Raw genomic sequence first — 57,671 nt, forward strand, 5'->3', positions numbered from 1 at the left:
GTCGAAATCATCGATGTAGTCGTTGACGATTCGTGTTGAGACCCCTGCTGCGACGACTTCTGGAATTCGGTGTTCGTGGTCCTGATACAGATAGCGAGCCACACCCGCAATTACTCCGATTAGGAGTCCAACGCCACCGAGGAGTTTGACGTCAAGCGAATACCAGAATCCGAAAACGACCGCCGTAATTGGTGGTAGGATCGCGACTGTGAGCGACCCTAACAGTCTGCGTTGTCGAGCCTCTGTCTCGTGGGCTGCAACGATCGGGTCACCGTCACCTGCTGGAACAGCCCGATAGACGTCACCATTGTACCGAAGGACATCGAAGTAGTCTGGCGTTCCGGACACCGATTCACCACCTGCGATCGATTCTGTATCTGCGGTAGTCATACGCTGGTATTAGTATTCGTTCAAAAAACTATTCGGGTCGTTGTCTCGACGAGGCTAGCACGTATTCCGATGTGAAGAAGGACTGGTACCGCAGGGATCGACCAGGATCATCACCGAAAATCATGCTGACACTGAAGTCCTTCATGACGGTTTTATGGGATTTGCAAGCTCACAACGACGATTACCCTAGCGGAGTCGTCTTACTAGTCTCGATCGCAGACTTCCTCCCCAGAATTTCACCAGAAAAGGACGACGATGAAAACGCAGTGAATCTCGGTGCCGGTTCTCGACACCCCCAATCAAGACTGTAAATGCCCAACGATTCCTCCTTGAGACTATCCTCGAATGCAACTCCCTCATATAGATATTATGCTGTCAATTAGTAGAAATTTCAATAGAGGTTCGTGAGAGTGGTCCAAGGAGTTCGGGTTGGAAGGTCCTGAGGGGAGTTCGTTGGATTCGGGTGGTGGATAACTGCGTTGTATTCCCCCACCCCTTGTCCAGAGTGTATTCGGGAGGGAGGGTGGGGGTGGCCATCCACGAGAAGTCCAGCAACTATTAGGTCGTAAGTGGCGGAGATTCGGACTTGAAGGCGTTTACTGGGTGTTCTCGAGTGATAGAGTATGAGAGTTTGGGTGGTCGTTTTCTGGTCGACCAGACGAATACCGTATTCGTCTTCTATCGTATGCTGAATACGCTTGGAGAACTGTTTGGAAGGGGATATAATAAAACCACTAGATTACAGTAATCGTATTGACTTGTTTGGGACGGCTGTCAACCCCAGAATCTCTCGACTCCGGAATCTTTGCAGTAGACGTCCTGAAGCGCAGCGATTATGTGATTTCGCCGATTTGACTGATACGACCGACTCCACCACTATTCTGTTACAGTCTGGACGAGGGGTGTGGGGACGATTCTTGACGTCGATTCACCTCGACTCAAAAAATTCTGTTCGAACGCTCCTCCTGGATGTGAGTTTTCGAGGTTTGAAGAATCGCCGTACTGGTGGTCACTCGAGTGTGGATTCGTTTTGTGTTCGCGGTTGTCATCGGTAGCACCCGGTCGATTTCTGCGAATTACACTCTTGACCGGGGGTGTATGATGAAGTCGTATCGCCGCTCGGTGTTCGACGATACTTTGACGACCGACTCTTTCTCATTACACTCTTGATTAGGGGTGTATGGAGAACTCCGAGTTGTATTTGGGGAGCGGGTCGATTATTCACTCTGGACGAGGGGTGTATGCCGCACGTCAGACACACCGCGTTATACAGTTTGGACGAGGGGTGACCAGAACACCCAGTCCCAGATTATCACTCGGGACCAGCTATACCTCTCCTCTGAGTGATACTCAACTCAACCCGCGCCTCAGTAGAACCACTCCCCGATTTACACTCTTGTCGAGGTATGCGAACAATTAAGGGATGGGGTCACGCGCTATGGGACAACGATGACCGAGGAATCGTCCGAACTCTCAGACTACAACGACCGCTTCGACGACCCGTCTGAGGACCCACTATTCAACTTCGACGACGACGACCAAGACCGAGCAAACATCTTCGTCAGAAAAGAACTCCTCAAAGTCGGCCACGTCCCCGAAAGCGCCCGCATCGTCGGCCGCGACGACGAAATCGAAGCCGTCGCCGCCGAACTTCAACCAATCGTCCGTGGCGACCCACCAAACAACGTCATGATCTACGGCAAGACGGGAACCGGCAAATCCCTCGTCGCCCGCCACGTCACCGAACGCGCACGCCGCGCCGCCGAATCCAACGACGTCGCCGCAGCCACCGTCTACGTCGACTGCGCCCAACACAACACCCAAACACGAGTCGCCCGAACCGTCACCCGAGCCCTCAACGAGCCCGACCTAACCGGACTAAACATCCCACGATCCGGCATCGGCAGTGGCGAATACTACGACTACCTCTGGGAAATCCTTGATGCAGCCTACGACTCAGTCATCATCATCCTCGACGAAGTCGACCGCTTAGATGACGACGACATCCTCATGCAACTCTCGCGAGCACGCGAGGCGGGGAAGGCGGACTGCCACCTCGGCATTATCGCAGTCAGTAACAAGATCGAATACCGCGACCGCCTCAACGAACGCGTCAAATCCAGTCTCCGGGAAGAAGAATTCGTCTTCCAACCCTACGACGCCAACCAACTCCGAGACATCATGGACCACCGACGCGACGCCTTCCACGACGACGTCCTCTCGACAGACGTCATCCCACTCACAGCAGCCGTCGCGGCACAAGAACATGGTGACGCCCGCAAAGCAATCGAAATCCTCCGGCACGCCGGCGAATTAGCTGAGCGCGAGAGCGTCGAGACAGTCACCGAAGAACACGTCCGAGACGCACAAGAATGGGCTGAAATCGACCGCTTCGAAGAACTATTGCGCGGCTCGACGACCCAAGTGAAATTCGTGTTGTGTTCTCTCGCTTTGTTGACCAAGGAGAATTCTGGTGCGGAAGCATTCTCGACGAGCCGCATCTACGAACGCTATCAAACCATCGCAGAGCAACTCGATGCGAACACCTTGAGCGAGCATCGGATCTACGAGTTGTTGAAAGAACAGGCGTTCCTCGGTGTTGTCGAATCGACTCGTACTGGTGGCGGGCGCGGGCAAGGCAGTTACTTGGAGCATCGGTTGGTTCAGGACACAGAGATTGTGTTGAAGTCCGTGCTTCGGGACAGTCGTCTCGAGGAACTCGCCTAACAACACCGGTCTGATTGTTCTTGCTGTTGGTTCGGATGGTTCGACCAACCACCCCTCGTCCAGACTGTAACCAACCAGTGGAGACACTTGCTCAATCCCCAATATCATAGACTTCCGGCAATTCCTCGCCATCCTTATTGGGACCTACTGTCTCCGAACTATCTCGCCAACAAAGATACGATACACTAACCAACACACCCTATACCACACCCCGGATGTTGGTTAGTAACTCGAACTTCCACAACAGCCCGGAATCACGTCTGTAAGCACTAGATGCACACCGATGAAACCAATCGTCCTCAGACTGAAAGAACATCAGTTTGTCCCTTAACGGCATTCCTTGGTGTGAGAATGGTTCTGGAAGTTCCGGAAACGAGGCCTTCGTGTTTAAGTCCCAGTAACCTGATACTGGATAGTATGATCACCGATGCTCGCGTCCTCCGCGCAGGTTTCGTCCCCCGAGAAGTCGAGCATCGAGACGCAGAAGTCACCCACCTCACCGAAATCCTCGCCCCACTCACAGACGGCAACCCCGCCGACACCACACTCCTCCTCGGCCCATCTGGCGTCGGCAAAACCTGCTTAGCGAAATACACTGCCGAACAACTCCGGCAGGAGGTGCTCGACGTTGAATACCAATACGTGAATTGCTGGCAGAACTTCTCTGAGTTCCGCACCCTCTACCGAATCCTCGAAGGCCTCGGCAAAACAGTCGACATTCATCGTCAATCGACGCCTCGCGACGAACTGTTCGAACGCCTTCGCCGATACGATGGCCCGCCGTGTGTCGTGATCCTCGACGAAGCCGACCAACTCGACGACAAGAGCCTCCTCTACCACCTACACGAACTACCGCAGTTCTCGATGCTCCTCATCGCCAACCGCGAAAAGGAGTTGTTCTCGAACGCTGACGAACGGCTCACCAGTCGGCTGACTGGCTGCGAGCGCGTTCGCTTCGACCGCTATACTCCAGACGAACTCGTCTCCATCATGGACGCCCGAGTCAAATCTGGTCTCGAAGAAGACGTCATCGACCACGACCAACTAGCGATGATTGCCGACGCTGCGGCGGGTGATGCACGAGTTGCATTGAGTATTCTTCGGACGGCGGCGCGACATGCACACCAGAATTACGAGGCCGAGATTACGGACGATATTCTGGAGTCGGCGATGCCAGAAGCGCGCGCGAAGCGCCACGAGAAGGACGTTGAGACGTTGACGCCGCATCAGCAGACGCTCTATGAAATTATCGAGGAATACGAGGAAATCTCACCGAGCGAGTTGTACGGGGAGTACCGCGAGGAGATGGAGAATCCGAAGACTGACCGAACGGTCCGGAATTATCTCTCGAAGATGGACCAGTACGACGTAATCGAGGCTGCGGGGACGAGCCGGGATCGAACGTACCGCTCCGTTTCGGAAACATTTGGAAACATCGGAGAGTAACTGTTTCAGCCCGTTAACTGTCGGTTCGTAGAGTACAAGTACGTTTCCGGAAGTTCTGGAAGCCGCGCGCCGACGCTTAACCCGATAGTCGGACAAGCCGTATATATGGGAGAGAGTAGACAGACTTCAGGCGAACCGGAGCTACCGGAACTACAATCGGGAGTACATCTGTTGGAAATGGAGAGCGACGACCGGGTGACTGGTCCGCTCCACTCGCTCGTCTTAGACCATCTCTTGCTAAATGATGGGAACGCGTGCTGGGTGGACGCGGGCGGGCATGCAGTCACACAGTCGCTTGCTTCGCTCGCACCGAGTATGCGAACACTCGACCGAATCCAGGTAGCTCGCGGGTTCACGCCGAATCAGCACTACACACTGCTTCGACGACTCCCCCGCCAGGTCGACGAGGATACGTCACTAGTAGTGTGTCCGGACATCGATCAGTTGTATCGAGACGCCGAGACGTACGCCGACGAAGGCGAAGAGTTACTACTGCGGGGAGTGGCGACAGTCGCGGGCCTCGCAGACCGCTACGACATTCCCGTCTTAGTGACGCGCTCGACAAGGGATTCGTTCTCGGAACCGCTCGTGGCGGCCGCCGAGGAAACGATTACAGTCGAGCAAACGAAGTTCGGCCCACGATTCAGTGGCTCGGAGTTCGAGACGCTCGTCTATCCGATGGGCAACGGTGTCGTGCAGACGACGATTGCCTTCTGGAAACGCGTACTGGAAGCAAGACAGCCAGCGTACGACACGGCCGAGACGCCACAGGAGGTGTCGGTGAATGGGGCGTACTAATCCGACGTTCCGCGACGTGCTTCGCACCGTCCACAACGACTGGGAGGACTACCGGCGGGCGCTTCGACGACCCGACCAGCAGCGGTTCGACCGCCTGTTCGAGGATGCACGACAGTACGCCGATGCCGGAGGGTATCTGAACTACCAGAATCCGATGACCGTCGTCCTATTCTCGATTGCACTCGCCCAAGAGAAACGCATCGAAGACCTCGAAGCCGAACTCGAAGGCGAGCGAGCAGAAGAGAGCGACGACCGAACCGGATCTGCATAGTCGGTCGATGCCCTACAAAATCGATTTCTTCGACGGTGAAGTCGTAGCGTGGTCGCTCTCCGAGTCTGGGGCAGTCCCCGAGCGCGTGCTGGACTACACGCCAACGTTCTACGTTGGTGTCGGCGAAGGATCCACTGAATCGCTTGCGGACGCACAGAGTGTGCTTGAGCAGTTCCCGACGGTCGCTCGAACGCAGTTCGAAGCGTGGCGGCCAGGCTTCCGACACGACACCGAGGAGGTGCTTCGTGTCGACGTGACCGATATCGATGAAGTGTCTCGGATGGCCCGCTGGACGCACGAGTGGGGTGACCCCGGCGAGTACCGCTGTTATAACGTAGATTTCTCGCGGGAGTTCCGGTATTGTCTCGAAACCGATTGTTCGCCACTGCCCGATCAGGAGCTATCGACGCTCTCTATCGAAGGCCACGCCCACGAGTTCAGCGAATCGGAAATCGCGCCGTTGACTGTCGGCGGTGAATCAGTCGGTCGGTCGCCCGACGTGGCACTGCCGACTATCGACGAGCGAATCGAGCGCGAAGATCCGGACGTGCTGGTGGTCGATTCGGCACAGATTCTTGCGGAGTTGCACTCACTCGCCGACCGCTACGGGTACGACCTGCAACTCGGACGACGGCCCGGCTTCCAACAGCTCGCTGGATCCTCGACGTACACGAGCTACGGCCGGGTTGGGCATTCTGCCGCCCGGTACAACGTGCCGGGGCGCGCGATTATCGACCGCTCGAACACCTTCCTCTACCAGAAATCGAATCTTGCGGGCTGTCTCTATCTCATCGAACGGTCAGGGAAATCACTGCAGGAACTCGCGTGGGCGTCCATCGGGAACGTCCTCACGGCAATCCAAATTCGCGAGGCCCTCTCGCGGAACGTCTTGGTACCGTGGCAGGCGTGGCGCCCGGAGAAGTTCAAGACGATGCGGCAACTGCATGAGGGCGACCGTGGCGGATTCACCTTCGCGCCGGACGTGGGTGTTCACGAGGCGGTTCACGAACTCGACTTCTCGTCGCTGTATCCGAACATCATCTGCACGCGGAACGTCTCGCCGGAGAAGATACGATGTGAGTGCCACAGTGAGCGTGAGGACGTCCCTGGAATCGGGTACAGTCTCTGTGACGAGCGTGGGTATTTGCCGGACGTGTTGCAGCCGCTCATCGATGACCGCGACGAGATTAAAGCAGAGATTCGAGCGAGCGAGGATGACGAGCGATTACGGGAGTTGGAGGGACGGTCGGATGCAATCAAGTGGATTTTGGTGTCGTGTTTCGGGTATCAGGGCTTCTCGAACGCGAAGTTCGGCCGCATCGAATGCCACGAGGCAATCAACGCCTTCGCTCGTGAAATACTGTTGGACGCGAAGCAGGCGCTCGAGCGCGGTGGGTGGCGTGTCGTTCACGGAATCGTCGATAGTATCTGGGTGACGCCACGCGAGGGCGAGGACCAGCGGTCTTTGAACGAGTTGGCCTCGGAGATTACTGACGACGTGAGAATCCGGTTGGAGTACGAAGCCGAGTACGACTGGGTGGCATTCGTGCCGATGCGGAATTCCGAGGCCGGAGCCCTAACGAAGTACTTCGGATCGATTGCAGGTGAGGAGGACGAGTTCAAGTATCGCGGCGTGGAGTGTCGCCAGCGAAGTACCTCGTCTTACGTGGCCGAGGTCCAGCAAGAGTTGATTCGCGTGTTCGACGAGCACCGCTCACCCGAGGCGGTCTGTGAGCGGCTTCAGCGCGCGCTCGAACGACTTCGAAGCGGTAGGGTTGCTCCGGAAGCGTTGGCGGTTACGACGCGCACTTCGAAGCGCGTGGAGGAGTACCAGCAATCGACGCGGACGGTCGCAGCGTTGGAACGCGCTTCAGATGGCGGCCGAGACTTACATCCAGGGCAGTCAGTCGAGTTCGTGGTCGTCGACGACTCGAAGCAGTCCCGTGAGCGCGTGGCGTTGGTGGACGAAGCAGAGACGTACGACGCGGAATTCTACGCTGGGGAGTTGATTCGGGCTGCCGAGAGCGTCCTGTCACCTCTTGGATGGCGCGAGGAGCACATTCGAGAGTATTTGGCGGATCGAACGGATGGAAGTTTGCGGAGCTTTTAGGTATAGTATTACTACGAAGTATTACTGGGCAGTGTTGTCAGGCAGTAATACTGCGGATGCCTCGTGCAGGCTACTTGACAACGAACGAACCTTAGACTTTTAACTAAAAATGGCCTTGTTGAAATCCTCAATCAGCGACAGGTTTCAGCGGGAGTGCTGAATACAGCGCGCATATTCAGCACCATCCCACAAAATGGAGAGTTGCAGGTTGTCTATAGTACAACGTCACCTAGTTGTGTCGGATTCCTCCTCGGGTCCACCACCGTTTTCCGGTAACTGGATGCCCGGTCTCGGCGTTTCGAACGGGCGACCGCCTTTCAAACTGAACAGCATCTCCCGGCTCGACAGAACCCGAATCTCCGGATACCGGCGTCTCACGGCTTGCGCGTAGCTCGCGAGCGCGACCAATACGACGCCACCAGTCGTGTTGCCAAGCAGGACCGGAAGCCAGAACTCATAAATCAGGGTGAGTACCCCCGGACTCGGCGTCTTGAGAAACACGACGAAGAGTGCTTCAGCGCCCGAACTCACGACGTGGTACAGGCCGAGGACGGGAATCGTGTAGAAGACGAGATAGGTGATTACGACACGCGAGATCGTGTCTCGCGCAGCCGTATGGAGCCACACCACGCCAGCAACAAGCCACCCCGCGAACAGGGCCTTGAAGAACAGGTCCCACCAGCCCAGTTCGAGGCCGTGCTGGAGGAATTCGGCTCCGACCTCCATCTCTGCCGGCGCAAGTACGTGCGTGTTTGCGAGGATGAACGCGCCGAACGCGGCACCGATGACATTCGCCAGCAGGACAACGCTCCACATGCGTAACAGCAAGGGGAGACTGGCCAACCGGGTCAGCACCAGCTTGACCGGTGGGAGAGTGGTCTCGGTGTACAGTTCGTACCGTCCGAGAATGATGTACATGAACCCGATCGGATACAGCACTGCGGCGAGGAATCTATTGTTTGGGAACGTCGCGGTCCCGACCGTGTAGCCGATGAACGTCAAGACGATCGCGAAGCCGGCGGTGAAACCGCTGAAAAACAGTTCCGAGAGCGTGCTGGCGATTTCCTCGTCGGCGGACGCGAGCAGCCGTTGATGGATTTCATTCCATGAGAAGCGATCGCCGAGTGCCCAGCCCGCTGCCGGGACGCCGGAAGCAGCCCGGTCCTGGGATCGGACGACTGGTGGCGAGTCCTCGGATTCGTCGCTCATGAATACCCTCCAGACAGCAGCTGCTGTGGTTCGACTGTATTCGGAGTCGGGTCCGCTCGTCGGACCTGAATAATCCGCGATCCCAGACTAAGATGAAATGGTGGTACCATAATGTCTCTCCCCGAATATGGGTGACAATATGTAGCATTATAAATTTATCAGCGGCAAGCGGGAGACGGCTACCGGCGTTCGGACGTATGGCGTTCCGTTATCCCGTGCATGTGAGTCAGGGCCAACTAACTGGTGACTATTCCTCTGAAGCTGACATTCCGTTGACTACATCCTCTATACTCAGCACGCGACTCTTGACAGTGTTCGGTGAGGTCTCTGCGATCATGCTGAATAGAGGGCGCGAATCGGTCACTGGCACAGCATCCAGTATGTGCGAGTCGGATTGCTCAGAACAGAGCGTGTAGTTCGTGTGAGTGCTGACGTTTACAAATACGGGAACTCACATCGAAGTATGGTTGCCACGTATCCAATACTGTCACTACTGGTCATCTTCGCGCTCTCATTGTTGATTGTGCGTATTGGTTCAATTGCGCTGGAGATGACGGGCCTCTCACCAGATGTGGCCTCCTTTCAAGCCACGTCAGCATTCTCTGGAGCGGGATATACGACCGAAGAAGCTGAACAGGCTGTCACCACGGCTGGCCGCCGAAAGACCGTGAAGGCGCTCATTCGGCTCGGCAGCATTGGAATCATCGGTGCGATTTCGTCGCTTGTGCTTTCGTTCACGCGTACTAGTGGCGATAACCTGTTGAGCTTACTGTACATTCTCGGTGGTGTCGGTGTAATCGTCCTGTTCGCACGAAGCCGATGGTTCAACCGCCTCGTCACACCACTTATTGAGTGGGCGCTTAGTAAGACAACAGAGTTGGAGGTCACGGATTATGTCCAATTGCTCGGGTTGCAACACGAGTATCGTGTGGCGGAGGTGGATGTCGAGGCGGGGGATTGGCTGGCTGAGAAGACGATTACTGAACTGGATTTACCGAGCGAGGGGGTGTCGATACTCGGCATCCGCCGGGAGGACTCATACATCGGTGCGCCGCAACCAGATGTGGAGACGAAACCCGGAGACACACTCGTCCTCTATGGGAAACGAGACCGTCTCAAAGAACTGTCAGGCCGCCTCAGTGGAGAGACAGAGGCCCGAGAAGATGCTGTCGAAGACCACGAAGGAACCCTCGAAGAGCAAGAACAACTCATTGAAAAATAAGCACTCCCTTTCTAGCGGATGGTTCAGTAGAGTGTGGTGAAATGAACGGACTCGCCATGCTGAACTCACCCTCTGTATTCAGCAGTCCCTTCCTCTCGGAATCACGGACAGTCGCTCTCCTCATTTGAAATAGCGAGGTTTCGCTCCAGATTGTGAACAATGCACTTGATGACGAGTTCGCGGAACTGCTTCCACCAGTCTCGTGAGCGGACGAATGCGCCATATTTCCGTTTGAGGCGAGAATTTACGGTCTCGTTCTGACTGCGCTGACCGTAGAGATTAGTATCCAGCCGAGCGTTCCATGCCTTGTGGAGCGACGAAAACTCGCGGTGCTTGATGAGCGGTCGAACACCAGTCTCACGGGCCAACGCGCGAATCTTCTGGTCGTCGTATCCCTTGTCGCCAAGGAGAATATCGACTTCCTCGATATTTCGCATGATGAGTGACGGCGCGATCTTCGAGTCGTGTTTTCTGGTCGTCGTCACGTGTACGTCGAGAATCGCGTTCGACCTCGTATCCACGAGAAGGGTAACTTTCAACTGCTGAATCGTCAGCTTCGTTCGTTTCGTGTAGTGCTTTGAGGCGTGACTCCGGTCAAAACCGGAGGCGTCGATTCCGACGACACCGTTGGTCGGGAGGAGTGTGACCGAGAGGTTGAGCAGAACGCGCCAAACCGCCATATCAAGCCGGTTGAACGCTTTACATAGCGTTGATGGTGTCGGGAGTCCCTCAAGATTGAGGGCGCTCCGAATCCGAGGCATCTCGATGAGTTCGTCAAGAAGCGTCCGGTACGTCGTATTCTTCCGCACCTTGAGACATAGCAAGACGATGTGTTGATGGAGCGTGTACCGCCGTTTCGAGAACTTCGACGAGTAGCGAGCGACAGCTCGACGAGCCAAGTGGTATGCTTGTTCCACGAACTGGAGCAACCGCGACTTTGGGAGGGCTTCCATCCGGTCAGACTACCGGTCGAATTTGTAACTCCCCGAGGATTTCAACAGAGCCCTAAAAATCTATATCGAACCCTCTCGAATTGCTACCGAGTAGCATGGCGTCTGACGAACTACTTGGAGCACCACTCTCGGAACTCGAATTCCTCGCCCGCTCACCCAACCGCGTCAACGTACTCGACACGATATCCTAGGGCCCGATTGGACGCTACGAATTAGAGGACACGACCGGCGTATCACGCGCAACGCTGGGCCGAACCCTCGACGACTTCGAAGAACGCGGCTGGGTCACCGAAGAAGACCGAGACTATCGGGCGACCCAACTCGGAACCTACGTCGCGCGAGAAATCACGAACCTCTTGGAGCGCTTCGACCCCGTCCCCGCCCTCAACGAAGTTGCACAGTGGTTTCCAGAAGAGGGGTTCGATTTCGACCTCGGTCATCTCGCGGGAGCGAAAATCGTTCGCGCGACAAAGAGCGACGCGCTCGCCCCGACCGCCCATATCTCGACCCGAATCCAATCCGCTGACCGAGTCCGACTCATCACCTACTCGGTACTGCCGACTATCATGAAGGATTGCTGGCGGGAGAGCATCGATGGGACGCTCGAACTCGAAGGCGTGCTCGATGCGAGCGCGTTCGAGAACTTCGAATCGAACCAACAGCTGGTCGAACGGGCACAGGAAATGTTCCAAACCGAGAACACCGAGATATTCCTCTACCATGGTGACATCGAGTCCACTGTCTTCATCGTTGACGACGTCGTGTTGCTCTGCCTGTCCGGCGGTGAAGGAGCACCACTCGCAGTAATCGAAACCGACGACGAAGCGGTCTGTTCGTGGGCTGAATCGACCATCGACGACTACCGCCGCGAAGGCGACCGTCTCGACTCGTCTCTGTTCACGTGATGAGAATCGTGCACACCGAGTGAAACTCTCAGCGCGAATCTATACCTTGCCACCAGACCACGTTCCGAGTGTACCATGACAGCCAAGAATCGACTATCCCAAGCGAGCGCGGAACAGACTCGACGGACTAGACGGTCATCTCTCGCAGCGAAAGCAAGCGCAATCACTCCGCAGGCCGGCGACTCTCCCTGGTCTGACCACGAGTTCGTTCGCGGGTACGCCGTGATGGTGTTGCCGTTCTCGACAGGCCATCTGCTGGCACTGCGAGTGTGGCCCCAGAGTTCCTTCGGGCCGTACGTCTCAGTCTGGCACCGACCGCCCGGAGGGGAGTGGTCGATATACAGCGACGGCCCGTCTCTCGATACGACCTGTCCACGCTACTGGGGACCAGCCACGGAAGAAGCTGCTCTGGCGAACATCGATGTCACGTGGACTGGCCCGAACGAACTTCGTGTCGAGATGGACGACCCACAGCTAGTCTGGACGCTGTCAGTGTCGGCACCACCCCTGCTAGAGCGACTGAACGCGGTGCACGCGTCCCTACCACTCTGGACATGGAAACCCAGCCTGTTCGTTCGGACACGCGAGCTGCTGGCGAAACAGGTCTTCGATATCGGGGACGTCCGATTCTCCTTCAGGACTGCGAGCGGCCACGACACCGTCATCATGCCCGAGGAGGAATACGCTATCCCAGACTCGGACGCTACGTTGGAAGGTCAGTCATTAGGTAGTCCTACCCAACTGCGGGAAAATCCGACCATCGGAGACGTACCACTCCCGACGCACCCGTGCTTCGTGTTCGGAGAGGCTCACATGCGGATCAAGAATCCCGGCGAGTTCCAGCGAACGCGGGAACGGATTCGTGACACCGCATCCCGCTCGAATACGGTGTAACCCGGTGGTGAGCGTAGTGAGCTAGCTGTAATCGTGGTAGACGCTCTTGATTTTCGTGTACTTGAGGACGCCGTGCTTGCCGTCGTCTCCACCGACGCCGGACTCCTTCCAGCCGATGTGGTGGCCCTGCCACGCTTCGCCTAATGTCCGGTTGATGTATGTCTCGCCGTATTCGAGTTCGTCGGCCGTTTTCATCGCAGTCTGGTAGTCCTCCGTATAGACGTACGAGGAGAGCGCGTACCGGGAGTCGTTTGCGAGTTCGACGGCCTCCTCGACGGATTCGACGGTGACGATTGGCGTCACCGGACCGAAGACTTCCTCTTCGACGATATCCATCGTCGGTTCGACCTCACCGAGAACCGTGGGTGGATACCAGAAGCCACGGTCGAACCCGTCGCCGCCGGCGCGTGAGCCTCCAGTGAGAACATCGGCACCAGCCTCGACAGCTTTCTCGACCGATTGTTCGGTCCATTCGAGTTCGCTCTCGCTGACTTGGGGTCCCATGTCGGGGTCCGACGTGGGGTCCCCGAGTTCGATTGCGTCCGTGGCAGCGACGTACTTGTCCGTGAACTCTGCCGCCACGTCTTCGTGGACGTACACGCGTTCTGAACAGGTACACACTTGGCCAGCGTTCGTGATGCGCGCGGTGAGGATGTCCTCGACTGCCGCGTCTAAATCCGCGTCCGGGGCGACGATAGCAGGAGCTTTCCCACCGAGTTCGAGCGAGACTGGCGTGAGGTTCTGGGCGGCGGCCTCCATGATTTTCTTGCCGACGCGAGTCGATCCGGTCATGGTCACCAAATCCGTCTGGGGCGACGAAACCATCGCGTCACCGACGGCTCCCCCTCCGAGCACGAGATTGAGGAGGCCATCGGGGAGGTCCAGTTCTTCGTCGATGAGTTCGAAGACGCGAATCGTGGCGAGCGGCGTCGTGGAACTTGGTTTGACGACGACTGCGTTGCCCGCGATGAGTGCCGGGAGAATCTTCCGTAGCAGAACGCCGATAGGGTAGTTCCACGGGATGATAGCCGCTACAACGCCGACGGGATGGCGCTGGAGGTGAATCTGTTCGTCGCGATTGTCACTCGGAACGATATCGCCCTCGATGCGTCGGCCCCACCCAGCGACGTACTGTGCGAGGTCAACGGTGGCGGCGACTTCTCCCTGTGCCGTGGACGTCGGTTTCCCCTGTTCGGCGACTAAGAGGTCCGCGATTTCGTCAGTATGTTCGTCGATGAGGTCACCGATATCTCGGAGGGCGTTCGCTCGTTCGACGCCCGGGACGTCACCCCACTCGTCTTGTGCGTCGTCTGCGGCGGACAGTGCGTCCTCCACGAGGTCCGTAGAGCCATTCGGTATCGAAGCGATCACGTTCTCAGTTGCCGGGTTCAGAACGTCGACGTCGTCCGCTCCGGCGTGCCACTCTCCGTTCACGTAGTGAGCGGCTGTAGGTGTACCTACCATGCCATCGGATATCGATACATGACGCTTAATAGTTGGGGCTCTCATGTTCAGTTCCCTGCTCTGGAAGGTTGTGCAGACGGCCCCCCCGAACGAGAACTGGCGCACTTCTACATGCGGAGCAGGCCGAGTACCTCGGGGTCGTTCAGGAGAGTGACGCTCTCTCGTGATGACGAGACACCTTCGGAGTCTCGAACCACATAACCCCGAGGCGGCTCACCGCTCTCTGGAACTGCTGGGAGTTGGCTAATCGAAATAGCTTTGCGTAGTTAGTGAGATACCCTTCAGTATCACCGCCGCCGACGCAGTGCCGAAGCGCAATCACCCACACGATAGAGCCTGTCGTCTCTCCGCAACCAAGAAATACACATATGCTTCACGTTAGAATCAGAGTCACTTACGAAGGAGACTGGACGGCGGAGTTACAGGGGTACGACGTCTCCGGCCAATTCCTCGCCTCGACGTACCGGGACCGTCGATATCTCGGAATCGTCCGAATCGAAGTTGCAGACCGCGATTACGACGCCGTCATCGACACCATCCAAGAACACAAATACACTGAAACGCTCGACGTCATCGAGTCGAACGAAATCCAGTTTCGAGATAGACGGACTGTCACGCTTCTCGTTCGCGGGAACTACTGGGAGTACACCCCACTGCAGATACTCCTCTACGAGGGCTACCTCCCGTTCGGCGCGTTCGGCGAACTGGAGAACGGCCAACTCGTGTACGATCTGCTCGTCGAAGACCGCGACAGCATCCAAGATGCGGTCGAGTTGCTCCGGGAATTCGGAAGCGTCAGCGTGGACAAAATCTCACAGGACTTCCATAGCCACGTCGTCCCGAGCATCACCGAGTGGCAGAACCTCCTGCACTCGTTCTCGGTCAGACAACGGGAAATCGTCCAGAAAGCCATCGACATGGGATACTACAAACGTCCTCGTGAGACGACGCTCCAAGAGATCGCGGACGAAGTCGGAATCGCGAAGACGACTGTTTCACAGCATCTTCGGAAGGCAGAAGAGCAAACAGTCGAATTCGTCGCTCAATACCTCAGTCTGGCTGACGCCAATTAGGAGAGACCGACCTACGTTATTTCCGTGGGTAGCACCACCAAGGGAATTGTCGCTTTCGAGAGGACTCGCTGTAGTGAACTCCCATGCACTGCTTTTCCGACCGGGCTTCGCTTCCGTTTGAAGAGATACATGCGGTCGGCATTCTCGTCACGTGCGGTCTCGAGAATTGCGTCGCCTCGACTCTCGGATTCGACCCCCCGAATTTCGACCTCGAACCCCGCGTCTTCGAGGGTTTCTGTGGCCGCAGCCACGCTCGCCTTCGAACCTGCGAGGTCGTCGATAGACGACGTATTCTCGTTGTCCGTCGATTCGAGCAAGGCGTGTTTCTCGTCGGCGTCGAAGACGTGCAGGACTATCGGTTGCATTCCCTCGCGGTCTTCGAATTCGACCACAGCTTCGGCGACTGCGCGGGACCACGGCGGATGTGAGGTCGCCGGAACTAATACGCGGTCAGTCATTCGACGGTCACTTCCATCGCGCACGACAAAATTCCACCCCCTCACATAGCCCCAGATTTATATCTACGACTCTTGCGCTCGGATGGAAGCACACCCCGAGAGACGGAGCGGATACCCCCCGACCTGAGTGCCGTCTGTGAATCCATCCGAGGTTCCACCCTGTTCGACGTATATGTTCAGGTGAACCATTATTGGGAGTCGCTAGCTCACCGCTAGTATCGGCTTGGTCCGATGGATTCCATGGAAATCACAGACATCAACCAATACCATCTCCGCTACCAGATGGACGACAGTTGGGAACCAGCGTGGAAACCCGGCTACGAGCAAGATGAACACGAAGTCCTCCTCTTCGAACTCGAAACCGATGCGGGTATCTCCGGCATCTCCACTGCCTCCGGATTCGCCGGTCGAATGGACTATCTCGAACTCGCAGAGATGTTCCTCGTCGGAGAAGACCCACGGAACGTCGAATCCCTACTCGAACAACTGGACCCCCTCAATCTCTGGGGGCCCCGCCCGTGGCACTTCGAAGTTGCACTCTGGGACATCATCGGGAAAGACGCTGGCAAACCTGTCTACGAACTCCTCGGCGGTAGCGGTGAACCGATTCCAGCGTACGCCTCCACCGGGGAGCGCCAACCCGCCGACGAGCGACTCGACTACGTCCGTGACCGCGTCGCCGAAGGATTCGACGCCGTGAAACTCCGCTGTCACGGTGAAGACCCAACTCCGGATTTGGAGGCCGCCCGCCGCATCCGCGAGGAGTTCCCCGACCTCACGCTCATGATGGACGCCAACATGGGCTGGAGTGTCCCGATGGTGGACGTCGAGAAGTGGTCGTTCAGCGAGGCTCTCGCCGTCGCCCGCGAGCTAGAAGACATCGGGAATATCGGGTGGCTCGAAGAACCGTTGGACCGCCGCGACTACGAGGGTCTCGCACGCCTGCGAGAGAAGACGGACGTGCCAATTGCTGGCGGCGAGTTCAACAACGGGATGCATCACTTCCGGGAGTTCATCAAACAGGGGTCGCTCGATGTGCTCCAACCGGATGCCGTGCTGGCGACCGGTATCCTCAACGGCAAGAAGGTCGCGGGCATGACGGAGACCCACGGCTTAGAGTTCGCCCCTCACACGTGGAACGATGGTCTCGGATTCGCTGCGAACCTCCATCTGCTCGCCTGTACGAACGCCACCTGGTGTGAGTATCCCATCGAACCGCCGGGATGGACCCCCGAATCGCGGGACTTCCTGTTGGCCGACCCCATCGTCGCGGAAGACGGTGCGGTCGAACCACCGTCAGGTCCCGGACTCGGCGTCGAACTCGATTGGGACCTCGTCCACGAACTCGACCAGTCTAAGGAGTGACCGACCTCGTCGGAGCTCCACTACTGTTTGACCGTCCCTCGCCCATCGTTCGACCTCGGCAATACTATCCGGAGCACCCGCGATTATTTGACGTAGTTGTGTACCAATTCACATGGCAATCGCAGAGGTGGATACCTACGTCGTAGGGACTCCGCCACCGCACAAAGGCGGCCAGAACTGGGTCTTCGTGAAACTCACCGCAGACGACGGAACGGTCGGGTTCGGCGAGTGTAATTGGACCGAGTACCGCGCCCACACGCTAGTACAGTTGATCGAAGACCTCGAAGAGGAGTTCATTATCGGGACCGACCCGTTCGAAATCGAGGACCTTCGCGCGCGGCTCTACCGAGGGTCGCACTTCCTCCACGTGCCCGGCCCGCTCCACGCGCAAGTCGTCGGTGCAATCGAGATGGCCTGTTGGGACATCGCCGGGAAGCAAGTCGGCAAACCCGTCTACAAACTTCTCGGCGGGAAACTCAACGACGAACTTCGGTCGTACACGTATCTCCACTGGGGATGGAACCCACCCGAATCGCCGGAGAAAGCCGCCGAAGTCGCTGCGGAGTACGTCGAGAAGGGATTCACCGCGCTCAAATTCGAGCCACTATACCCACAGGATGGCCCGCGGGACTATTCGCTGGAAGACTTAGAGTACGCCGCGTCCGTCGTCGGAGCAGTCCGTGAGGCAGTCGGTGACCGGTGTGACATCTTGGTCGGTACCCACGGTCAGATGTACACCCAGACGGCAATCCGATTCGCCGAACGAATCGAGAAGTACGACCCGCTGTGGTTCGAAGAGCCAGTCCCGCCGGAGAACGTGAACGAAATGGCGAAAGTCGCCGACGCGACGAACATCCCGATAGCGACGGGCGAACGCCTACTGACCAAACACCAAGTCGAAAACGTCCTACAGGCGGACGCCGCCCAAATCATCCAACCAAACGTCGGGATGAACGGCATCCTCGAATCGAAGAAGATCGCGGGCATGTGCGAGAGTCAGTACGCACAAATCGCGCCGTGGATGTACTGTGGCCCGGTCGCTGGCGCGGCGAACCTCCAGCTCGGCGCGTGCAGTCCGAACTTCCTCCTGCAAGAGGGTATCGAACAATGGGGTGGATTCCAGGCAGAGATACTCGAAGAACCAATCGAGTGGAAGGACGGCTACGTCCGGCCACCGACCGGCCCCGGGCTCGGAATCGAAGTCGACGAGTCCGTCCTGAAAGAACACGCTCACAACCAGCTCCCCGCACCGGGTGACCGCCACCACTATCAACACCACGAGAAACCGTAGCGGCGGGTTCTTCAATTCGACTCCTTTCGTGGACGAACTTCATCGCGAAATTCTCCTGTACTACACGGCTTATAAACTGAACTGTATTTGTGTCTGTATGGCCGCCTCCCAATTAGTGTACGGACTACTCGCAATGTTCTTCTGGGGAGCCTGGAGTATCCTTGCATCCCACGCCGTATCGTACTCCTCAACGGGAAGAGTGGTCGTATTCACGTACTTCGTCGGTCTCCTCACGATAGGTGCGCTTCGTTTCGGCGAACTCTCTCAAACTGGGTTCTCGACGCCAGCCATCCTCCTGAGCGCCGGGTCAGGACTGATGATGAGTCTCGGCACGCTCGCATTCTATCGTGGTCTCGATGGCGGCGGTCTATCCATCGTTCCGGCACTGAGCGGCCTCTACTTTGTCGTTTCTGCAGTCTACGGAGTCGTCGCCCTCGGAGAACCACTCGACGCGAGCAAGGTCGCTGGATTGGTGTTCGCTGGAATAGCCGTGACACTACTAGCGAAATAACGTCACTTCGAGAATCGTGCCTCGGTTATTCTCGGAAAAGTATGAGACAGCAGTCGAAAGCTCCGCTGAGTTAGTTCCCTTGCGGAACGAGCGTCGCCCGAGTCACCTCACGATTCTCAGATTCTTCGAGTGCCGTCTCGACGTCTCGAAGCGGATACTCGGCGTCGAGCAAGTTCTCGTACGGATACTTGTCCTTGGTGTTCGCGAGGAACTCCAAGGCGTCGTACAGGACCCACGGGTCGTACTCGACCGCCGTCGTCACGTCGATGGACTTCCGAACGAGTTTCCCGGGGTCGAAGTCGATGTCGTGGCCGGGTCTGACGTTCCCCATCTCGAGATAGCGTCCGCCGGTTCGAAGGAGTTCGATACCTTCGTCGAACGCCTCCGGAACTCCAGCGACTTCGACAGCAACGTCGGCACCGCTCCCGTCCGTGAGTTCGCGGACACGTTCGGCACGAGCTTCGACCGTGTCGTATTCCCGGAAGTCGATAGTGTGGTCGGCACCGAACTCCTCGGCGCGTTCGAGACGCGTGTCGACGCCTTCGATGACGATTGTCTCTGCACCGCGTTCGTTCGCGTACGCCGTCGCGTTCAACCCAAGGCCGCCCGCTCCCTGTACGACGACAGTGTCGCCGTACTCGATACCCGTCTCGTTCAGGCCGAACATGACCTGCGAGAGCGCGCAGTTCGCGGCTGCAGCAACTCCGGGCGTCTCTTCTAGTTCCTCGGGGAGTTTGTAGAAGTTCTGTGTCGAGTGGACGTAGTAGTGGGTGCCCCACGGTGCGTGAAAGTGCGGCCAGACGTCGGGGGACTCGCCGGCGTACTCGTAGTCGTTCGCACAGCGATAGAACTCACCGCGTCGGCAGAATTCACAGTGCTGGCACGTCTGGAAATAGACGGGGGCGATGAGGTCGCCCTCTTCGACCGGTTGCCCGGCACTATCGGTTTCCACTTTCTCCCCGAGCTCGCTGATCCGACAGATGGCTTCGTGACCGAGGACGCAGTCCATTAACGGGTGGTCGCCTCGCCAGACGTGGAGTTCCGACCCACAGACGTTCGTCTGCTCGACTTCGGTCACGACAGCGTTCGGCTCTGGGGAGGGGACCTCGTACTCGCGGAACTCGACGCTTTCTGGCCCGTCGATGTAGACGAGGTGGCCGGTTTCGGCGTCGTCGGTCGGTTGGTCGTGCTGGCTCATGCGTCGCTGACTCCGTCCGCTTCTGCTTGCGCCTGGACGTTCGGCACGTCTTCGGGGACATCGTCGACGTAGCCGCGATAGTCGAGATACGCTCGGAAGGCGACGATGTTGTCGTCTTCGTCGAACTCCATCACGTCACAGAGCGGGACCCCATCTGCTGAGCGACCGACTCGTGTCTCGCCGTCGAGGTAGCCTTCACACACCACTGTGCCCCCTGCTTCGTGGAAGTGAGTCATATGGTGTTCGCCGCCGGTGAAGAACTCGCTGTTGTCGTTGTAGAACTGGCGGATGTTCTCTCGGCCGCTCACGACACCAGCGCGGGAGGAATGGACGACGGGGTCGTCTCCGTACAGTTCCATGACTTCGTCCGTTCCGGCGTCTGCGCTGTCCATCAACTCGAAGTAACGTTTCGCTTTCTGTACGCTCATACACTTGGCTCCTAGGCAACTATTCTCATACAACTTGAGGTGAACATGGTTTTCCATTTATAATGGTGGAAGAACCTCCATTCGGAAAAAGCGCCGGCAAAGAACTCATCGACCAGAACGAGTCGATGGCCGTAAGGAACGAATCGGCGGTCGCTACTCGCGGCCGATGTAGGCACAGACGTTCTTCGTCTGCGTGTAGGCGTCGATGGCGTCGAGACCTTTCTCGCGGCCGAACCCGCTCTTTTTGAACCCGCCGAACGGCGTCTCCTCGCCACCGGCGAACCACTCGTTGATGTAAATCTGGCCCGCGTCGACGTCACGTGCGAATCGATGCGCGCGGCCAACGTCGTTCGTGTGAATACCCGCGACCAGACCGTACTCGACGTCGTTCGCGAGTTCGAACGCTTCCTGTTCGTCTTCGAATTCGATGACCGAGAGCACCGGCCCGAAGATTTCCTCCTGTGCGATTCGCATATCAGTTTCGACGCCGTCGAAGATAGTCGGTTCGACGAAGTAGCCGTCTCGGTCGAGCGTCTCGCCACCGACGACCGGTTCACCGACTTCCTCACGGCCGAGGTCGAGATACTTCGTTACCTTCTCGAACTGCTCTTCGGAGACGAGCGGCCCCATCTCGGGGTCTTCGAGACCGGCATCGACGGTAATCTCGTGGACACGCTGGACGAGTCTGTCGAGGAACTCGTCGTGGACATCCTCGTGGACGAGTAGTCGCGACCCGGCCGAGCAGACTTGGCCAGCGTTCGCGAAAATCGATGTCTTCGTACTCTCGACAGCGGCGTCGAGGTCGGCGTCCGGGAAGACGAGATTCGGACTCTTTCCCCCGAGTTCGAGGTGGACGTTGGTGACATTTTCAAGTGCGGACTTCCCGACCTCGATACCGGTTGGCACCGACCCCGTGAAGCTCACACCATCGACAGATGGATGCGAAGAGAGAGCTGCCCCCGCCTCGTGACCGTATCCGGGGACGACGTTCAACACGCCTGCGGGGAGGCCAGCGTCGAGGGCTAGCTTTCCAACCTCGACGGCAGTCACCGGCGTCTGTTCAGCAGGCTTGACGACCGCCACGTTTCCAGCGGCCAGTGCCGGGGCGACACTCCGTCCGAAGATATTCGTCGGAAGGTTCCACGGGATGATCTGGGCCGTCACGCCGAGCGGCTCCCGAATAGTGTAATCGGCGTATTCGTCGGTCAGCGGAATGCTGTCGCCGTGAATCTTGTCGGCGAATCCGGCGTAGTACTCGAAGTACCGCGCACACGTCTCGACGTCGTTCTGGGCGTGCCAGAGGGGCTTCCCATTATCTCGGGTTTCGAGTTCGGCAAGTCGGTCCTGCTCTTGGCGTATCTTCCCGGCAATTCGGTTGAGAATTCGGCCGCGTTCTTGGGGGTCCGTCGAAGACCACTCCTCGAAGGCAGCCTCCGCTGATTCGACGGCGGCATCGACGTCTGGTTCGTCTCCACGCGCTACGTCGGCGAACGGTTCGGCGGTCGCCGGGTCCCGCGTCTCGAATCGCTCGCCGCTCTGTGCTTCGAGTAGTTCGCCGTCGACGAGTAGGTCGTACGTCTGACGGTCTGCTGGGGTGGCCATCAGTTCACACATGCCGTACTGGTTTCATTCAAATTACGGTGAACATGGGTAACGGTTTAAAGGGAGCGTCGAGTCCCGATTCGTCATTCGCGCACGATGAGATGTGGCTATCGCGCCATCGTCAGTGAAGAATTCCCAAAAGCCGCTATGGAACTACTCGACGTCAGTGTCGAGCGGGTCTGACATCTCCGAAGAATCGAGATGACAACTGATACAGTGAGAACTGTCGCTCGACCCGTCCACGGCTTCGAGCGATGGCTCGTCCGACTCACAGACGCCACCGATCTTCTGTGGACAGCGGGTGTGGAACGAACAGCCGTTCGGGGGTTCCCGGGCGTTCGGCACGTCGCCTTCGAGGCGGATTCGGGTTGACTCACTGTCCGGGTCGAGCGTCGGAATCGAGGAGAGCAGTGCACGCGTGTAGGGGTGATACGGCGGTTCGAAGATTTCGTTGGTCGAACCCTCCTCGATGATTTTCCCGAGATACATCACAGCCACTTTGTCACAGATCGTCTCGATGACGCTCAAGTCGTGGCTGATAAACAGGTAGGAGGTTCCGTACTCCTCTCGAAGGTCCTCGAGCAAGTTCAGGATACTCGCCTGCACGCTCACGTCGAGCGACGATACAGGTTCGTCGAGGACGATGAGCGAGGGATTCGCCGCGAACGCACGGGCGATAGCAACACGTTGCTGTTGGCCACCCGAGAGTTCGTGGGGAAACTTGAAGCGGACGTCACTGTTCAGATTTACTTGCTCCAACAACTCCGTAACCTGCTCCTTTCGGTCTGCCTCGGGTGCGTCCGTGAACAGTTTTAGCGGGCGCTCGATACTCTCTTCGACCGTGCGGTTCGGATTCAGACTTCGTTCGGGGTCTTGGAAGATTATCTGGCACTCGGAACGGAACTCCTTCAGTTCCGCTTTCGACAGCGCGTCAAGATCGGTCCCTTCGTACTCGATTGCACCTTCGGTAACGTCGTGGAGCTTCAACAGCGTTCGACCTAACGTACTCTTCCCACAGCCACTCTCTCCCACGAGACCGACCGCTTCTGACTCTCGAACAGTCAACGAGACGCCATCGACGGCGCGTACTGGATTGTGGTCGCCGAGGAGGTTCTTGACGAACGTTCCTGGATCGTAAAACTTCTTGAGGTCGTTCACGTGCAGAATCTCATCGCCCGCTTCAGCAGTACGGTCACTCTTCGTACCGACAGTAATCGGATCCTCGACTGCGGTCTCCCACCGCCGACACCGCGTTTCGTGATCGTCGTCGGCTGATACCGTCTCCATCTCGATGTCGTCCCGTTTGCAGTCTTCGGTGGCGAACTCGCAGCGGCTGGCGAATATACAGCCGTTCGGAATGTAGTCTAACGCCGGAATATTGCCTGGAATCGGCTTGATGTCCTTATCACTCGAGAACTCCGGCGTCGATGCGAGCAGAGCCTGCGTGTATGGGTTCGCGGGCTGTTCGAATACGTCGTCGACGGGTCCTCGTTCCAGCATTTCGCCCGCGTAGAGTATGTTCACCCGGTCTGCGATTTCGGAGATGACACCGAGGTTGTGTGTAATGAGGAGGATACCCGCGTCGTACTCGGCTTTCAGTTCCTCGACGAGGTCGAGGAACTTCGCTTGGGTCGTCACGTCGAGGCCTGTCGTCGGCTCGTCGAGTATCAAGAGTTCGGGATTACATGAAAGACCGATAGCGAGCAGTGCTCGCTGTTGCTGGCCACCTGAGAGTTCGTGCGGATAGCGTTCAGCCATCGACTCGGGGTCCGGCAGGTTCACTTGGTCGAGTACTTCGTAGACACGTTCTTCAGCCTCCGCCGAACTTGAGGTGTCTTGATGGAGTTCGATAGTCTCCCGAATTTGCTTCCCAATGCGCATGCTGGGGTTCAACGAGCGCGCTGGATTCTGGGCGACGTGCGCGATGCGCTTGCCCCGGATAGACCGAAGTTCCTTCTTCGACGCGTTGAGTAAGTCCTGCCCGTCGAACGTGATCGATCCGTCGTCGACCCAGCCATTCGAATCCAGATACCGGACGATAGCGAGCGCGAGTGTACTCTTCCCGCTTCCGCTCTCGCCCGCGATACCGACGGTTTCTCCTTTCTTGACGCTCAGTGAAACGTCTCGGAGTGCGTGAATGTAGCCGTCCGAGAGGCCGAACTTCACATCGAGAGAATCGACGTTCAGCAATGTCTCTTGGTCGATACGCCGGTCTTCGCGTTCTTGCACGTTCATTAGTGGTCACCCGTCTCTCGTGGATCGAGGACGTCACGTAGTCCATCGCCGATCAAATTCGTCGACATGACCGTCAGCATGAGCGCGATGCTCGGCCAAATCAGGAACCACGGCGTCTCGTAGATGTGTTCTCTCGCAGTCGCAATCATGTATCCCCAGTCCGGATTCGGTGGTCCGGCACCGAGTCCGAGGAACGACAGCGCCGTGCCGATCATGATAGCGTAGCCAACTCGAACCGACCCTTCGACCACGACCGGCCCGGTGACGTTCGGGAGTATCTCGCGGAAGAGGATGTGTAGTCGAGATTCGCCGCGTGCCTGCGCCGCCATCACGTACGGCTCTTCGCTCACCGACAGTGTCGCCGACCGCGTCACGCGTGCGATTCGGGGCGCGTAGACGACGCCGATTGCGAGCAAGATGTTGAAGATGCTCGACGGTAACACGACGAGGATGAGCAAGCCGAGCAACAACGTCGGCACGCTAATCATGATGTCCATCGTCCGCATCAGTAGCTCGTCGGTGCGGCCCTTGGCGTAGCCCGCCAATAGACCGATGGGAACTCCAAGCGACAGCGCGAGCGCGGTGGAACCGAAGCCGAGCAGGAGACTCGTCCGACTCCCGAGTATAACCCGTGAGAGCAAGTCTCGACCGAGATGGTCGGTCCCCAGGATGAACTTCCCACCCGGGCCAGCGTATCGGTCGGTGACGTGTGGCACAGTCGGGTCGTACGGTGCGATCACGTCACCGAATATCGCCATTGCGATGATCGGACAGAGGATGGCGAGGCCAATCAGTATCCGGCGGTTGCTCAAAAGCTGTCCGACTATCGGGGGGAGTTCGATACCATTTGACTGGTTCTCTGTCGCGTCGTTCGTAGCCATCATTGATCACCCAAACTGATCCGCGGATCGAGATACGTGTAGAGGACGTCCGCCGCGAAATTCGCCATGATGAAGGCGGTCGTCGGGATGAGAATCCCAGCCTGAATCAACGGCAGGTCCCTATTTTCGATTGCCTGCACGATGAGTTCGCCAAGCCCTGGGAAGGCGAAAATCTCTTCGATGATGACGACGCTGCCCATCATCCACCCGAAGTTGAGCGCGAGCACCGTTATCGTCGGAAGCAACCCGTTGCGGAGCGCGTGCTTGAAGAGCACGCTCGACTCTCCGACCCCTTTGAGTCGTGCTGTGCGGATAAAGTCTGATTCGAGCGTCTCGACCATCGACGACCGGGTCTGGCGGAGTACGTACGCGAGGATGACGGTGTTCATCGCCAACGCTGGCAACAGCAGATGGTGCAGCCATGGGACGAGCCCTTCGCTGGGCGGGACGTATCCGCCCTTTGGGAAGAAGTCGAAGGGTGGCGTCGTTAGGAACAACAACAGGAGCGTCGCGCTGACGAACGACGGCATGCTCAGGCCGACGTACGACCCGCTCGTCACGAGGTGGTCGATGACCGTGTCGCGCTTCGCTGCGACGAGTATGCCCAGCGGAATGGCTGTCACGACCGAGATGACCATCGCGACCACTGCGAGCTGGAGTGTGCGCATCAATCGCGGCCAGATCATGCTCGACACTGACTGTCCGGAGATGAGGCTGTTCCCGAAGTCTCCCGTAAAGACGCCGCCGACGAAATCGATGTATTGGACGGACAGCGGTCGGTCAAGACCGAGTTCGCTTTCGACCTGTGCTATCGCTTGATCAGTCGCTTCGGTTCCGAGGACGATGTTCGCGGCGCTCCCGGGGAGCAGGGTCGTTACGGCGAACACGACTGTAGCGACGACCCAGATGGAGAACACCGCGATGACGAGTCGTTTCGCGAGATACAGATAATTCATAGCTTGGCCTTGCGTTGTGATTACTTATCGACTGCACATTGGGTGACGAAGTCTTTCACGTACGTCGGGTAGAAGTCGTAGTTCTTGACGTAGTTCTTGTGTGCGCCGTAGATGGTGGGGTGGTACGTGCCAACCCATGCACCTTCCCTGTGATTGATTTCTTGGCACTTCTTCAAGTTCTTCGCCTTCGTCTCACCGTCCGTCGCCGTGACTGCCTTATTGAACGCCTCGTCGAACTTCTTGTTACTCCAGTTCGCTTCGTTCCACGGTCCTTCCGACCGGAGCGCAAGTTGGAGCACCGTTTCGCCCAGCACACGCGTCGAGTAGTTCGTGATGTACCATTCGCCGTCCTTGTTCCAGTAATCCGCGAGCCACTTCTCCTCCGTGAGTTTCTTGATCTCGAACTCGATACCGACGTTCCGCATCTGTTGTTGGAACAGTTGCGCGATAGTCTCCTTCGCGGGGACTCCGTCGTCGTAGTGGAAGGTCTTGACTTCGAACCCGCCTGCGTGCCCGGCCTCCTTGAGCAGTTGTTTCGCTTTCTTTGGCTTGGCAGTCTTTCCGAACGTGTCGTCCACCGGAAGGTTGTCGTTGTAGTACGTGTGTGCCGGCGTAATTCCGCTGTGATGTCCGAGGACGCCCTCCCCGGAGACTGCGGTGACGATTTGTTTCCGGTCGAGCGCGTACTTGATGGCTTTTCGGACCTTCGGGTCGTCGAACGGTTTGATCTTCGTGTCGAGGACGATGGGGAACTGGAGTCCGGATGCTTGCTTCTCGACTTTCGCACTGTTCGGAACGCGCTTTTTGACTTTCGAGGAGATACGGCTCACCGCGTCGATACTTCCGTCGGACAGTGCGTTGACGCGTTGAATTTCGTCCGAGAGGATGTCCCACTCTAATTTGTCGAAGTAGGGCAGGGGCTTGTCATCTACACCCTTGCGGTGGTAGTCTGACTTCGCCTCGAACGTGAGCTTATTCTTCTGGTTCCAGTTGGTGAGGGTTAGCTGGCCGGTACCGTAATCGGTGTTTTCGAGTTTTTTCGGGTCGTCGTCGAGGATTTTCTTGGGGACGACGAAGAACGCACCACCGGTTTCGGCGATGCGTTTCGGGAAGTCGATGTCCGAATTCGCCAGCGTAATCTCGACCGTCTTGTCGTCAACGGCTTTCACTTGTTCGACGTCACCCAGACTCGACGCGGACCCTGAAAACTCCTCGGACGTCAGGTACTCGTAGGTCGCTTTCACGTCGCTCGCCGTAGCCGTCTGCCCGTCGAGGTTTGCGAATGTCGCGTTTTCTTGGAGTTTGAACGTCCACTTGGTGTAGTCGTCGTTATGCTCCCACTCTTTTGCGAGGTTCGGGTGGACTTTGAAATCCTGGTCGACGCGCGTGAGGCGGTCGTACATCACCTCTCCTGTCAGGAGATCCGCGAGGAATCCCTTGAATGGGTTCATCGTCTGGATGCCTTGCTGGGCTCCGATCTTGAACGTGCCGCCACGGGGAAGACTATCAGGGGTCGTTTCGGTCGATGATTCGGTGTCGTCGCCGGCAGTCGTTCCGCCGCTCGAGGTTCCATCCTGACTACTGTTGTTTCCTGAGCAGCCTGCCAGACCTGTGAGACCGACCGCGCCGAGCGTTGCTCCGATTTTTAGAGTCGCACGTCTATTCGTCTCGGTTGGGTTCGCTTCCCCGGGCTTTGTCATACGTAGTCACACAACACGTATACTCCATTTAACGATTATGTTGAACATGTTCACACCATTAATAACATCTCTCATGGTGTTAGTGATCGTGCATCAATCTTAGAATCGAACGAATACGACCGCGTCTGGCGATTTCCGTCTTCATCTCCACTCGACTCGACCCTTCCTGCGAATCCGCGGGTGAACTTGAAAGCGAGTACTGATGGCCGGTAAAGTTAAAGTCGAATTGCTCCCACCAACTTCAATAATGCGTCGCGCTGCCATCTTAGAGGCCTACGATGAACCGCTCGAAGTACGCGAAGTCGACTCCGTCTCGCCAGCTCCAGACGGAATCGTCGTGGTTACAGACGCCTGCGGAATCTGTCGCAGTGACTGGCACGCCTGGAAGGGACACTGGCCATCCGTCCCAACGGACCACATTCTCGGGCACGAACCTGCCGGGACAGTCACCGCAGTCGGCGACGAAGTCGAACACTTCGCAGTTGGCGACGAAGTCGGCATTCCGTTCAACGTCGCCTGCGGTCACTGTGAATTCTGCTGGGAAGGCGAGTCCCACATGTGTTCAGACGGTCTCAGCCTCGGGTTTGCACCAGACCTCCCGGGCGCGTTCACCTCCGAGTTCGCCATCCCGAACGCGGACTTCAACGCGGTGCATCTCCCCGATGGAATGACGCCAGTAGAGATGGCAGCACTCGGTTGTCGGTTCGCCACGTCGTTTCATGCACTCGCACACAAAGCCGATGTCGAGGCGGGCGACTGGCTCGCCGTTCACGGCTGCGGTGGTATCGGCCTCTCGGCCGTGAATATCGCAAGCGCGCTCGGCGCGAACGTCGTGGCCGTCGACCTGAACGACGAAGCTCTCGACCTTGCATCGCAAGTCGGGGCAGTCGCAACTGTCAACGCGAACGATACCAACGACGTCCCTACTGCAGTCCAAGACATGACCGATGGCGGTGCAGACGTCTCCGTCGATGCACTCGGTATCGCTGAGACGTGCCGGAACTCCATCGAGAGCCTTGGGGTGCAGGGACAGCACGTGCAAGTCGGAATGACAACAGACGACGAAGCAGGCGAAGTGTCGCTCCCCGTCGACAGCATCGTCGGAAGCGAACTGGAACTCGTCGGCGTCAAAGGAATGCCCCCGAACCGATATTCGGAACTATTCCAGATGATCGCATCCGGTAAAGTGCAACCGGCGAAACTCGTCACCAACCGAGTTAGCCTCGAAGACGTTTCCGGCAGACTCCAGTCGATGGACGACTACGATACGCTCGGATTCGAGGTAGTCACGGCGTTCTAAGGGCGCCAGTCACGAGCAGCACACTACGAGAGTGTCTCCTCGAACTCGACCTCGTACCCGTCTGGGTCCTCGACGAATGCCACTCGACTCCCGATCTGTTCGATAGTAGTCGGCTCCATCGCGACGGGACAATCCGTCGCCTCGACGACTCGTTCGAACGTCGCATCGACGTCGTCGACACTGAACGCGAGGTGGTCGAATCCACGGGTGTCGGTTCGGTCCTCACTGTCCCTAGAGTCCGAATCACATTTAAACTGGATTTCAGCACCGTCCTCGCTTCCAACGAAGTAGTTACGCACGCCATCGATTTCGAACTCGCGGTGGAACGCGAGATCAAGTGCGCCTTCGTAGAACGCCGCCGTTCGGTCGATATCCGATACCCATACCGCAGTGTGTGCGAGGTGCATGCAGGCTCACTGAGCGCAGAAAACACGATAAACTCTTCGCTGGAAGAGGGCTACGTTCCACGGATAGATGGGGTCAGGTTCGGTTCGTTTCGACGAACTCGAATCCACGTCTGTCAACTCGGCTTCTATCGATTAGGACTGTTTACGATGGCTATGTTCCCCCAAAGTTTAATTCCCCCCTATGCAGTCCATCATGCTACGGATGAACGTGATGTCCGCCTTAGAGGCACGTGTAGATGAGCCTATCCCAGTTGCATTGATCGGTCCCGGTGTGTTCGGCGCACACCTCGTCTATCAAATAGAAGAGACGCCCGGCATGGTACCCACCATCCTCGCCGACCTCGACATAGAGAAGGCCAAACGAACGTTCGAGAAAACAGGTATCGACGCCGACGAGGTAGTGTTCTCGAACGACTCCGACGACGTAGCTGGAGCAATCGATGCGGGCAAGCGCGTCGTCACGGAAGACGGCGTCGTCGCCTCCGAGGCTCCAGTGGAGGTAGTCATCGAGACCACCGGCGACCCCCAGGCCGCCGCACGCCATGCATGGTCGGCAATCGGTGCAGAAAACGACGTCGTCATGGTCAGCGTCGAAGTCGATTCCACCATCGGTCCACTTCTTTCGCAGTACGCGTCCCAACAGGGAGTCACTTACTCGATGGCCTACGGTGACGAACCCTCGCAAGTCGTCGGCATGGTCGACTGGGCGCGAGCCAACGGATTCGAAGTCGTCGCTGCCGGGCAAGGCACCGAACTCAACTTCAATCGCCACGCGACCCACGAAGACTCACTCGACCGCTACGGCGTCACCGAGAAGTTCAGAGAAGACAACGACCCCGACCCGAAGATGTACAACACGTTCCTCGACGGCACGAAGGTTGCCGTCGAACTCTGTGCCGCAGCGAACGCGATGGGGATGCGCCCGGACGTCAGCGGCACGCACATGCCGGAGACGGACCGTGAGGGACTGCTCGAGACGTTCCGTCCGAAGGCAGACGGTGGTGTCCTTGACCAGACGGGCGTCATCGATTCGGTCACGCCTACCGACTACAGGAATCCGAGCGCGTTCGTCGTCACTCGTGCAGAAAACGAGGCCACCCAGCGATACCTTGACCAGCGGTACAATATCCTAACGGCGAACGACGGCGAATACCAACTGTTCGACCGTCAGTACCACCTACCGCCCGAGACGCTTGTCAGCGTCGCGAGCGTCGCCCTCCACGACCATCCCACCGGAGTGGTCCGCGAACAGACTTCAGAGGTCGTCGCGAAAGCGAAACGCGACCTGGAACCCGGCGAGACGCTCGCTACCGGGGAAGACACGATTTATGGCATCCTCGAAGCCGCCGACGTCGCCGACGCCGAGGGCTGGGTGCCACTTGAACTCCTGAACGGCGCGGAGGTCAAGCAGTCAATTTCGACCGACGACACTATCTCCGAAGCCGACGTCGAACTACACACCGACTCCGTGTTGTACCACCTTCGGAAACTACAAGACGAACTCGTCTAAGCGACTACGAAGACACCAAAGCGAACTCGAATACACCACTCATGACAGGGACCCTTCCACCGGTTTACGGCGGCGAGATACTGCACGTTCACCTCGATAGCGGTGAAACCACGACCGAAGCAATTTCACCAGCAGACGCACGGCGGTTCCTCGGTGGCAACGGTTTCGCTGCGAAAGCAGTGTACGACCACGTGCCGGCCGACGCTGACCCATTCGACGCGTCGAGCGTCGTCGCGTTCGCCGTTGGGCCGATGAATCTGACCCCGTTCCAGAGTACCAGTCGTGGCGTCGTCGGGTTCGTCAGTCCGTTGACGAACGGCTTTTTCGACTCGACGTTCGGTGGGACGTTCCCTCAGGCTCAGAAGACGACTGGCTACGAGCTAATCGTCCTGCATGGCGTTGCTGACGAGTTATCCTACGTCCATGTCAGCGAGGACGGAGCACGAATCGAGGATGCCACTGACTTCGCAGGGATGGATACCTACAAGACGTGTACCGCCGTCCGAGACGAGGAAGGACGTGGACACGAGACGCACGTCATCGCAGCTGGGCCTGCTGGCGAGAATCAAGTCCGATACGCGTGTTTACTACACGACGGTAAACTCCGAGAGGGCGTCGCTGGGCGCGGTGGGTCCGGAGCCGTCCTCGGGTCGAAGAACGTCAAGGCCGTCGCGGTCCGCGAGGGTGAGTTCTCTCCGGAGTTAGCCGACGAAGACGGACTCCGAGAAGCGGCAACCGGACGGATGGGTGACCTACTCCGGGAGACGGAGATGCTCCAAGAGTACGGGACGGCTGGGCTCGTCAACCCCGTCAACGAAATGGGGAAACTTGGTCGTCGAAACAACCAGTCCGAGCAGGTAGCCGACGACGAAGCCGAAGCAGTGAGTGGGGAGACGCTGAAATCCGACTACGTTACCGAAGACACCACGTGTGCGAACTGTGCAGTGCGGTGTGGCAAGCACGTCTCCGTCCAATCGGAGGGGATGACCGAAGCGAAGATACCCGAGTTCGAGAGTCTGTACGCGACCACGTCGATGCAGGAAGTGTACGACATCAAACGCGTGATGAAGGCGAACGATCTCTGTGACCGACTCGGTATCGACACCATCTCGTGGGGCGTCACGGTCGCGTTCGCTCGCGAGTGCTACGAGAAGGGACTCATCGACGAGGACGCCTCGCCCTATCTGGAGTTCGGCGACGCAGACGGTCTCGTTGAACTCGCTCGCCAGACCGCACACCGCGACGGCATCGGCGATACGCTCGCCGAAGGTTCGTTCCGGATGTCGGCTTCGCTCGCCGAGGAGGCAGACCGCTACCTACACGGGTCGAAGGGCTTGGAGTTCGCCGCTCACTCTCCGCGCGGGCTCAAGGGGATGAGCATCGGGTACGCGACTGCGACGCGCGGTGGCTCCCACCACGATACTCGGCCCACTCCACAGTACGGTGGTGAACACGCGGAAACGACGGAGGGCACACCGGAATTCGCTGCTCGTTCTCAGCATTTCACCGCTCTCGGTGATTCACTGACTCAGTGTCGGTTCGTCAGCGAGGGCGGTTGGGGTAAGGAGGTCAACGACCGCTATCGAGACGCTATCAATCTAGCGACCGGTTGGGACCTGACCACTGAGGAAGTCGAGACTATCGGTGAACGCGTCTACAATCTCGAACGGCTCATCAACGTCGAGCGCGGCGTCGCGAACCGGGAGACGGACACGCTCAGTTATCGGGTGATGCAGGAACCGATCCCCGACGGCCCGGCAGAGGGCATGTACTGCCCACCAGAAGAACTCGACCGAATGCTCACCGAGTACTACGCGTTCCGGGGCTGGGACGAAGACGGAAAGCCGACAGACGACACCGTAGCGCGACTCGACCTTGAGTCCATCCGCGCGAACTGAACAGACTTTCCTTCCTTCGAGTTCGACTTCCGTAGCCTGCCCGACCGACAGGTTGGTAGCGCGGGTTCACTTGCTTGAATTCGTAAACCGATTCATCATCGATGAATGACGGGCTTCTCTTGACACCGGTCTTTCTTATCCACAGGTACTGATCGGCGTTGATGGCGGCCCTGCGTTAGCCTGATTCGACGAGTAGCACTATACACCCTGAAATTCGCGAGCGGCGAATCCATCGGCTGTTCTGACTGTTCCCATCCTCCTCCAAATCATCGGCATGGATATTGACACGCCTGCTTTCATAGCGGCACAACCAACTCCGGAGAATTCCGGTTTCCGTGTCGGGATTGGGGTCGATTCTCTATCACCGAATTAAATTACTGTAACGAAACCCCCGTATTACCGGTATACGGATTATTCCCCGCCACCTGATGTGATTCGGTCACGCCGAAAACGCTCACGGCGACGGTCCCATCTGACGTGTCTCGAAATCTCCACCGTTTGGAGTGTGTTTGCAGAGTAGCGTTCGGTGATACGTTGGTGTTCGTCTGGGAGCGCAACGGCGTCTTCGGGGAAAAGCGCGACGACGAGGTTATTTGCGTACTGATGCACGTAATCGCCTATCCGGACGTTCAATCGGTAAATTCCACCCCTCCATCACATACGTACTGTTGTTAGAAAACGTTGTTTAGTCACAATCGCACCCCTCTTGCTCGAGTAGTTCGTCGATGGTATACTGAGTACCGCACTCCATGCAGATGACTTTGATTTCGACGAGCGTCTGTGCGTCTCCTAGTTCGATGTGATCGGCGTCGTGGAGTTGCTGGAGTTTACTCTCGACAACGGAGAGCGTTCGACCCCGCAGTCGCTGGATATTTTTAGCCTCACGTTCCACTTGGTCGTGGTCGTCCTTCGAGTACTCCGCCTCGCGATACTTGGTGAGGTAGGTCCTGATCGCCTGATACGTGACGAAATCCTCGAGAAGTTCCTCGACAGCGATACCCTCGCGTTCGAGGCGACGACGGGTTCGCGTTCGGTCGGCCGTACTAACGTCATCGCTAGTCAGTAGACGATAGTGGTTTTGGTGTTCACCGTCGAGAGAATGCATACCGGCATTAGACATGGCCGTTTCGAGCAGTCGTTGGTTAAAGTAGTCGGCAAGGTCGCGGAGACTCCAACGCTGGTCGCCGTCGGCCGTCCAGTACTGCTCCATCTCCGACCCGATTCCGTGCAGGTCGTACTCGGATATCAGGCGTGCGACCTTGCTTTTTCTCCCGCCCGTCGAGTCATCGTCGCTTTCAGCCGTCTCCATGGTTGGAGGGAGTTCGCATGGTGTAAAAATGTAATTGTTGGCCATGCCCACCGTCAAATTGACTGAGTATGGTGACTCATTGGTTCCATAACAGTAGTACTTGTGTTATGATTAGTGCGAAGAATCTCGATTAGTCGAGGTCTTTTGTCGAGACAGTCGCTCCCCGATACTTCACGCCGATGATGTTCGACGCTTCGCGAAGTCGCTCTGGGAGTTCAGTTCGAAAGCGCTTGGCTTTGACACGGCTAACGGGTCCTGAGATAGAAATTGCCCCGATAAGATCGTCGAACCCATGCACTGGTGCAGCGATCGCACGTAGTCCGACGGCGGCCTCCTCGTCGTCGAACGCGATTCCCTCCTCCCGAATCGTCTCCAACTCGCTCAGTAGTTCCGACCGGTCCGTTATCGTGTTCTTCGTCACCGCTTCGAGTCCGTACTCGTCGAGTATTTCGACGACACGGTCTTCATCCATGTGCGCGAGAGCGACTTTCCCTGCCGCTGTCGCATGGAGTGGCCACCGACTGCCCAACGTATACGCGCCAGTTTCGACGGCGCGTTCGTTGCCAGTCTTGTACACGTAGATCGCTTGACCGTGTTCTTCGACCATCAACCAAACGAACTCGCCAACTTCCTGTGCGAGGTTCTTGGCCTCGCTCGTCCCGTGTCGATAGATGCCGATGTGGTTCTCTTTGACCTTCTCGCCGATTTCGAAGTAGCGCAGTCCCGGCCGATAGTGATAGTCCTCTTCGACGACGTATTTTCGTCGCCGTAGTGTCGCGAGATGGGCGTGGACGCTACTAGGAGAGCGGCCGACGGTCTCTGCTAACTCTGTTACTGTCATCGGCTCTCGTTCGACGAGCGCCTCCAAGATATCGAGAGATGTGTCGACCGCTTTCACGGTTCGGTGGGCGTCGTCCGTGTGCTCCTCTGCCATACCTCATAGAGATACTACCCCTCAATCAATTTGTCGCTGTTCACAAGACAATTCGTCTCTCACCCTCTGCCTCTGATTCGTATGGTCGTAATCGAGCGGGTTCAGTAATGCTGAACGTATCGTCCGAACCCCTCGTTCGGGCCGAAAACAGACGTATTCGACGGTCTCTCAGTCTGTAGTCTCCGTCGAATTCAGTACTGTTGAACGCCGGCGAAAAATCACTGCTCGTGGAGGAGATTGATTTCGACCACGTTTGCGGCCTCACAGAGAAGTTCGGGCAGAATTTCGTCGAACCGTTCGCCCTTCATCCGTGTTTCCGGACTCGAGACGCTGATTGAACCGATTGCGATGTTCTCTCGGTTGGTAATGGGTGCAGCGACACACCGCACGCGCTCGATGCGTTCACCCCGATTCTGCGCGAAGCCTTGCTCGCGAATCTGGGCTAACTCGTCGTACAGCTCCTCGCGCGTCGCAACGGTGCGGCTCGTTTTCGCGTCCAGACCATGGTCGTCGATTATTTCCTCGACTTGGGCTTGAGGGAGGTGTGCGAGTATTGCCTTGCCGAGGGCCGTGCAGTGGAGGTCGATGTACTTTCCGGACCGAGTGTCGTGGTTGACTGCCTTCGTTCCTTTCGTCTTGTAGAGGTAGATGCCGCGATTTTGTGCGGGCACCATTAGGTTCGCTACCTCTCCTGTCTCTTCGGCGAGGTCGTCGATGACGGGTCTGGCGACGCGATACAGTCTCTCGTTGCTGCGCGCATACTCTCCGTAGTGGAGGAATTTGAATCCGATTCGATACTCGTCGTCTGCTCTTCGGACGTAGCCATGTTCCAACAGCGTCTGAAGATGGTTGTGAACGGTACTTTTCGGCAGTTCGAGGTAGTCAGATAGGTCACAGAGTCGTGCACCGTCTAACTGCTCGAGCGCTTCGATGATAGTGAACGTCCGTTCGGTTGCTTTCACCGGATTCTTTGCGAGTTCCCCCATGTTCCCACATCCCATACGTCATCATCCATCATAAACCCTCTTCACTATCACTGAACACTCTCCCATCAGTAACAACCGACCGTTCCGTCCTTTCTTGGGTCAGTCGCTCCAGACAACACACCTGACTGATACCGAGCGAACTGGCCTCCACCGAACTCCTCAGGAGGACGGACTTGGACATCGTGACCCCGACGCGCCAACTTTGCAAGTAGGTCGTCCGTCATTCTCGCTTCGACCGAAAGAACGCCGCTTTCTCGATATCGCCACCGTGGAGCGTCGAGTGCTGTCTGTAAGGAGTCCTGACAATCGAGGACGTTCGAAAGCACTTGGAGGTGTCCCTGTGGTTGCATGAACCCTCCCATGACGCCGAACGCCGCCCAGTCGTCCGCGCCGAACCGGACCAGTGCCGGAATCAGCGTATGGAACGGTCGCTTGCCGGGTTCGAGACGGTTCGGATGCTCTGGATCGAGCGAGAACGACCGCCCACGGTTCTGCAGTGCGATACCGGTATCTCCTGCGACGAGGCCGGACCCGAATCCTTTGAACAACGAGTTGATGAACGTGACGACGTTCCCGTCGCCGTCGGCGACCGTCAAGAGAACAGTGTCGGCATCTTCTGCATTCGATTCAGGGACACCAATCGAGACGTTCGTCGCCGCCGCTTCACCGACTGTCGCGGCGCGCTCGCTCGCATACTGCTTCGAAGCCAGCGGTGGCACGTCTTCGTACTCGGGGTCGGTGATGTAGTGATGACCGTCGTGGAACGCTAGCTTGAGTGCCTCTACGAGATAGTGTGTCCGACGAGGTGATTGGGCGGGCAGTTCACCGACGCCGAGTTCCTCCGCGATGTTGAGAGCTTCGAGGGCGACGAGACCCTGATTGTTCGGCGGGAGTTCGTAGATTTCAGCACCACCGTACGTTGTTGAGACGGGGTCCACGAACTCCGGTTCGAACGAGGCGAGGTCGTCGGTGCTCAGCAATCCACCTTTCTCCCGTACTTCATCGACTATCGCGTCGGCTATCGACCCTTCGTAGACGACGTCGGCCCCCTCGCTTGCAATCGTGCGAAGCGAATCCCCGAGGTCTGGTAGTCGAATCACTTCACCCACTCGTGGCGACCGGCCGTCGAGTAAGAACGTCTCGCGGGCGTTCTGGTCCTCGAATAGCGTCTCTGCGTGCGTCCACTTCTGCGCGACGAACTCGGTCACGGGATAGCCCTGTTCTGCGTACTCGATTGCTGGCCGAAGCACCTCCGCCAACGAACGGCGACCGAACGTCTCGACGGTCGTCTCCCACCCACGAGCGGTTCCTGGAACGGTTACCGTGTGAGGGCCCGTCAGTGGGTATGTCACGTCTTCGGGCGCGCACTCTTGTTCTTCGGCGAGTATCGCTCGTACATTCTCGATTGTTGCGTCGGCAGGCGCACCACCACAGGAACGCATCGCACCGACGTCGCCGTCGGCGGTTCGGTACAACATGAATGCGTCACCACCGAGTCCCGTACTCGTCGGTTCGACGACGTTCAGGGTCGCCGCTGTGGCGACGGCGGCGTCGAACGCGTTTCCTCCCTCTCGAAGGATTTCGATGCCAGCCGTCGCGGCGAGTGGTTGACTCGTCGCAATAATGCCGTCGTTCCCGTACACGACTGACCGCCGGGAGCCAAATCTATCGAGGTCTACCGCTGTCTCGGTCCCCACCATGTCATACTCTCGCAGTGCGCGTAGAAATAAATGAATCGCCGCAATGGCGGCGTCGCTCCTCGTCGGGGAAACAGCCATATACGTAGTTGGTGATACCAGTATCCGGAGGTACGAGAGAATGGAAGCGTTCGACCTCGACTCGATAGGCACGTTCATCGCGCTCGGGGGGAGTTTTTCGACGCACAGACGACAGGACAGCCAACCAGAGTGGCCCATCCTCTGGACTGTCCCAGCACAAGCAATCATCCCGGAAGAGGAACCGATCCAGATTCCGTCATACGTCGAAGACGTGGTTCCCGGTCCGGAACCGGCGGTCGTCATCGGCGACGTCGGGGACGGTCTCTGGCAGGCGTCAGAATCGGAAGCCGCAGAGGCGGTCAAAGGGTTCACTGTCTCCAACGACGTGACGGCGAAGGGGAAGTTCCCCGCGTACCCCTACCCCGACCAAGAGGGGTCGCTGGGTCGCGGCTACAAGATTTTCCCGTCGTTTAGTCCGACGCTGTCGGGCTACGAACCACTCGCTGCGGACGCCATCGACGAGGGCACCAACGTCGAGGCAGTCGTGGACGGGGAGACGGTCGTCTCCGGGTCGACCGACACGATGGATTGGACTGTCGCGGAACTCGTTGCGCACGTCAGCAAGATTATCAACCTACAGGAGAACGACGTGATTTCGCTCGGCGACCCCTCGCAACCGACGGGGTACCTCGACGACGCCGAGGAAGTGACGTGCATCGTCGAGAACGTCGGCGAACTCACGAACCCAGTCGAGCGAATGGAGTGAGTGTCAGAGACCGAACAGCGCGGAGACGACGAACAGTGTCACTGAACTGACAACGAGCAGGCTCACGAATACGACGATGACTGGTCGAAGACCCGTGTCGCGTACGTCGGCAACTCGGATGTGCATTCCGAGGCCGGCGAATGCGAGGAGGAAGAGCCACTGGTAGGCGTGTCGGGCCGACGTGACCTGTGTGGGTGTGAGGATGCCGAGGTTGGCGACAACCATTACGGCTACGAACCCGAGGACGAATTTGGGGAACTTCGTCCAGAGCAGCGATAGCGAGTCGATGGATCGGGTAGACGTCGCGCGACGACGGGCATAGTAGACGGAGTATGCGACGACTGCGAGTCCGATGAAGAGGTTGCGGGTGAGCTTCGTCACGGTTGCCCACTGTCCAGCGGTTTCTGAGTAGGCGAAACCAGCGGCCGCGACCGGGCCGGTGCTGAACATGCTCAGCCCGGCCCAGACGCCGAAGACGGTATCAGTGAGTCCGAGCAGGTGGCCGACCAGTGGGTATGCTGCGAGCGTGAGCGCGTCGAACAGCAGAATGGTGGCGACGGCGTACGCGATTTGGTCTTCGTCGGCGTGGATACTTCCGGAGACGGCGACGATAGCTGAGACGCCACAGATGCTCGCGCCCGCTGCGAGCAGTGACCCAGTTTTGTCGGCCATTCCGAACACGTTTCGAGAGACGAACTCGATGAGGAGGCAGGTGAACACGATAACGGCGATCACCAAGCCGATGAGTGTCGGCCCGGCGTCCAGAATTGAGTCGAGCGTCAGTCGGATACCCATCAGTACGATTCCGGTCTCTAGGAGGAGTTTGTGTGAATTGACACCTGCTCGTGCCCAGTCGGGAACGCCGTAGAGATTAGTCAATAGCGCTCCGAGTGCGATTGCGACGATGAGGTAGTTGGCACCGGGGACGAGGACTGCGACCGTTCGTGCGCAGATGCCGATGACCGCGAGAAGCGCGAGACCACCGAGTACGTCTGAGTACTGGACGGCGGTGCGCTTCAGTGCCATCGAGTTCACCACGGCACGGGAACGTCGAGTGCAACTGCGATGAGGAAGACGAATCCAAGCAGAACGGCCTTCCAGCCCCGGTCGATTGCCGACCAGTAGAACTGGACACGGCCAACTGCCGACTCCACGCGAGAGTCGTCGCTGTCGGTAGTCGTGGCGGTCATCTCCGTAGCGAAAGCCGCCGTGCATCTTCATAAAGATTCGTGAGATACTACCACGTCGAATCGGTAATCGAATAAGCAGTTCAGTTCCTGAAACCTCCACAATCTTTATTCTTGGTCTCGTGAAGGTCTGAACCGATGACGGACGACATGCTCGAACTAGAGATGAGTCCGACTTCGGCCGCCATCGTCGAGCAGTGCCTCTCGGTCACGCCCGACGACGAAGTGTTGGTCATCACGGACCCACGCAAGGTCGGAGTCGCAAAAAGTATCGCCACCGCCTCGAACGCCATCGGCGCAGAGACAGTCACCGCAATCATGCCACTCTTAGAGAGCCACGGCAACGACCCACCCGACACTATCGCCGACGCGATGGCGACGGCCGACGTGGCGTTCACCTGCACCACCCACGCAATCACCCACACCCGAGCACGGTTACGAGCAGCAGAACAAGGCACACGAATCGGCATCCTGCGAAGCGTCACGGAAGACATGATGGTCGAAGGCGCGATGACCGTCGACTTCGAGACCCTCCGCAGACGGACGGAAGCACTCGCGGACATCGTCACCGACGCTTCTCACGCCCACGTCACCAGCGACAAGGGCACCGACATCGAATTCAGTATCGACGGCTGTCAGGCGTTCTCACTCGACGGCTACTTCCACGAAGAGTACGGGTTTGCGACGCTCCCCCCGGGCGAGTCACCGACGCATCCCGCCGAAGGAACAGCCAACGGCACCATCGTCATCGACGTGTCGATGGACAACATCGGCCACCTCGACGACCCTATCGAACTAACGTTCGAAAACGGCTTCGTCACCGACGTCACCGGTGGCGACGAAGCCGAGGAACTCCGTGCCATCCTCGACCGAAGCGACGAGAACGCGGGCAACCTCGCCGAGTTCGCAATCGGGACGAACCCAAAAGCGAAACTCATCGGCAACCTGGCGGAAGACAAGAAACTCGCGGGCACGATTCACTTCGCCATCGGCGACAACGAATCGCTCGGCGGCACGACTAAGAGCAACATCCACCTCGATGGCGTCGTTCGAACGCCAACGGTCCAACTGGACGACCTCGTCGTCGTCGAGAATGGCGTTCTCGACACCGACCTGCTCGACGAACACCAGCGGTCGTGACGACTATGGAACTCGAATCCGCGGACGTCCACCGACTATCGGTGCCGATGCGTGGCTCATATGGGAGCGCACACCACCGAGAGTTCACCACGATGGAATCGACGCTGGTCGTCCTCACCGACACTGATGGTAGACGAGGAATTGGGACTGCAGACGCAACACCCGGCTACTCCCGCCAGACGCACGACGACATCCAACGGTCGCTAACCGACCACATATTGCCGTCGCTCCTTGACCGCAACCCCAGGCATCCGAACGGACTCGACGCCTTGTTGAGAGAGTTCCACGGGATACCGAATGCGAAGTGTGCCGTCGAAATGGCGTGGTTGGACCTGTACTGCCGACGTGACGACCGACCACTCCACGGCCTACTGAACGGCCCACTGCAAGAGCGAGTGGCACTCAACGGCTGGGTCGGCATCGACACGCCTGCCGAGATGGCGAGCGAAGCACGAACATGGCGTGACGACGGCTATCAGTCAGTGAAAATTAAGCTCTCAGGCGACCCAGAAGGAGATATCGAGCGAGTACAGGCCGTCTGTGACGCGGTCGCTGACGAGATGCAGGTTCGTGCCGACGTCAACGCGGGGTACGACGTCGAGACTGCAATCGACGTCGCACGGCGACTCGAATCGCTTCCACTGGTGCATCTCGAACAACCAGTCCCGAAAGACGACATCGCTGGACTGGCCGCGGTCACCGAATCGACGACTACCACGATTATGGCCGACGAGTGCATCCAAACCGCTGGAGACGCGTTCGAGGTGCTCAAAGGAGAGGCCGCGGATAGAATCAAAGTGAAGGCGCTCCGCCTCGGTGGGTTGTTTGGAACGCGCCGAGTTCAGGATGCCGCGGACCTCGCGGGTGTCGAGTGTGTCCTCGGACACGGGTTCGGACTCACGCCCGCGACGAGCGCGGAACTGCAACTGGCGGCGACGCAGTCGAACGTTTTCGAGGGTGTCGAGTGCGTCGGTCCGTTGAAGATGCAAGTCGAACCCTTCGAGCCAGCTATCGACTTCGAAGATGGTACTGCCGTCCTTCCAGATGGGCCGGGACTCGGTGTCGACTTGGCTGGCGACGAACTCGATGAATTCGTCACACAGTCTGCACGGGTAGAACGCTAACGAAGTCACGGACAAGCGAGGTGTTATGGAACCAGCGGCCAGTAGACGGTCCACGAGAGCGCGATGACGGCGACGGCGTAGGCGAGCGTGATCACACCAACGACGAACACGTCCCGATTGGTTACAGGGCCGCGCTCGGTCACGATGAGAGCAGGCGGCATGTGGAAGGGCAAAAGCGTGGCAGAGCCGACGACGATGACCACCGAGAGCGCGAGGTATCGGCCATCGATGCCTAGTGCGCTCGCCAACGAGAGGACGATTGGGAGCACGATTGCCAAGCAGGCGGAGGCCGTCGAGAAGAACACTCGGAGCGTGAGGATGATAGTGAGCAAGACGGCGACGGCAATTGGGATAGAGTACGTCCCGATTGGAACCACGGCGAGCAGTTGATCCACGACGAACGCTATTGCGCCGATGTCACGCATCACGCTGATGAGTGAGAGCATCGCTCCGAACAGGAAGAGGATTCCCCAGTTGAGTTGCTTTACGTCCTCGGACGAGAGTATCTTGACGCCGGGAAGTGCGAGCACCAGCACTGCGAGCAGTGGCGGGAGGATTGTTGGAACACCGGTCAGCGACCCGACCACCCAGCCGAGAATTGTGAGGACTAGCAGACCAGCAACGACTCGCTGTTGGTGATTCAGGAATTCTCCTTGGGAGTTAGTTTCTTCAGACACTGTCTCTGGTCCGGACCGCGCGTTGTCATCGACGGGATACAACCGCTCGATGGTTAGTGTCGTCAGGATGTAGACGGCGACGATGGGCGGTGTCATGTGGACGGCCCATCCGAGCCACGTTATTGGTTCGCCCGACGCTCGGATGATCTCCGAAGAGAGAATCGCCATTCCACCCCCAGTCATCAACGCGAGCGAGGCGATAGGATTGAGCTGGCCGAGGACTAGCAGCGACGCTCGTGGAAAGTTGCTGTCGGTCGAACAGTCGAAACGGTCGCTCAGTCGCTCGACGATGGGTAGAAACGTAACGGTCCGTGCGATTCCGGAGGGCATGACGAACGCGAGCGTCAGTATATTCGCCGAGAGCAGCCAGTAGGACCGGCGGGGTGTGGACGCAGTCGCCACCAATTGCCCGGCGAGTCGGTCTGCGAGTCCGACGTTCGAGATAGCGGACCCAAGTAATAGTAGGAGAAAGAGAAAGAACACGAGGCGTGAGGCGAACCCTGCTGCTGCTTCTGCAAACGAGTCGGTGATGCCGGTGAGGAACAGGAGGCAGACGCTCGTGACGCTCGCAATCGTCAACGGGACGGGTTTCGCTAACCACAGTACGACCGAGAATAGGAAGACGGCGAGGACTCGCTGCACGTCGGTCCGAACACCCGGAACAGGAGCAACGCTACCCACTGCTAGAACAATGAGCGCTAACAACAGCCCCCAGATGTGCGGACTCACCAGTCTTCGCCGCACTCGCACGAGTCTGCTCGGACGCTGTGTCCCGTCCATTAGCTCAGCCCTCGTGTCCATTCCGTAAAGCGCCGCCTCCGAGGACGAACTGGATGACGCGACGCAACGACCTATACGTTCGGACTCTGGGACAGACTGCAGTGCTCGCAATGGTTTTGTACCGTTGTCCCGTCTATACGATGACTCATGCAGGGGTTGGTCGACCAAGACGTGCAACCGTTCGAAGCACTCAGTGACCCCGTAAGTGGCGATATTGAGTTGACGACGGGCGTCGAGGCAGACGAATCAGCAGTACAGGCCGCGCTCGATGGAATGGACGTACTCTTCACGACATCTCGACTTCCGATCTCGCGGCGAGTACTCGAAGACTCACAGTTGCAGGTCGTCGCCAAACTGGGCACCGGACTCGACAACATCGACTTGGACGCCGCCAGCGAGTTCGGGATTCTGGTTACGCACACGCCCGGCGTCAACGCGCTGTCGGTTGCAGAGCACACCCTCGGCCTTCTGCTAGCCAACCTTCGCCAGACATCGTACTGTCAACGACTCCTCGAATCCGGCCACTGGCGCGACGAGACGCCCGTCGGAACACAACTGTCTGGAACGACTGTTGGTATCGTCGGCTACGGCGATATCGGCCGTCGGTTTGCACGTCTCTTAGACGGCTTCAACGTCACGGTACTCGCCACTGACCCCTACGTTCAACCGGAGGAAGCTGAGCTCACTGGTGCAGAATTAACCAGCTTAGACGACCTCCTTGAACGAAGCGACGTCGTCACCGTGAACGCTGAGTTAACTGAAGAGACACGAGGTCTGCTTGGCGAAGCGGAATTTGCGGCGATGCAGTCATCGGCAGTCGTAGTGAACACTGCGCGGGGCGCTATCGTGGACGAAATCGCGTTGGTCGATGCACTCCGGGATGGAGCTATCGCTGGTGCCGGGTTGGACGTGTTCGAGTCAGAGCCACTCGCGGCCGATTCGCCGCTCCACGACTTTGACAACGTGACGCTGACGCCACATATCGCGGCGCGGACGAAGCAGGCGAGCGTCGAGTGTATCGACCGGTTGGCGACGAACGCACTCGCGTTGCTGAACGGTGAGCCGGTACCGGACAGGTATCTCGCTGTTCCGCCACGTGACTAGAGGTTCGAGCTTCCCGCTCCGCCGTCGACTGGGATGGCGACACCGTTCACGAAGCTCGATTGGTCCGAGCAGAGGAACGCGACAGTGGTGCCGAGTTCCATCGGATCGCCGATTCTACCGAGTGGTATCCCTTGACCGCGAGCGTCGAGTCCGTCTTCGTATGAGTCGTACTCGTCGCGTTCGACGCTCTGCTCGACGAGTTCCTGCATGCGAGCAGTCTCGTGTGGCCCAGGCAGGACGGCGTTCGCCCGGACCTCGGGTGCGAGCTCTTTCGAGAGCGTCTTTTCGAGGCCGATGACGCCCATCCGAACGGAGTTCGAGAGCACCAACGAGTCGATGGCTTCCTTGACGCTTCGCGATGTTATCGTGACGATGGTGCCGCCGTCGTCTTCGCCGAGTGCGTCGGCCGCTTCGCGGACGATGCGGACGACACTCATGACGAGTAGGTCGAATGCGTGATACCAGTCCTCGTCGCTCGTGTCGAGGAAGGGACCGCTCGGTGGACCGCCGGCGGAGGTGACGAGGTGGTCGAGACGCCCGAACTCGTCCAGCGTCGTCTCGACGAGTCGTTCGATATCGTCGGGGTCGGTGAGGTCGCCTTGCTGACCGATTACTCGTCCTGATGCGACGTCCTGTATGTCTGTGACAGCGGCCTGTAATCGGTCTTCGTCGCGGCCGTTGACGACGACGTTCGCTCCGCTTTCTGCAAGTGCGGTTGCTGATGCTTTGCCCAGACCGCTACTCGATGCTGTGACTAGCGCAGTGTTTCCGTCGAGGTCGTACCCCATAGCGCAGTGAATTCCACGTACTCATATAAAATAGGCACCCTGTCTGAACACGATGTTCGATGTCGTGATTCGGTTGTTTGGTGATTGGGTCGCGATCGCTCTTTCGAAACCAGTACTCTTGTGGGACGTTTACAAACCACACAATCTATAAATAGCCGTGACTGGAAGTGATATGCGACCGTGTAACGCCACTGCCCTCCCGATACGGGGGCGTAAGGAGGCTCGGCGACCAGGCGAGGGCCGTTGAGCTGAGATACGAATCGGGGGCGCAGTGATGGCGGGAGACGAGCAAAACTCATGAAACTAGAACGGGATTCCGAAACTGGATTACTCCTGTTTTTCCTGGGGGTATCCGGTTACATGTTCGTAGAGTCGTACACGTTCGGGGACACTGCGGGGTTGTTTCCGCGACTTACGAGTGCGACTGTCCTAGCTGGGTCGGCGCTGTTATTGGTACGTGACTTCCTGCCGGGACCGCTGTACTCGTTCGTCGCAGAGTCCTCGGAGCTTATCAGCACACCAGACGAGGCAGAGATGTACGAGGAGACTGACGACCCACCAAGCAGTGACCGGGCAGTCGATAGACCAGTCCGACCGTCGGTGTTCACCGGAGCGATTATCGTACTGTACGCGCTCGCGTCGTTCCTATTCGGCATGCTCTGGATGTCACCGCTATTTGTCGTCATCTACTCTCGCTGGTTCCGCCAGCGATGGTACACGACTGTTGGACTCGCTGTTCTGGCTTACGGCCTCGCGTATGGATTCATGAGTGTCCTCAACCTCGAACTGGCAGAAGGCTACCTCCTCAACATGGGAGGGGTGATGTAACGTGGCCATCGTCGAAGGACTGACGCAGGCAATCGACATTATTACGTCAGGACAGACGCCATTGTGGATACTACTCGGTGTGTTATTGGGTATCTTCTTCGGGGCACTCCCCGGTATTGGAGCGACGCTTGGGATGGCTATCGTTCTTCCACTCACGTTACCGCTCGGCGGAGCGGATGCAATCATTCTGCTCATCAGTATCTACAGTGGTGCGATGTATGGCGGTAGCATTCCAGCGATACTCGTCAACGTCCCCGGCACAGCAGGTGATGCAGCAACGACGTTCGAAGGGTATCCATTAGCGAGGAAGGGACGAGCAATCGACGCCCTCACGGTATCTGCGCTATCGTCGGCAATCGGAGGCGTCCTCGCGGTTATCGCACTCATCGCTATCTCGCCGGTGATGGTCGAACTCGTATTGTTGTTCGGGTCACCACAGTACTTCCTGATGGCGATTCTCGGCCTGTCGATGATTACGGTCATCACGCAGGGTTCGACTGTCAAAGGTATCACGGCGGGGGCATTCGGCCTGCTACTAGCGACTGTCGGCGTCGCGCCATCCGTGCCGATACAACGGTATACGTTCGACCGGTTGGCGCTCTACGATGGTCTGAACTACGTTGCGATTCTCATCGGACTGTTCGCCATCGCGGAGATGATTAGTCTCTCCGAAGAAGAGCAGGTCGCACAGTCCGAGACTGGACTGGAAGGAAGCGTGTTCTCCGGTATTCGGAAGACGATCACGTACTGGGTGACGCTCCTGAAGTCGGCATTCCTCGGACTCGTCATCGGGGCCGTGCCGGGGTCCGGTGCATCAATTTCGAACTTCATCGCGTACGGTGAGGCGATGCGGTCTTCGAAGACGCCAGAGAAGTTCGGGAACGGGACCGAAGAGGGAATCGTCGCTACCGACTCGGCAAACAACGGGACCGTGGCTGGGTCGCTCATTCCGACGCTCTCGTTCGGTATCCCCGGAAGTGGGTCGACGGCCGTCCTCCTCGGTGGATTGATAATGCACGGACTACGACCGGGGCCAGACCTGTTCACGTCACAGATTGGAATTACGTACAGTGTCTTCCTCGCGCTGTTGTTCGGGAATCTCATCATCCTCTTCGTCGGCCTCATAGTTGTGCCACGAACGGGCTATCTGACGCAAGTGGATACGGACCTCATCATTCCAGTCATCGTCGTTCTCTCGTCGCTCGGCGCGCTCGCGCTCCGCAACAACTGGGTGGACGTTTGGACGATTATCGTGCTCGGCATGGTGGGGTACTTCATGAAGAAGTATAACTATTCGATTATCGCGTTCGTTCTTGGCGCGATTCTCGGCCCGATTGCTGAGGAGAACCTCTATCGGTCGTTGTCGATTTCGGGAGGATCGTTCTCCATTTTCCTGACTGACCCGCTTTCGTTGGTGTTGGTCGTGTTGACTATCGTAATACTGGCTGGTCCGTATCTCAAGACGAAGATTGCGGAGATTCGGGCGGGAACGACGTAGAGTAGAGCGGCTAGTCGCTTTTCGGGAGAGCTGACTTTCTTCTTGAGCAGCTATCGCTTGTTGTTCGATGGCTGTGGTAGTGCAGGAAAGGGCTGCTACTTATGCGGTTTCCAGAACTATATGAATAAATCAAGAAAATTATTAATAATGGTGGATTGTGGTCTCTATAGTCATGTCGGGCAAGCCGAACAGACGAGAGTTCCTCAAATACGCAGGCACGGCATCCGCGGCGACGACGTTTGGGTTGACGGGGTATGCACGGGGACAAGAAACGACTACCGAATCGGGCGAAGAAACAACTGAAGGCGGCCAAGAGACGACATTCACGCCAGTCGATCAGAACTATCCGGAGTCCGGGCAGACGATTACGTACATCGTCCCGTTCAGCGAAGGCGGGGGGACAGACACCTATGCCCGCCAAATCATGCCGGTGGCGGCAGAAGAACTCGGCGGAGTGAACGTCCAAATCAGCAACGTTCCCGGCGGAGCGTCGTTGCGTGGAACGGGCAGAATCGTGAACGCGGAAGGTGACGGCTACACGATGGGGGCCTTCAACCCACCATCGACACCATTGTCGTACCTCGTGTTCGAACCAAACTACGACCTGACCAACGTCGAAGGCATCTGTTCGTACGCTCGAACGCCGTACGTCATCATCGCAAACGCGGACGCGAACGTCGAGAACATGGACGACCTCATCGGACGCTACGAAAGCGGCGAGTTCCAAGCGTTCGGCGGCTGTCAAGCCAGAGGTGGCCTGAACCACGTCGCCTCGCTCGTGATGAAAAACCAGTACGGGATGCAGTGGCAGAACTACGTCGGCTACGACGGCTGTGCCCCAGCAGCACAAGCGGTCGCCTCCGGGGAGATTCCGGCGTCCATCGGTTCAGACTTAGCAGTCGAAGGCACTGTCAACTCCGGTCGGGCAAACGTCGTCGCTGTGCTGATGAGCGGCGGGAGCGGCGTCTTCCCGGACGTTGCACCCGTCACCGAGCAGGGCTATGAGAACATCGACTACATCGGGGGACTCAACCGCTGTATGTGGTTCCCACCAGGCACCGACGAGGGGAAAGTCAATCGGATGGCAAACGCCGTCCAAGCGGCGACCCAGTCCGAGCAAGTCCAGCAATGGTCCGAAGAGTCAGGTAACCTCGTCGAGTTCAACGGGCCGGAGTACGCGAACCAACTGCTTCAAGATACGTTGGAGATACTCCCGGAGCAAGTCGACATCGAACAGATCCGCGAAGAGGCCACCGGGTAATCGGATTTCAGACCGACCACACGAGACAACGCATCGGCGGGCGAATAGCACCGAGCTAACGAAATCGAACAACGACGATGGAACGACTTTCCAACACGGTCCTCGACCGCCTCTCGGCACTTGTAGGTCGGCTACAGCAGTCTGAGTATACTGGCGAGAACCGGTGTCTGCCGTGTACAGTGGTGAACATACTGATCGCGTTCGGACTGAGCGCTCTTCTCACCGTCACGTCGCTTGCGGTTGCGGGAACGGTGTTGGTTGCGGCGCTCGCGACGATTTACCTCCGTGGGTATCTCGTTCCGGGGACGCCAACGTTGACGCGTCGATATTTACCAACTCGCGTTCAGCAGTGGTTCGGAAAGCCGAGGCCCGGGGGGCCACCACAGCATGGAGGCAAGCCGGAGCGGGGGACGAGAGTTTCACCAGAGGCAGTCTTAGACGATGCAGGTGTCCTGACCGAGTGCGTATCTCGGGACGACGTCTGTCTCACAGACGACTTCGAGGCGAGGTGGCGTGATGCTATCGACGAGCTTCGGGGGTCAGAATTGAGTCGAAGGAGTGCGTTAGCTGAGTTGCTGGGGATTTCGACTCACGAATTGACATTCGGAACAGTTGACGGGACTGAGACCGTGTTCGCGGAGGCGAACGGTGAACGCGTCGGTCAGTGGCTGTCGACTGGTGCACTCGTCGCTGACCTCGGTGCCGCGCGAGCGTTCGAAGACTGGTATCCGGAGTGGAGTACGCTCGAGATGAACGATAGGGGAACCGTCCTCTCGGTCCTTCGGGTGTTCCTCACGCAATGTCCCACATGCGATGGTGACGTAGTCATGGGAGAAACTACGACTGATGATTGCTGTTCGTCACAGGATCAGTTTACGGTTCAGTGTGATTCATGCGAGACACGGCTGTATATGGCTGACAGTACGGCGTTCGGATTGGCAACGAACGATTGAGCGCTCTTTTTTAGGTGATGAATCGAGATGGTGGATTGATTACTTCAGTGTGGCACCGTTGACAGATGACAGCCTTCTTATAAATATTCGGGGTGTTCACATGTTCCTCATCCAAACGAGTTCTTTCGGTTGGGCACTACTCATCAATTACACTCTATGACATTTATTCTATTATTTCATTTTCCTCCTTATATATGGGGGCATATTCATTTATAGGGCATGATTGTGCAGATAGTGGTCATATACGCAAATATAACCTCGTTTTATATAGAAACGCCTATCAAATTCCACGATAGGAGAATTTACTTTTGCCCAATCGCCTTTTAACCTATAGAAAACGAGAAAATCGTCTGTATCAAAAGTTAGATTGAACTCAAAGGAAGTTTTCTCACGTCACACTACTACCTGGAGGGGAGAAATCACTCCGGGAGGTCCAAAATTCTCGTTCAGAAAGTACGTAAGTCACCCACGACTAAAACCGTGGGCTTCCGACTTGAAATTCATGCGAACTAACCTAAACTAACTATATGGGGACAAGTCCGTACAGGTGTACGAAATAAAGTGAGCGTATCGATCAGCGATGGATGAGGAAGACACGAGTGTTCGTCAACGCGTTCATACCTCTCTCCATCCTATACAATTCTATGCGTGAACTCGTCTTCGCTCTTGAATACACGCCGGGCACCAACGCCGTAGCCGACATCCTCACCTCGAACCCGGAGACGAAGATTCGTTCCCTCTCCTGCCACGTCTCCGCCGAAAATCTCTGGCGCGTCGATTACGTCACCGGTGGGCAAAGCGCACTCGACGAACTCACCGAAACCGTCACCAACGCCGAATACTACACGGACTGTCTGGCCCGCCGTGACTGCGAAGCCGACTGGGAAACCCAAGTCATCGACCGGACCGACGACGCACTCGTCCTCTACTCCTACTGGTCACGCACACCTTCCTGTACCTCCATTCCCCACCTCGCACTCGACCACTTCGGCAACGGTCTCATCTTCCAAACGACGTGGGTCGGACACCGCTACGAGTGGCGTATCATCGCGCCCGACGACACTTCCTACCACGCCTTCCGCGACGCCATCGAGAACGAAATCGACGACACCACCGGTGTCACATTCGTCCGGGTCGGCGACGCGGACGACGCCACCCCGGACGACGCCACCCCGGACGACGGCGACTCTTCGCTGACACCTGAACAGGATGCCGCTATGCGGGCCGCCGTCGAACACGGCTACTACCGGACGCCCCGCGAAATCGAAACCTACGAACTCGCCGAGAAACTCGGTATTCCGGGCTCGACGCTCTCATACCGACTCCGCCGTGCTGAAGCGCAACTGGCCGAAAACTACGCTACCGAACACTCACCGCCCGCCAATCTCTCCCCACCCGACACCTAGCCGCCCTCCCGACACGTAACCGAAGTTGGTACACACCAAACAAACGGGTTTGTCCTCCGGGGACGTCCATACGCACAATGAGTACGAACGCACCCGGTTCGGAGGACTTCGAATCCCGGACCGTGAAACTCGACGTGCCAGGGATGGACTGTCCCTCATGCGCGGAGAAGATAGTCAACAGCGTCTCCGAACGTGACGGCGTCGTCTCGGTCGAACCGCAGGTGATGACCGGCACCGTTCATATCGAGTATCTTCCCGAGAAAGTCGCGGTGGATTCGCTCGTCGAACACGTGCAGGCCGCTGGCTACGATGTCGAATCACGCGACGACCTCCGGACCGAACGGTTCGACGTGCCTACGATGGACTGTGCGTCCTGTGCAGGCAAGATTGAGAACGCACTCGACGCAATCGCTGGGATTCAGGAACGCGAGACGATCCCGACGACCGGCACCGTCATCGTCACCTACGACCCCGAACAGACTTCTCTCGCCGACCTCGCCACCACAATCGAGAGTGCGGGCTACGCCGTCGAAGAGACTGCCACTGACACAGCAGAGGAAGACCTCGTGGAGGGGAACCGGGCACGAGACGTGTGGTGGAGTCCGCGCGCGCTCAAGACGTGGCTCGGTGGGGGTTTACTACTCGTCGGCCTCGCACTGGAGTTCCTGTTCTCGGGGTTCGACGTGACGCTCACCACGTTCCTCGGGCGAGAGTTCGCCGCCGCCGAGTTGTTCTACTTAGTCGGCGCACTGGTTAGCGGCGAGCAAATCCTCCGGAACGGCTACTACTCCGCCCGTACGCGGTCATTAGACATCGACCTGCTGATGAGTCTCGGTATTCTCGGCGCGATCACTGCCAGCGTCGTCTTCGGTGAATCACTTTATCTCGAAGCCGGGATGCTCGCCGTGCTGTTCAGCATCGCCGAGTTGATGGAGGAGTACGCAATGGATCGCGCCCGCTCCTCGCTCCGCGAACTGGTGGACCTTTCGCCGACGACCGCAACTGTTCGCAGGGATGGTGAGGAGACGACCGTCCCAGTGGAGGAACTGCGCGTCGGTGACCGCGTCATCGTGCGTCCCGGCGACCGCATCCCCGCCGATGGCACGGTCGTCGAGGGCGAAAGCGCGGTCAATCAGGCACCGATCACGGGCGAGAGCGTACCCGTGGACAAGACGGACGGCGACGAGGTGTACGCCGGAACCATCAACGAGGAAGGCTATCTCGAAGTGGAGGTTACGACGGCGGCTGAAGACAGCACGCTCGCCCGAATTATCGAACTGGTCGAAGACGCACAGCGCGACAAGACCGACCACGAACAGTTCGTGGACCGCTTCGCTGGTCAGTACACACCGGTAGTGGTCACGCTGGCGGTCCTCACTGCTGCAGTACCGCCACTCCTCATCGACGGTGCGGTGTCGCTCGGCCTCGGTGGTCAGACGTTCGTGTTCGCTGGCGACTGGGCGACGTGGTTCAAGCGCGGACTGGCACTCCTCGTGCTCGCCTGTCCGTGTGCGCTGGTCATCAGCACGCCTGTCAGCGTCGTCTCCGGCATCACGAGTGCCGCGAAGAATGGTGTCCTGATCAAGGGTGGCACGCACCTCGAATCAGTTGGGACGGTGAAGGCCGTTGCATTCGACAAGACGGGGACGCTCACACATGGCGAACTCACAGTCACCGACGTCGTGCCCGCGAATGGTGAGTCCCGAGCGTCGGTGCTATCCGTTGCGGCGAGTCTGGAGGCGCGCAGCGAACACCCTATCGCGGAAGCAATAGTGGAGGCCGCCGATGAGACGGATGTCGAGACCAACGATGTCTCCGCGTTCGAGAGCCTGACTGGAAAGGGTGTGCGGGCTGACTTGGACGGTGAGACGTACTTCGCAGGGAAGCCCGCGCTGTTTGAAGAACTGGGTCTCTTGCTCGACACCGTCCGTGTCGCGTCCGATGGTGGCGTTGCAGTCGAAGATTCCAGCAGTCACGATACCCCCGATGCTGGTGATGAGACGATTAAAGACTTGCAGGCCGACGGGAAGACCGTCATTCTCGTCGGAACGGTGGATCGAATCGTGGGTGTCGTCGCGGTGGCAGACGAGGTTCGCCCGGAGGCGAAGCGGGCGGTCGAACGACTACACGATCTCGGTGTCGAGCATGTCGTGATGCTGACCGGCGACAACGAGGTGACGGCACGAGCGGTCGGTGAGGCAGCAGGGGTCGATGAGGTACGGGCTGCGTTGCTGCCCGAGGAGAAGGCCGAGACTGTGGCCGAACTCAACGAAGAGTTCGGCGGTGTAATCATGGTTGGTGATGGCATCAACGACGCGCCGGCACTTGCGACGGCAACAGTCGGAGTAGCGATGGGTGCGGCGGGGACGGACACGGCGGTCGAGTCGGCGGATGTCGCGCTAATGGGTGACGATTTGTCGAAACTACCGTATCTCTACGCAATGTCGGGGAAAGCGAACAGTGTCATTCGGGAGAACATCTGGGTGAGTGTCGGCGTCAAAGCACTGTTGGCGGTGGGCGTCCCCTTCGGGTTGGTTAACGTCGCCGTCGCCGTCATCGTAGGCGACATGGGGATGAGCCTTGGCGTGACAACGAACGCACTCCGACTGGCGAGAATCAAGCCCGACAGTTTCGAGTAGCGGGAACAGTCAATACCTTCCTCAGTTTGATGGAATCACGCAGAGGGGGATCTGGTACGAGATGAGTACTACGCAGACTCGGCGTCTAGTCGGTCGACCAGTCCATCGCGGAACAGCTGTCGAGTTCCCTCTGGGCCAGTGATGGTCAACACAGTTTCCTCGTACGGCGGTGTGACCGTTATCTCGTACTCAGCGAACGCACAACACTGCAATTCCGAGGACGTGAACTGCGCAACCGCGAGAAGCGATTCGTCAGTTCCATCGAACCGAACGGCCAGACCATCTTCAGTCTCCTCGAATCCGAGGTAGTGGGAGACAAGTCGAGACTGGACTTCCTTACTCCGCTCTCGCTCCTGTTCTTCGGTCAGCGTACATACAACCTCCCGCGAGGAGTCTTTCTGACTCATTCTGCAGCCTCCGTCGGGGACGACGCCGTCAGGGCAGCGGCGATAGGCATGCTCGAGTCGAGCGGGATTCCGACCGTTGTGGCAGCCACGTCTGCCGCCCAGCGTTCGTAGTCCGCACGAGTTTGGAACGCCTTCACGTACGGACAGACGGCCCCGTAGACGTCCTGTGCAGTCGGATCATCGTCAGCAGGGACCTCGTGGTCAGTAGCTATACCGAAGGACATGACCGCATCCGGTGGCGTGACGTTGATCTTGCTCCCCGGGGAGACTTGCAGCTGGATCAAAGTATTCGTGGGAGTGTTCGTCTGGATTTCGACCGGTTCGTCCACGAGATGCGCCAAGGCGATACCGTCGTAGAAGCACCGGAAGTAGTACGTCTCGTCGGCCGTCTTCGCGGAGTGTGGTGTTTCCCCCTCGACGTGACAGAGTTCATCGACGGCGATTCCATCTCCATCGACCACGGTCCGGAACGCCGAAATCATATCGTCGAACGTCTCGATCGATTCGTCGAAGAACCGACTCATGTTGTCTGCCATGTCTTCTGGGAGTTGTGCTGTCTCGACGGCCTGCCCTGCAATCCAGCTGCCTGAACCTGTCGTCCGTTCGTCTGTCTGATCAAACGTCAGTTTGGCGCAATTGCAGCTTTCGTCCAACATACACCATTACCTTCAATAGCGAAGTATTAATACTGTCAAGTCCGAAGTATTGGAGTAAGTGCGGTGCGTGAAAGCTATGGCAGAAACACCCGACACGTCCCCTGACGGTCCAGACCGACAGAACACCGATATCAACTGCTACTGTCCACTTGGTGGTGTGATGGAACTCCTCAGTCGGCAGTACGCGATGCAAGTGATTTGTGTCGTCGGCGCCATCGGGCCAGCCAGATACGGGACGATCGAAGAGACGCTCGGCGAGGTGAGTAGTTCGACGCTGTCGAGTCGCCTCGATGACCTCGTCGAAGCGGGCTTGCTCTCCCGGGAACAGTACAACGAAATTCCGCCCCGCGTCGAATACGAACTCACCGAAACGGGCGACGAACTCCGCGAACGACTCGATCCGCTCCTCGAATGGGCAGACGAACAGGACGACTCCGTCTAACGCTCACTTAGGACGGCTGAACCATTTCGCGAGTCCGGCACTCGTCGTCATCTCTACGATTCCGAAAATGACGGCCGGAAGAGTAGCTACCGTCGGGAACCCCGCGCCGACGAGCAGGGCGGCAGCGACGGCGAAGTCCCGCATGCCAATCGACAGCGTCGCGGCAATCCGCTCGTCTCGAGTAAAGTTCCAGCTGACGAGCCAACCAGTAACGTAGCCACTACAATTGAGAGCGACCGCGCCGGCCGCGACAAGGACGAGAACGCTCCCGCCATCACGAACGAGCGAAGCGTTCGCCGCCGCGACGATACCGATGATGAGTATCACCATGAGCCCAGACACCGAGGGATAGACATCGTCGTACTGGCCGATGCGGTCTGGCCACCGATAGCGAGCCCCGACTGCGAGCGTCATCGGAACGACCACCGCGAGCAACAACTGTTCGACAATGAGTACCGAATCGACTGTGACTGACTCCCCGAGAAACAGGGTGACGACTCCTGGGACGAACACGAGTGTTCCGAGACCAACAACGACGAGAACCACCGTCGAAAGCGCGGTGTCGCCCCCACTGAGCTCGGTCATCGTCGGCGTCACGAGTTCGGGCGTCACCGCGCCAAGAACCACGAACCCGGCTGTGAGCGCGGGACTGAGACCAAGTGCCCGGGCGATGGCGAACGCGAGCAGCGGCATGCCGGTCTGAACGACGAGAATTACGAGCAAGGCCCGACCGCGGAGTTGGCGGAATTGGTCGGGCGAAAGCGTCAGTGAGACCGCGCCGATCATGATGGCGAGAATCGGCGTCGACAGTGGCGTGAGTACGACTATCGAGGGAACGAGTAGCCCGACGGCGACCGATATTAGCACCCAGACCAGCAGATAGTCGTCGACGAGAGCTGCGGCACGAGTCACGACGCAGTCCGCCATTGATGATGTGATTCGTTCATCCGTAGTTTGGTTGCTTATTCGTTTCTGTTGGCGAGCAACCCCTATAGCCACCGCGAAACCCATGACATCTTAACAGAACCTGTATACTCAACTCGCTACAAGAGCCTCGAAATCATCTACCATCTCGGAAAACGCTGCAAGCTGCGGTTGAGTTCGAAAGAATCCCAACTGCAACGTTTGCTCGAGGAACTCTCGGCCACAATCGAGAATCTCGTTCGAGAGCTGTTCTGTTCGCACGACGTACCCTCGTGCAGAGTTGGCGGTTGGTGGAATAGGGTCGTCTTCCTCTCGACTTCGAGCCCGAAACGCTACTCGAAGGTGCGATTCCGAGATTGGTTCCAGCAGGAAGTACGCGTTCATGGCTTCAATATCGACTCTTACGCGCTTGTATCGGTCTACGTCTCCCATTTGAATCCGCTCTAACGCAGTAACCCAATTGACCAGATCAGAACGTAGATGGTCGCCAACGAATTCTGGGTTCCAGTCGTACCAGTCACGTTCCTCCTCGTTCTGGTACTGATTCACCCGCTTGCTTTCTACTTCGATTTTGATACCGCCTCGGACCATCACCACGGAGGAAACGCCCTCATCAGCGACCCAAATTGAGACAGATAGACTCACGTTCACCGCAAGTTTTGGCACCAGAAAAATATTTCTCCCCCGACAATCAGACTTCGGACAACATGGACCCACTGGCGGACACGTACTCTAAATCCCAAACTGAGAGCCGAGAACTACCCTCGCTTCCAGAGTGGGAACCCTACGCCATCGACATCTTCGCCATCACGGCAGTCGCAGTAGTTCTCCTCCTCGTCAGCAAGACCCCCGCAAGTTTCCAGAATCAACTCGTCCAGCGCTACAACGACCCATCGCTCCACGCACTCTACACCACCCACTTCGTCCACCAGTCCGCGGAAC

Annotated in this window: 52 protein-coding genes and 1 pseudogene (2 of these 53 cut by a window edge); 28 read left to right on the forward strand and 25 right to left on the reverse strand. The window is 58.0% G+C overall.

The features are described 5' to 3' along the window. Positions 1–390 carry the 5' portion of a hypothetical protein gene (locus tag F7R90_RS21235; RefSeq protein ID WP_158059574.1) on the reverse strand. Its footprint begins 30 nt before the window's first position, so only the first 390 of its 420 coding nucleotides appear in the window; its start codon is at positions 388–390; its stop codon lies off the left edge, out of view. Between the two features lie 1,449 nt (positions 391–1,839). Between F7R90_RS21235 and F7R90_RS21240 the strand changes: the two genes are divergently transcribed. From F7R90_RS21240 to F7R90_RS21260, 5 genes are all read left to right on the forward strand, one after another. Further along, positions 1,840–3,117 carry a Cdc6/Cdc18 family protein gene (locus F7R90_RS21240; protein WP_158059575.1) on the forward strand — a complete coding sequence of 426 codons (1,278 nt, stop codon included), beginning with the start codon at positions 1,840–1,842 and terminating at the stop codon, positions 3,115–3,117. Between the two features lie 417 nt (positions 3,118–3,534). Beyond that, positions 3,535–4,563: a Cdc6/Cdc18 family protein gene (locus F7R90_RS21245; protein WP_158059576.1), complete on the forward strand. Its 1,029-nt coding sequence runs from the start codon at positions 3,535–3,537 to the stop codon at positions 4,561–4,563. Between the two features lie 105 nt (positions 4,564–4,668). Then, complete coding sequence (locus F7R90_RS21250) at positions 4,669–5,361, forward strand: P-loop NTPase family protein (RefSeq protein WP_158059577.1); 693 nt, start codon at positions 4,669–4,671, stop codon at positions 5,359–5,361. Further along, complete coding sequence (locus tag F7R90_RS21255) at positions 5,348–5,632, forward strand: hypothetical protein (protein WP_158059578.1); 285 nt, start codon at positions 5,348–5,350, stop codon at positions 5,630–5,632. Before F7R90_RS21250 ends, F7R90_RS21255 begins: the two co-directional genes overlap by 14 nt. Positions 5,633–5,639: 7 nt before the next feature. After that, on the forward strand, positions 5,640–7,742 hold the full coding sequence (locus F7R90_RS21260; RefSeq protein ID WP_158059579.1) for a type B DNA-directed DNA polymerase: 2,103 nt from the start codon (positions 5,640–5,642) through the stop codon (positions 7,740–7,742). Between the two features lie 225 nt (positions 7,743–7,967). Here F7R90_RS21260 and F7R90_RS21265 read toward each other — a convergent pair whose 3' ends face one another. Next, positions 7,968–8,951 carry a formate/nitrite transporter family protein gene (locus F7R90_RS21265; protein WP_158059580.1) on the reverse strand — a complete coding sequence of 328 codons (984 nt, stop codon included), beginning with the start codon at positions 8,949–8,951 and terminating at the stop codon, positions 7,968–7,970. Between the two features lie 421 nt (positions 8,952–9,372). On the opposite strand from F7R90_RS21265, the gene F7R90_RS21270 reads away from it, so the two are divergent. Next, positions 9,373–10,173 (forward strand): potassium channel family protein, encoded by an 801-nt coding sequence (locus F7R90_RS21270; RefSeq protein WP_225741372.1) that lies wholly within the window; start codon positions 9,373–9,375, stop codon positions 10,171–10,173. Between the two features lie 101 nt (positions 10,174–10,274). On the opposite strand, the gene F7R90_RS21275 is transcribed toward F7R90_RS21270, so the two are convergent. Further along, positions 10,275–11,126, reverse strand: coding sequence for an IS5 family transposase (locus F7R90_RS21275; RefSeq protein ID WP_049918776.1), 852 nt, complete (start codon positions 11,124–11,126; stop codon positions 10,275–10,277). A 245-nt stretch (positions 11,127–11,371) separates the two neighbouring features. On the opposite strand from F7R90_RS21275, the pseudogene F7R90_RS22935 reads away from it, so the two are divergent. The 3 genes and pseudogenes from F7R90_RS22935 to F7R90_RS21285 form a co-directional block, all read left to right on the forward strand. Then, positions 11,372–11,434 (forward strand): annotated as a pseudogene (locus F7R90_RS22935) (hypothetical protein); the annotation flags it as partial. 48 nt (positions 11,435–11,482) lie between these two features. Beyond that, entirely contained in the window at positions 11,483–12,031 is a 549-nt protein-coding gene (locus F7R90_RS21280; RefSeq protein WP_158059582.1) for a transcriptional regulator FilR1 domain-containing protein, read from the forward strand. A 225-nt stretch (positions 12,032–12,256) separates the two neighbouring features. Further along, positions 12,257–12,925, forward strand: coding sequence for a hypothetical protein (locus tag F7R90_RS21285; RefSeq protein WP_158059583.1), 669 nt, complete (start codon positions 12,257–12,259; stop codon positions 12,923–12,925). A 21-nt stretch (positions 12,926–12,946) separates the two neighbouring features. Here the strand turns inward: F7R90_RS21285 and aldA are convergent, their stop codons facing one another. Further along, the gene (gene aldA / locus F7R90_RS21290) at positions 12,947–14,389 is read right to left on the reverse strand and encodes an aldehyde dehydrogenase (protein WP_192498510.1); all 1,443 of its coding nucleotides are present in this window, start codon (positions 14,387–14,389) and stop codon (positions 12,947–12,949) included. 368 nt (positions 14,390–14,757) lie between these two features. Between aldA and F7R90_RS21295 the strand changes: the two genes are divergently transcribed. Further along, the gene (locus F7R90_RS21295) at positions 14,758–15,462 is read left to right on the forward strand and encodes a helix-turn-helix domain-containing protein (RefSeq protein WP_158059585.1); all 705 of its coding nucleotides are present in this window, start codon (positions 14,758–14,760) and stop codon (positions 15,460–15,462) included. Positions 15,463–15,473: 11 nt separating this feature from the next. Here the strand turns inward: F7R90_RS21295 and F7R90_RS21300 are convergent, their stop codons facing one another. Continuing rightward, positions 15,474–15,920, reverse strand: a complete 447-nt coding sequence (locus F7R90_RS21300) for a universal stress protein (RefSeq protein ID WP_158059586.1) — start codon at positions 15,918–15,920, stop codon at positions 15,474–15,476. 240 nt (positions 15,921–16,160) lie between these two features. On the opposite strand from F7R90_RS21300, the gene F7R90_RS21305 reads away from it, so the two are divergent. The 3 genes from F7R90_RS21305 to F7R90_RS21315 all read left to right on the forward strand — a co-directional run bounded on the left by F7R90_RS21305 (position 16,161) and on the right by F7R90_RS21315 (position 19,087). Next, entirely contained in the window at positions 16,161–17,285 is a 1,125-nt protein-coding gene (locus tag F7R90_RS21305; protein ID WP_225741373.1) for a mandelate racemase/muconate lactonizing enzyme family protein, read from the forward strand. A gap of 112 nt (positions 17,286–17,397) precedes the next feature. Beyond that, positions 17,398–18,576 (forward strand): mandelate racemase/muconate lactonizing enzyme family protein, encoded by a 1,179-nt coding sequence (locus tag F7R90_RS21310; protein ID WP_158059588.1) that lies wholly within the window; start codon positions 17,398–17,400, stop codon positions 18,574–18,576. Positions 18,577–18,673: 97 nt separating this feature from the next. Next, positions 18,674–19,087: an EamA family transporter gene (locus tag F7R90_RS21315; protein WP_158059589.1), complete on the forward strand. Its 414-nt coding sequence runs from the start codon at positions 18,674–18,676 to the stop codon at positions 19,085–19,087. A gap of 70 nt (positions 19,088–19,157) precedes the next feature. Here F7R90_RS21315 and F7R90_RS21320 read toward each other — a convergent pair whose 3' ends face one another. The 7 genes from F7R90_RS21320 to F7R90_RS21350 all read right to left on the reverse strand — a co-directional run bounded on the left by F7R90_RS21320 (position 19,158) and on the right by F7R90_RS21350 (position 28,087). Then, positions 19,158–20,285, reverse strand: a complete 1,128-nt coding sequence (locus tag F7R90_RS21320) for a zinc-binding dehydrogenase (protein WP_158059590.1) — start codon at positions 20,283–20,285, stop codon at positions 19,158–19,160. Beyond that, positions 20,282–20,713, reverse strand: coding sequence for a nuclear transport factor 2 family protein (locus tag F7R90_RS21325; protein ID WP_192498511.1), 432 nt, complete (start codon positions 20,711–20,713; stop codon positions 20,282–20,284). The genes F7R90_RS21320 and F7R90_RS21325 overlap by 4 nt, the downstream gene beginning before the upstream one ends. A gap of 153 nt (positions 20,714–20,866) precedes the next feature. After that, entirely contained in the window at positions 20,867–22,315 is a 1,449-nt protein-coding gene (locus F7R90_RS21330) for an aldehyde dehydrogenase family protein (protein ID WP_158059592.1), read from the reverse strand. 153 nt (positions 22,316–22,468) lie between these two features. Continuing rightward, on the reverse strand, positions 22,469–24,550 hold the full coding sequence (locus F7R90_RS21335) for a dipeptide ABC transporter ATP-binding protein (protein ID WP_158059593.1): 2,082 nt from the start codon (positions 24,548–24,550) through the stop codon (positions 22,469–22,471). Then, positions 24,550–25,434, reverse strand: coding sequence for an ABC transporter permease (locus F7R90_RS21340; RefSeq protein ID WP_225741374.1), 885 nt, complete (start codon positions 25,432–25,434; stop codon positions 24,550–24,552). Before F7R90_RS21340 ends, F7R90_RS21335 begins: the two co-directional genes overlap by 1 nt. Next, complete coding sequence (locus F7R90_RS21345) at positions 25,431–26,387, reverse strand: ABC transporter permease (protein ID WP_158059594.1); 957 nt, start codon at positions 26,385–26,387, stop codon at positions 25,431–25,433. Before F7R90_RS21345 ends, F7R90_RS21340 begins: the two co-directional genes overlap by 4 nt. 20 nt (positions 26,388–26,407) lie before the next feature. Further along, positions 26,408–28,087 carry an ABC transporter substrate-binding protein gene (locus tag F7R90_RS21350; protein ID WP_158059595.1) on the reverse strand — a complete coding sequence of 560 codons (1,680 nt, stop codon included), beginning with the start codon at positions 28,085–28,087 and terminating at the stop codon, positions 26,408–26,410. A gap of 247 nt (positions 28,088–28,334) precedes the next feature. Between F7R90_RS21350 and F7R90_RS21355 the strand changes: the two genes are divergently transcribed. Beyond that, on the forward strand, positions 28,335–29,387 hold the full coding sequence (locus tag F7R90_RS21355; RefSeq protein WP_158059596.1) for a zinc-dependent alcohol dehydrogenase family protein: 1,053 nt from the start codon (positions 28,335–28,337) through the stop codon (positions 29,385–29,387). 23 nt (positions 29,388–29,410) lie between these two features. Here the strand turns inward: F7R90_RS21355 and F7R90_RS21360 are convergent, their stop codons facing one another. Beyond that, complete coding sequence (locus F7R90_RS21360) at positions 29,411–29,794, reverse strand: VOC family protein (RefSeq protein ID WP_158059597.1); 384 nt, start codon at positions 29,792–29,794, stop codon at positions 29,411–29,413. A 181-nt stretch (positions 29,795–29,975) separates the two neighbouring features. On the opposite strand from F7R90_RS21360, the gene F7R90_RS21365 reads away from it, so the two are divergent. Then, positions 29,976–31,304: a hypothetical protein gene (locus tag F7R90_RS21365; protein ID WP_158059598.1), complete on the forward strand. Its 1,329-nt coding sequence runs from the start codon at positions 29,976–29,978 to the stop codon at positions 31,302–31,304. Between the two features lie 41 nt (positions 31,305–31,345). Next, complete coding sequence (locus F7R90_RS21370) at positions 31,346–33,202, forward strand: aldehyde ferredoxin oxidoreductase family protein (protein ID WP_158059599.1); 1,857 nt, start codon at positions 31,346–31,348, stop codon at positions 33,200–33,202. A 685-nt stretch (positions 33,203–33,887) separates the two neighbouring features. Here F7R90_RS21370 and rdfA read toward each other — a convergent pair. The 4 genes from rdfA to F7R90_RS21390 all read right to left on the reverse strand — a co-directional run bounded on the left by rdfA (position 33,888) and on the right by F7R90_RS21390 (position 38,131). After that, positions 33,888–34,511, reverse strand: a complete 624-nt coding sequence (gene rdfA, locus F7R90_RS21375; protein WP_158059600.1) for a rod-determining factor RdfA — start codon at positions 34,509–34,511, stop codon at positions 33,888–33,890. Positions 34,512–34,641: 130 nt separating this feature from the next. Then, positions 34,642–35,445, reverse strand: a complete 804-nt coding sequence (locus F7R90_RS21380; RefSeq protein WP_158059601.1) for an IclR family transcriptional regulator — start codon at positions 35,443–35,445, stop codon at positions 34,642–34,644. 218 nt (positions 35,446–35,663) lie between these two features. Then, positions 35,664–36,431 (reverse strand): IclR family transcriptional regulator, encoded by a 768-nt coding sequence (locus F7R90_RS21385; protein ID WP_158059602.1) that lies wholly within the window; start codon positions 36,429–36,431, stop codon positions 35,664–35,666. Positions 36,432–36,496: 65 nt separating this feature from the next. Continuing rightward, positions 36,497–38,131 carry a gamma-glutamyltransferase family protein gene (locus tag F7R90_RS21390; RefSeq protein WP_158059603.1) on the reverse strand — a complete coding sequence of 545 codons (1,635 nt, stop codon included), beginning with the start codon at positions 38,129–38,131 and terminating at the stop codon, positions 36,497–36,499. Between the two features lie 118 nt (positions 38,132–38,249). Between F7R90_RS21390 and F7R90_RS21395 the strand changes: the two genes are divergently transcribed. Next, positions 38,250–38,915: a fumarylacetoacetate hydrolase family protein gene (locus tag F7R90_RS21395; protein ID WP_192498512.1), complete on the forward strand. Its 666-nt coding sequence runs from the start codon at positions 38,250–38,252 to the stop codon at positions 38,913–38,915. A gap of 3 nt (positions 38,916–38,918) precedes the next feature. On the opposite strand, the gene F7R90_RS21400 is transcribed toward F7R90_RS21395, so the two are convergent. Then, positions 38,919–39,941 carry a YeiH family protein gene (locus F7R90_RS21400; protein WP_158059605.1) on the reverse strand — a complete coding sequence of 341 codons (1,023 nt, stop codon included), beginning with the start codon at positions 39,939–39,941 and terminating at the stop codon, positions 38,919–38,921. Between the two features lie 5 nt (positions 39,942–39,946). Continuing rightward, positions 39,947–40,105: a hypothetical protein gene (locus tag F7R90_RS22435; RefSeq protein ID WP_192498513.1), complete on the reverse strand. Its 159-nt coding sequence runs from the start codon at positions 40,103–40,105 to the stop codon at positions 39,947–39,949. Between the two features lie 135 nt (positions 40,106–40,240). Here F7R90_RS22435 and F7R90_RS21405 point away from each other — a divergent pair, with 135 nt between their 5' ends. Then, entirely contained in the window at positions 40,241–41,242 is a 1,002-nt protein-coding gene (locus F7R90_RS21405) for an aminopeptidase (protein WP_158059606.1), read from the forward strand. A gap of 5 nt (positions 41,243–41,247) precedes the next feature. Next, positions 41,248–42,366: a mandelate racemase/muconate lactonizing enzyme family protein gene (locus F7R90_RS21410; RefSeq protein ID WP_158059607.1), complete on the forward strand. Its 1,119-nt coding sequence runs from the start codon at positions 41,248–41,250 to the stop codon at positions 42,364–42,366. Between the two features lie 23 nt (positions 42,367–42,389). Here the strand turns inward: F7R90_RS21410 and F7R90_RS21415 are convergent, their stop codons facing one another. Continuing rightward, on the reverse strand, positions 42,390–43,844 hold the full coding sequence (locus tag F7R90_RS21415; protein WP_158059608.1) for an SLC13 family permease: 1,455 nt from the start codon (positions 43,842–43,844) through the stop codon (positions 42,390–42,392). Between the two features lie 126 nt (positions 43,845–43,970). On the opposite strand from F7R90_RS21415, the gene F7R90_RS21420 reads away from it, so the two are divergent. Beyond that, positions 43,971–44,927 (forward strand): NAD(P)-dependent oxidoreductase, encoded by a 957-nt coding sequence (locus F7R90_RS21420; RefSeq protein WP_158059609.1) that lies wholly within the window; start codon positions 43,971–43,973, stop codon positions 44,925–44,927. On the opposite strand, the gene F7R90_RS21425 is transcribed toward F7R90_RS21420, so the two are convergent. Continuing rightward, positions 44,924–45,715, reverse strand: a complete 792-nt coding sequence (locus F7R90_RS21425) for an SDR family oxidoreductase (protein WP_158059610.1) — start codon at positions 45,713–45,715, stop codon at positions 44,924–44,926. The genes F7R90_RS21420 and F7R90_RS21425 overlap by 4 nt on opposite strands. 360 nt (positions 45,716–46,075) lie before the next feature. On the opposite strand from F7R90_RS21425, the gene F7R90_RS21430 reads away from it, so the two are divergent. The 6 genes from F7R90_RS21430 to F7R90_RS21455 all read left to right on the forward strand — a co-directional run bounded on the left by F7R90_RS21430 (position 46,076) and on the right by F7R90_RS21455 (position 54,300). Beyond that, positions 46,076–46,543, forward strand: coding sequence for a tripartite tricarboxylate transporter TctB family protein (locus F7R90_RS21430; RefSeq protein ID WP_192498515.1), 468 nt, complete (start codon positions 46,076–46,078; stop codon positions 46,541–46,543). A 1-nt stretch (position 46,544) separates the two neighbouring features. Further along, positions 46,545–48,041, forward strand: a complete 1,497-nt coding sequence (locus tag F7R90_RS21435; RefSeq protein ID WP_368408579.1) for a tripartite tricarboxylate transporter permease — start codon at positions 46,545–46,547, stop codon at positions 48,039–48,041. 172 nt (positions 48,042–48,213) lie between these two features. Then, complete coding sequence (locus tag F7R90_RS21440; RefSeq protein WP_225741375.1) at positions 48,214–49,302, forward strand: Bug family tripartite tricarboxylate transporter substrate binding protein; 1,089 nt, start codon at positions 48,214–48,216, stop codon at positions 49,300–49,302. A gap of 182 nt (positions 49,303–49,484) precedes the next feature. After that, on the forward strand, positions 49,485–50,255 hold the full coding sequence (locus tag F7R90_RS21445; RefSeq protein ID WP_158059612.1) for a hypothetical protein: 771 nt from the start codon (positions 49,485–49,487) through the stop codon (positions 50,253–50,255). Between the two features lie 644 nt (positions 50,256–50,899). After that, entirely contained in the window at positions 50,900–51,661 is a 762-nt protein-coding gene (locus F7R90_RS21450) for a helix-turn-helix domain-containing protein (RefSeq protein ID WP_158059613.1), read from the forward strand. A 77-nt stretch (positions 51,662–51,738) separates the two neighbouring features. Further along, positions 51,739–54,300 (forward strand): heavy metal translocating P-type ATPase, encoded by a 2,562-nt coding sequence (locus F7R90_RS21455; protein WP_158059614.1) that lies wholly within the window; start codon positions 51,739–51,741, stop codon positions 54,298–54,300. Positions 54,301–54,368: 68 nt separating this feature from the next. Here F7R90_RS21455 and F7R90_RS21460 read toward each other — a convergent pair whose 3' ends face one another. Both F7R90_RS21460 and merB read right to left on the reverse strand, forming a co-directional pair. Next, entirely contained in the window at positions 54,369–54,707 is a 339-nt protein-coding gene (locus tag F7R90_RS21460; RefSeq protein ID WP_158059615.1) for a Zn-dependent oxidoreductase, read from the reverse strand. Then, positions 54,704–55,243, reverse strand: coding sequence for an organomercurial lyase (merB, locus tag F7R90_RS21465; RefSeq protein WP_192498516.1), 540 nt, complete (start codon positions 55,241–55,243; stop codon positions 54,704–54,706). Before merB ends, F7R90_RS21460 begins: the two co-directional genes overlap by 4 nt. 196 nt (positions 55,244–55,439) lie before the next feature. Here merB and F7R90_RS21470 point away from each other — a divergent pair, with 196 nt between their 5' ends. Then, a complete protein-coding gene (locus F7R90_RS21470; RefSeq protein WP_192498517.1) occupies positions 55,440–55,805 on the forward strand; it encodes a winged helix-turn-helix transcriptional regulator in 366 nt (121 codons plus the stop codon). A gap of 3 nt (positions 55,806–55,808) precedes the next feature. Here the strand turns inward: F7R90_RS21470 and F7R90_RS21475 are convergent, their stop codons facing one another. Then, entirely contained in the window at positions 55,809–56,732 is a 924-nt protein-coding gene (locus F7R90_RS21475; protein ID WP_158059617.1) for a bile acid:sodium symporter family protein, read from the reverse strand. Between the two features lie 108 nt (positions 56,733–56,840). Next, positions 56,841–57,395, reverse strand: a complete 555-nt coding sequence (locus F7R90_RS21480) for a hypothetical protein (protein ID WP_158059618.1) — start codon at positions 57,393–57,395, stop codon at positions 56,841–56,843. Positions 57,396–57,436: 41 nt separating this feature from the next. On the opposite strand from F7R90_RS21480, the gene F7R90_RS21485 reads away from it, so the two are divergent. Next, positions 57,437–57,671, forward strand: partial view of a hypothetical protein gene (locus F7R90_RS21485; protein WP_158059619.1) — the 5' end (the start) only. 704 nt of this gene lie beyond the right edge of the window; 235 of the gene's 939 nt are visible here — the first part of the coding sequence; its start codon is at positions 57,437–57,439; the stop codon falls past the right edge of the window.

The organism is Halorussus halophilus, from assembly GCF_008831545.1.
Taxonomy (GTDB): Archaea; Halobacteriota; Halobacteria; order Halobacteriales; family Haladaptataceae; genus Halorussus; species Halorussus halophilus.

Coding starts and splice junctions, on each gene's coding strand:
- F7R90_RS21345 (WP_158059594.1), bottom strand. CDS start 26,387: ATGAATTATCTGTATCTCGCGAAACGACTCGTCATCGCGGTGTTCTCC.
- F7R90_RS21415 (WP_158059608.1), bottom strand. CDS start 43,844: ATGGACACGAGGGCTGAGCTAATGGACGGGACACAGCGTCCGAGCAGA.
- F7R90_RS21275 (WP_049918776.1), bottom strand. CDS start 11,126: ATGGAAGCCCTCCCAAAGTCGCGGTTGCTCCAGTTCGTGGAACAAGCA.
- F7R90_RS21410 (WP_158059607.1), top strand. CDS start 41,248: ATGGAACTCGAATCCGCGGACGTCCACCGACTATCGGTGCCGATGCGT.
- F7R90_RS21320 (WP_158059590.1), bottom strand. CDS start 20,285: ATGAGCCAGCACGACCAACCGACCGACGACGCCGAAACCGGCCACCTC.
- F7R90_RS21380 (WP_158059601.1), bottom strand. CDS start 35,445: ATGGCAGAGGAGCACACGGACGACGCCCACCGAACCGTGAAAGCGGTC.
- F7R90_RS21350 (WP_158059595.1), bottom strand. CDS start 28,087: ATGACAAAGCCCGGGGAAGCGAACCCAACCGAGACGAATAGACGTGCG.
- F7R90_RS22435 (WP_192498513.1), bottom strand. CDS start 40,105: ATGACCGCCACGACTACCGACAGCGACGACTCTCGCGTGGAGTCGGCA.
- F7R90_RS21330 (WP_158059592.1), bottom strand. CDS start 22,315: ATGGCCACCCCAGCAGACCGTCAGACGTACGACCTACTCGTCGACGGC.
- F7R90_RS21425 (WP_158059610.1), bottom strand. CDS start 45,715: ATGGGGTACGACCTCGACGGAAACACTGCGCTAGTCACAGCATCGAGT.
- F7R90_RS21390 (WP_158059603.1), bottom strand. CDS start 38,131: ATGGTGGGGACCGAGACAGCGGTAGACCTCGATAGATTTGGCTCCCGG.
- F7R90_RS21295 (WP_158059585.1), top strand. CDS start 14,758: ATGCTTCACGTTAGAATCAGAGTCACTTACGAAGGAGACTGGACGGCG.
- merB (WP_192498516.1), bottom strand. CDS start 55,243: ATGGCAGACAACATGAGTCGGTTCTTCGACGAATCGATCGAGACGTTC.
- F7R90_RS21315 (WP_158059589.1), top strand. CDS start 18,674: ATGGCCGCCTCCCAATTAGTGTACGGACTACTCGCAATGTTCTTCTGG.
- F7R90_RS21395 (WP_192498512.1), top strand. CDS start 38,250: ATGGAAGCGTTCGACCTCGACTCGATAGGCACGTTCATCGCGCTCGGG.
- F7R90_RS21325 (WP_192498511.1), bottom strand. CDS start 20,713: ATGAGCGTACAGAAAGCGAAACGTTACTTCGAGTTGATGGACAGCGCA.
- F7R90_RS21430 (WP_192498515.1), top strand. CDS start 46,076: ATGTTCGTAGAGTCGTACACGTTCGGGGACACTGCGGGGTTGTTTCCG.
- F7R90_RS21355 (WP_158059596.1), top strand. CDS start 28,335: ATGCGTCGCGCTGCCATCTTAGAGGCCTACGATGAACCGCTCGAAGTA.
- F7R90_RS21365 (WP_158059598.1), top strand. CDS start 29,976: ATGCAGTCCATCATGCTACGGATGAACGTGATGTCCGCCTTAGAGGCA.
- F7R90_RS21335 (WP_158059593.1), bottom strand. CDS start 24,550: ATGAACGTGCAAGAACGCGAAGACCGGCGTATCGACCAAGAGACATTG.
- F7R90_RS21460 (WP_158059615.1), bottom strand. CDS start 54,707: ATGAGTCAGAAAGACTCCTCGCGGGAGGTTGTATGTACGCTGACCGAA.
- F7R90_RS21385 (WP_158059602.1), bottom strand. CDS start 36,431: ATGGGGGAACTCGCAAAGAATCCGGTGAAAGCAACCGAACGGACGTTC.
- F7R90_RS21260 (WP_158059579.1), top strand. CDS start 5,640: ATGCCCTACAAAATCGATTTCTTCGACGGTGAAGTCGTAGCGTGGTCG.
- F7R90_RS21475 (WP_158059617.1), bottom strand. CDS start 56,732: ATGGCGGACTGCGTCGTGACTCGTGCCGCAGCTCTCGTCGACGACTAT.
- F7R90_RS21285 (WP_158059583.1), top strand. CDS start 12,257: ATGGTGTTGCCGTTCTCGACAGGCCATCTGCTGGCACTGCGAGTGTGG.
- F7R90_RS21370 (WP_158059599.1), top strand. CDS start 31,346: ATGACAGGGACCCTTCCACCGGTTTACGGCGGCGAGATACTGCACGTT.
- F7R90_RS21405 (WP_158059606.1), top strand. CDS start 40,241: ATGACGGACGACATGCTCGAACTAGAGATGAGTCCGACTTCGGCCGCC.
- aldA (WP_192498510.1), bottom strand. CDS start 14,389: ATGGTAGGTACACCTACAGCCGCTCACTACGTGAACGGAGAGTGGCAC.
- F7R90_RS21250 (WP_158059577.1), top strand. CDS start 4,669: ATGGGAGAGAGTAGACAGACTTCAGGCGAACCGGAGCTACCGGAACTA.
- F7R90_RS21440 (WP_225741375.1), top strand. CDS start 48,214: ATGTCGGGCAAGCCGAACAGACGAGAGTTCCTCAAATACGCAGGCACG.
- F7R90_RS21340 (WP_225741374.1), bottom strand. CDS start 25,434: ATGATGGCTACGAACGACGCGACAGAGAACCAGTCAAATGGTATCGAA.
- F7R90_RS21255 (WP_158059578.1), top strand. CDS start 5,348: ATGGGGCGTACTAATCCGACGTTCCGCGACGTGCTTCGCACCGTCCAC.
- F7R90_RS21245 (WP_158059576.1), top strand. CDS start 3,535: ATGATCACCGATGCTCGCGTCCTCCGCGCAGGTTTCGTCCCCCGAGAA.
- F7R90_RS21455 (WP_158059614.1), top strand. CDS start 51,739: ATGAGTACGAACGCACCCGGTTCGGAGGACTTCGAATCCCGGACCGTG.
- F7R90_RS21360 (WP_158059597.1), bottom strand. CDS start 29,794: ATGCACCTCGCACACACTGCGGTATGGGTATCGGATATCGACCGAACG.
- F7R90_RS21265 (WP_158059580.1), bottom strand. CDS start 8,951: ATGAGCGACGAATCCGAGGACTCGCCACCAGTCGTCCGATCCCAGGAC.
- F7R90_RS21450 (WP_158059613.1), top strand. CDS start 50,900: ATGCGTGAACTCGTCTTCGCTCTTGAATACACGCCGGGCACCAACGCC.
- F7R90_RS21300 (WP_158059586.1), bottom strand. CDS start 15,920: ATGACTGACCGCGTATTAGTTCCGGCGACCTCACATCCGCCGTGGTCC.
- F7R90_RS21470 (WP_192498517.1), top strand. CDS start 55,440: ATGGCAGAAACACCCGACACGTCCCCTGACGGTCCAGACCGACAGAAC.
- F7R90_RS21305 (WP_225741373.1), top strand. CDS start 16,161: ATGGAAATCACAGACATCAACCAATACCATCTCCGCTACCAGATGGAC.
- F7R90_RS21400 (WP_158059605.1), bottom strand. CDS start 39,941: ATGGCACTGAAGCGCACCGCCGTCCAGTACTCAGACGTACTCGGTGGT.
- F7R90_RS21310 (WP_158059588.1), top strand. CDS start 17,398: ATGGCAATCGCAGAGGTGGATACCTACGTCGTAGGGACTCCGCCACCG.
- rdfA (WP_158059600.1), bottom strand. CDS start 34,511: ATGGAGACGGCTGAAAGCGACGATGACTCGACGGGCGGGAGAAAAAGC.
- F7R90_RS21240 (WP_158059575.1), top strand. CDS start 1,840: ATGACCGAGGAATCGTCCGAACTCTCAGACTACAACGACCGCTTCGAC.
- F7R90_RS21420 (WP_158059609.1), top strand. CDS start 43,971: ATGCAGGGGTTGGTCGACCAAGACGTGCAACCGTTCGAAGCACTCAGT.